The 57160-nt window shown below is 64.3% G+C and carries 52 protein-coding genes (1 of these 52 cut by a window edge); 29 read left to right on the plus strand and 23 right to left on the minus strand.

What is annotated here, in order from left to right; all coding sequences use genetic code 11:
* Positions 1-192: 192 nt before the first annotated feature.
* The 3 genes from ABIB06_RS10910 to ABIB06_RS10920 form a co-directional block, all read right to left on the minus strand.
* Complete coding sequence (locus ABIB06_RS10910; protein ID WP_354048054.1) at positions 193-1419, minus strand: ABC transporter substrate-binding protein; 1227 nt, start codon at positions 1417-1419, stop codon at positions 193-195.
* A gap of 233 nt (positions 1420-1652) precedes the next feature.
* Positions 1653-2894: an ABC transporter substrate-binding protein gene (locus ABIB06_RS10915; RefSeq protein ID WP_354048056.1), complete on the minus strand. Its 1242-nt coding sequence runs from the start codon at positions 2892-2894 to the stop codon at positions 1653-1655.
* Positions 2895-3043: 149 nt separating this feature from the next.
* Complete coding sequence (locus ABIB06_RS10920; protein ID WP_354048358.1) at positions 3044-3400, minus strand: DUF1304 domain-containing protein; 357 nt, start codon at positions 3398-3400, stop codon at positions 3044-3046.
* A gap of 98 nt (positions 3401-3498) precedes the next feature.
* On the opposite strand from ABIB06_RS10920, the gene ABIB06_RS10925 reads away from it, so the two are divergent.
* The gene (locus tag ABIB06_RS10925; RefSeq protein ID WP_354048058.1) at positions 3499-4029 is read left to right on the plus strand and encodes a methylated-DNA--[protein]-cysteine S-methyltransferase; all 531 of its coding nucleotides are present in this window, start codon (positions 3499-3501) and stop codon (positions 4027-4029) included.
* 17 nt (positions 4030-4046) lie between these two features.
* On the opposite strand, the gene ABIB06_RS10930 is transcribed toward ABIB06_RS10925, so the two are convergent.
* Positions 4047-4415 carry a nuclear transport factor 2 family protein gene (locus ABIB06_RS10930; RefSeq protein ID WP_354048060.1) on the minus strand — a complete coding sequence of 123 codons (369 nt, stop codon included), beginning with the start codon at positions 4413-4415 and terminating at the stop codon, positions 4047-4049.
* A 187-nt stretch (positions 4416-4602) separates the two neighbouring features.
* On the opposite strand from ABIB06_RS10930, the gene ABIB06_RS10935 reads away from it, so the two are divergent.
* A complete protein-coding gene (locus ABIB06_RS10935; protein WP_354048062.1) occupies positions 4603-5502 on the plus strand; it encodes a LysR substrate-binding domain-containing protein in 900 nt (299 codons plus the stop codon).
* A gap of 30 nt (positions 5503-5532) precedes the next feature.
* Here ABIB06_RS10935 and ABIB06_RS10940 read toward each other — a convergent pair whose 3' ends face one another.
* Positions 5533-8322 (minus strand): [protein-PII] uridylyltransferase, encoded by a 2790-nt coding sequence (locus ABIB06_RS10940; RefSeq protein WP_354048064.1) that lies wholly within the window; start codon positions 8320-8322, stop codon positions 5533-5535.
* Positions 8323-8510: 188 nt separating this feature from the next.
* Between ABIB06_RS10940 and ABIB06_RS10945 the strand changes: the two genes are divergently transcribed.
* The 5 genes from ABIB06_RS10945 to ABIB06_RS10965 all read left to right on the plus strand — a co-directional run bounded on the left by ABIB06_RS10945 (position 8511) and on the right by ABIB06_RS10965 (position 12749).
* On the plus strand, positions 8511-9482 hold the full coding sequence (locus ABIB06_RS10945; protein WP_354048066.1) for an aliphatic sulfonate ABC transporter substrate-binding protein: 972 nt from the start codon (positions 8511-8513) through the stop codon (positions 9480-9482).
* Between the two features lie 208 nt (positions 9483-9690).
* The gene (locus tag ABIB06_RS10950) at positions 9691-10536 is read left to right on the plus strand and encodes an ABC transporter permease (protein WP_247351664.1); all 846 of its coding nucleotides are present in this window, start codon (positions 9691-9693) and stop codon (positions 10534-10536) included.
* 4 nt (positions 10537-10540) lie between these two features.
* Complete coding sequence (locus ABIB06_RS10955) at positions 10541-11326, plus strand: ABC transporter ATP-binding protein (RefSeq protein ID WP_247351665.1); 786 nt, start codon at positions 10541-10543, stop codon at positions 11324-11326.
* 54 nt (positions 11327-11380) lie between these two features.
* Positions 11381-11890, plus strand: a complete 510-nt coding sequence (locus ABIB06_RS10960) for an OsmC family protein (protein WP_354048069.1) — start codon at positions 11381-11383, stop codon at positions 11888-11890.
* Positions 11891-11951: 61 nt separating this feature from the next.
* The gene (locus ABIB06_RS10965) at positions 11952-12749 is read left to right on the plus strand and encodes a hypothetical protein (RefSeq protein ID WP_354048071.1); all 798 of its coding nucleotides are present in this window, start codon (positions 11952-11954) and stop codon (positions 12747-12749) included.
* 108 nt (positions 12750-12857) lie between these two features.
* Here ABIB06_RS10965 and mutS read toward each other — a convergent pair whose 3' ends face one another.
* Positions 12858-15593, minus strand: coding sequence for a DNA mismatch repair protein MutS (gene mutS, locus ABIB06_RS10970; protein WP_354048072.1), 2736 nt, complete (start codon positions 15591-15593; stop codon positions 12858-12860).
* A gap of 216 nt (positions 15594-15809) precedes the next feature.
* Between mutS and pcaF the strand changes: the two genes are divergently transcribed.
* The 6 genes from pcaF (at position 15810) to ABIB06_RS11000 (ending at position 22394) form a co-directional block, all read left to right on the plus strand.
* Entirely contained in the window at positions 15810-17018 is a 1209-nt protein-coding gene (pcaF, locus tag ABIB06_RS10975) for a 3-oxoadipyl-CoA thiolase (protein ID WP_354048074.1), read from the plus strand.
* Positions 17019-17072: 54 nt separating this feature from the next.
* On the plus strand, positions 17073-17966 hold the full coding sequence (locus ABIB06_RS10980) for a dioxygenase family protein (protein ID WP_354048076.1): 894 nt from the start codon (positions 17073-17075) through the stop codon (positions 17964-17966).
* A 96-nt stretch (positions 17967-18062) separates the two neighbouring features.
* The gene (gene pcaH / locus ABIB06_RS10985; protein ID WP_247442101.1) at positions 18063-18764 is read left to right on the plus strand and encodes a protocatechuate 3,4-dioxygenase subunit beta; all 702 of its coding nucleotides are present in this window, start codon (positions 18063-18065) and stop codon (positions 18762-18764) included.
* The gene (gene pcaG, locus ABIB06_RS10990; RefSeq protein ID WP_247442103.1) at positions 18765-19355 is read left to right on the plus strand and encodes a protocatechuate 3,4-dioxygenase subunit alpha; all 591 of its coding nucleotides are present in this window, start codon (positions 18765-18767) and stop codon (positions 19353-19355) included.
* A 209-nt stretch (positions 19356-19564) separates the two neighbouring features.
* Positions 19565-21256 carry a methyl-accepting chemotaxis protein gene (locus ABIB06_RS10995; protein WP_354068729.1) on the plus strand — a complete coding sequence of 564 codons (1692 nt, stop codon included), beginning with the start codon at positions 19565-19567 and terminating at the stop codon, positions 21254-21256.
* A gap of 46 nt (positions 21257-21302) precedes the next feature.
* The gene (locus tag ABIB06_RS11000) at positions 21303-22394 is read left to right on the plus strand and encodes a phosphotransferase (RefSeq protein WP_354048079.1); all 1092 of its coding nucleotides are present in this window, start codon (positions 21303-21305) and stop codon (positions 22392-22394) included.
* A 41-nt stretch (positions 22395-22435) separates the two neighbouring features.
* On the opposite strand, the gene ABIB06_RS11005 is transcribed toward ABIB06_RS11000, so the two are convergent.
* The 3 genes from ABIB06_RS11005 to ABIB06_RS11015 are packed head-to-tail and all read right to left on the minus strand — an operon-like array spanning position 22436 to position 25647.
* Positions 22436-23992: an MDR family MFS transporter gene (locus tag ABIB06_RS11005; RefSeq protein ID WP_247351683.1), complete on the minus strand. Its 1557-nt coding sequence runs from the start codon at positions 23990-23992 to the stop codon at positions 22436-22438.
* Between the two features lie 16 nt (positions 23993-24008).
* A complete protein-coding gene (locus tag ABIB06_RS11010; protein ID WP_354048082.1) occupies positions 24009-25172 on the minus strand; it encodes an HlyD family secretion protein in 1164 nt (387 codons plus the stop codon).
* Entirely contained in the window at positions 25165-25647 is a 483-nt protein-coding gene (locus tag ABIB06_RS11015; protein ID WP_247351687.1) for a MarR family winged helix-turn-helix transcriptional regulator, read from the minus strand. The genes ABIB06_RS11010 and ABIB06_RS11015 overlap by 8 nt, the downstream gene beginning before the upstream one ends.
* A gap of 157 nt (positions 25648-25804) precedes the next feature.
* Between ABIB06_RS11015 and ABIB06_RS11020 the strand changes: the two genes are divergently transcribed.
* The 6 genes from ABIB06_RS11020 (at position 25805) to ABIB06_RS11045 (ending at position 31988) form a co-directional block, all read left to right on the plus strand.
* Positions 25805-26299, plus strand: a complete 495-nt coding sequence (locus ABIB06_RS11020; RefSeq protein WP_354048085.1) for a Fur family transcriptional regulator — start codon at positions 25805-25807, stop codon at positions 26297-26299.
* 36 nt (positions 26300-26335) lie between these two features.
* A complete protein-coding gene (locus ABIB06_RS11025) occupies positions 26336-27289 on the plus strand; it encodes a DMT family transporter (RefSeq protein WP_354048087.1) in 954 nt (317 codons plus the stop codon).
* A 12-nt stretch (positions 27290-27301) separates the two neighbouring features.
* Positions 27302-28585: a flavodoxin-dependent (E)-4-hydroxy-3-methylbut-2-enyl-diphosphate synthase gene (ispG, locus tag ABIB06_RS11030; RefSeq protein ID WP_354048088.1), complete on the plus strand. Its 1284-nt coding sequence runs from the start codon at positions 27302-27304 to the stop codon at positions 28583-28585.
* A gap of 262 nt (positions 28586-28847) precedes the next feature.
* Positions 28848-29744, plus strand: coding sequence for a TauD/TfdA dioxygenase family protein (locus ABIB06_RS11035; RefSeq protein WP_354048090.1), 897 nt, complete (start codon positions 28848-28850; stop codon positions 29742-29744).
* 84 nt (positions 29745-29828) lie between these two features.
* On the plus strand, positions 29829-31166 hold the full coding sequence (locus tag ABIB06_RS11040; protein WP_354048092.1) for a Rieske 2Fe-2S domain-containing protein: 1338 nt from the start codon (positions 29829-29831) through the stop codon (positions 31164-31166).
* A gap of 3 nt (positions 31167-31169) precedes the next feature.
* Positions 31170-31988, plus strand: a complete 819-nt coding sequence (locus ABIB06_RS11045) for an N-acetylmuramoyl-L-alanine amidase (protein WP_354048094.1) — start codon at positions 31170-31172, stop codon at positions 31986-31988.
* A 22-nt stretch (positions 31989-32010) separates the two neighbouring features.
* Here ABIB06_RS11045 and ABIB06_RS11050 read toward each other — a convergent pair whose 3' ends face one another.
* From ABIB06_RS11050 to ABIB06_RS11060, 3 genes are read right to left on the minus strand one after another with little or no spacing between them, the layout of a single operon-like run.
* A complete protein-coding gene (locus ABIB06_RS11050; protein WP_354048097.1) occupies positions 32011-33621 on the minus strand; it encodes a Na+/H+ antiporter in 1611 nt (536 codons plus the stop codon).
* Between the two features lie 45 nt (positions 33622-33666).
* Positions 33667-34548: a class A beta-lactamase gene (gene bla / locus ABIB06_RS11055; protein WP_354048099.1), complete on the minus strand. Its 882-nt coding sequence runs from the start codon at positions 34546-34548 to the stop codon at positions 33667-33669.
* A 53-nt stretch (positions 34549-34601) separates the two neighbouring features.
* Positions 34602-34976 carry a nuclear transport factor 2 family protein gene (locus ABIB06_RS11060; RefSeq protein ID WP_354048101.1) on the minus strand — a complete coding sequence of 125 codons (375 nt, stop codon included), beginning with the start codon at positions 34974-34976 and terminating at the stop codon, positions 34602-34604.
* A 93-nt stretch (positions 34977-35069) separates the two neighbouring features.
* Here ABIB06_RS11060 and ABIB06_RS11065 point away from each other — a divergent pair, with 93 nt between their 5' ends.
* Together ABIB06_RS11065 and ABIB06_RS11070 are read left to right on the plus strand one after the other, a co-directional pair.
* Positions 35070-35498, plus strand: coding sequence for a GFA family protein (locus ABIB06_RS11065; protein ID WP_354048102.1), 429 nt, complete (start codon positions 35070-35072; stop codon positions 35496-35498).
* 174 nt (positions 35499-35672) lie between these two features.
* Complete coding sequence (locus ABIB06_RS11070) at positions 35673-37505, plus strand: caspase family protein (protein ID WP_354048104.1); 1833 nt, start codon at positions 35673-35675, stop codon at positions 37503-37505.
* Positions 37506-37543: 38 nt separating this feature from the next.
* Here ABIB06_RS11070 and ABIB06_RS11075 read toward each other — a convergent pair whose 3' ends face one another.
* On the minus strand, positions 37544-38233 hold the full coding sequence (locus tag ABIB06_RS11075; RefSeq protein ID WP_354048106.1) for a DUF1345 domain-containing protein: 690 nt from the start codon (positions 38231-38233) through the stop codon (positions 37544-37546).
* A gap of 7 nt (positions 38234-38240) precedes the next feature.
* A complete protein-coding gene (locus ABIB06_RS11080) occupies positions 38241-39164 on the minus strand; it encodes a polyprenyl synthetase family protein (protein WP_354048108.1) in 924 nt (307 codons plus the stop codon).
* 159 nt (positions 39165-39323) lie between these two features.
* Between ABIB06_RS11080 and mtgA the strand changes: the two genes are divergently transcribed.
* The 3 genes from mtgA to ABIB06_RS11095 all read left to right on the plus strand — a co-directional run bounded on the left by mtgA (position 39324) and on the right by ABIB06_RS11095 (position 41133).
* Entirely contained in the window at positions 39324-39998 is a 675-nt protein-coding gene (gene mtgA, locus ABIB06_RS11085; RefSeq protein WP_354048109.1) for a monofunctional biosynthetic peptidoglycan transglycosylase, read from the plus strand.
* A gap of 168 nt (positions 39999-40166) precedes the next feature.
* Positions 40167-40349, plus strand: coding sequence for a 50S ribosomal protein L32 (rpmF, locus tag ABIB06_RS11090; protein ID WP_007598106.1), 183 nt, complete (start codon positions 40167-40169; stop codon positions 40347-40349).
* Between the two features lie 142 nt (positions 40350-40491).
* The gene (locus tag ABIB06_RS11095; RefSeq protein ID WP_354048111.1) at positions 40492-41133 is read left to right on the plus strand and encodes a hypothetical protein; all 642 of its coding nucleotides are present in this window, start codon (positions 40492-40494) and stop codon (positions 41131-41133) included.
* Between the two features lie 6 nt (positions 41134-41139).
* On the opposite strand, the gene ABIB06_RS11100 is transcribed toward ABIB06_RS11095, so the two are convergent.
* Positions 41140-41400: a hypothetical protein gene (locus ABIB06_RS11100; protein ID WP_247351715.1), complete on the minus strand. Its 261-nt coding sequence runs from the start codon at positions 41398-41400 to the stop codon at positions 41140-41142.
* A 221-nt stretch (positions 41401-41621) separates the two neighbouring features.
* Here ABIB06_RS11100 and ABIB06_RS11105 point away from each other — a divergent pair, with 221 nt between their 5' ends.
* The gene (locus tag ABIB06_RS11105; protein WP_354048112.1) at positions 41622-43316 is read left to right on the plus strand and encodes a putative bifunctional diguanylate cyclase/phosphodiesterase; all 1695 of its coding nucleotides are present in this window, start codon (positions 41622-41624) and stop codon (positions 43314-43316) included.
* Between the two features lie 10 nt (positions 43317-43326).
* On the opposite strand, the gene ABIB06_RS11110 is transcribed toward ABIB06_RS11105, so the two are convergent.
* The 7 genes from ABIB06_RS11110 to ABIB06_RS11140 all read right to left on the minus strand — a co-directional run bounded on the left by ABIB06_RS11110 (position 43327) and on the right by ABIB06_RS11140 (position 53096).
* Positions 43327-44835, minus strand: a complete 1509-nt coding sequence (locus ABIB06_RS11110; protein WP_354048114.1) for a tripartite tricarboxylate transporter permease — start codon at positions 44833-44835, stop codon at positions 43327-43329.
* 4 nt (positions 44836-44839) lie between these two features.
* Complete coding sequence (locus ABIB06_RS11115) at positions 44840-45325, minus strand: tripartite tricarboxylate transporter TctB family protein (RefSeq protein ID WP_247351720.1); 486 nt, start codon at positions 45323-45325, stop codon at positions 44840-44842.
* 187 nt (positions 45326-45512) lie between these two features.
* Positions 45513-46490: a tripartite tricarboxylate transporter substrate binding protein gene (locus tag ABIB06_RS11120; protein ID WP_354068726.1), complete on the minus strand. Its 978-nt coding sequence runs from the start codon at positions 46488-46490 to the stop codon at positions 45513-45515.
* Between the two features lie 204 nt (positions 46491-46694).
* Positions 46695-49562, minus strand: coding sequence for a PAS-domain containing protein (locus tag ABIB06_RS11125; RefSeq protein WP_354048118.1), 2868 nt, complete (start codon positions 49560-49562; stop codon positions 46695-46697).
* A 328-nt stretch (positions 49563-49890) separates the two neighbouring features.
* Positions 49891-50766 (minus strand): acyl-CoA acyltransferase, encoded by an 876-nt coding sequence (locus tag ABIB06_RS11130; protein WP_354048120.1) that lies wholly within the window; start codon positions 50764-50766, stop codon positions 49891-49893.
* 37 nt (positions 50767-50803) lie between these two features.
* Positions 50804-51784, minus strand: a complete 981-nt coding sequence (locus ABIB06_RS11135) for an amino acid--[acyl-carrier-protein] ligase (RefSeq protein WP_354048122.1) — start codon at positions 51782-51784, stop codon at positions 50804-50806.
* A 94-nt stretch (positions 51785-51878) separates the two neighbouring features.
* Positions 51879-53096, minus strand: a complete 1218-nt coding sequence (locus ABIB06_RS11140) for an acyl-CoA dehydrogenase family protein (RefSeq protein ID WP_354048124.1) — start codon at positions 53094-53096, stop codon at positions 51879-51881.
* A gap of 358 nt (positions 53097-53454) precedes the next feature.
* Here ABIB06_RS11140 and ABIB06_RS11145 point away from each other — a divergent pair, with 358 nt between their 5' ends.
* The 3 genes from ABIB06_RS11145 to mtnA all read left to right on the plus strand — a co-directional run bounded on the left by ABIB06_RS11145 (position 53455) and on the right by mtnA (position 55879).
* Positions 53455-53727 (plus strand): phosphopantetheine-binding protein, encoded by a 273-nt coding sequence (locus tag ABIB06_RS11145; protein ID WP_354048126.1) that lies wholly within the window; start codon positions 53455-53457, stop codon positions 53725-53727.
* Between the two features lie 145 nt (positions 53728-53872).
* On the plus strand, positions 53873-54748 hold the full coding sequence (locus ABIB06_RS11150) for an S-methyl-5'-thioadenosine phosphorylase (RefSeq protein WP_354048127.1): 876 nt from the start codon (positions 53873-53875) through the stop codon (positions 54746-54748).
* 18 nt (positions 54749-54766) lie between these two features.
* Positions 54767-55879 (plus strand): S-methyl-5-thioribose-1-phosphate isomerase, encoded by a 1113-nt coding sequence (mtnA, locus tag ABIB06_RS11155; RefSeq protein ID WP_354048129.1) that lies wholly within the window; start codon positions 54767-54769, stop codon positions 55877-55879.
* Positions 55880-56007: 128 nt separating this feature from the next.
* Here mtnA and ABIB06_RS11160 read toward each other — a convergent pair whose 3' ends face one another.
* Complete coding sequence (locus ABIB06_RS11160; protein WP_354048131.1) at positions 56008-56643, minus strand: HAD-IA family hydrolase; 636 nt, start codon at positions 56641-56643, stop codon at positions 56008-56010.
* 104 nt (positions 56644-56747) lie between these two features.
* On the opposite strand from ABIB06_RS11160, the gene ABIB06_RS11165 reads away from it, so the two are divergent.
* A protein-coding gene (locus ABIB06_RS11165; protein ID WP_354048133.1) for a S1 family peptidase crosses the window boundary here: on the plus strand, positions 56748-57160 show its 5' portion. It continues 346 nt past the right edge of the window; 413 of the gene's 759 nt are visible here — the first part of the coding sequence; the start codon lies at positions 56748-56750; the stop codon falls past the right edge of the window.

The following is a 57160-nucleotide window of genomic DNA, read 5'->3' on the forward strand; positions in this document are numbered from 1 at the left end:
GGGTTTTTGCCGGGACCCTGGGCCCCGGGGGGGGGGCGGGTTCAAAATCTGGGGGGCCCCACCCCCCCGGGGGGGGGGGGGGGGCCCCGCCCCCCCGGGGGGGGGGGGGGGGGGGCCCCCCCCCCCCCACGCCTTACCTGCGTGCTCCAAGAAGGTGGATGGCCGGGAGGTTGAAGCAATTCCAGCCGAGAACTAACCCGCCGGACCCGCATCCTCCAGGATCGGTCCGAACAGTTCCCAGCGCTCGCCGTTGAACTTCATCATCTGAAGCTGCTTGTTGACGCGGTAGTCGGTGGCCGAGGTGTTGGCCTTGATGCCCGGCAGCGCGATGTCGCTGGCGACGTCCTTCAGTGAAGCGGCCTGCTTCATGACGTTCTCGCGCGTCAGATCGTCACCGCACTGCTTCAGCACATGGACCAACAGCTGAGCGGTGCCGTAGCCGTAGGTGTTGAAGTTCGAGTCCTTGTCGCCGTCCGGATAGTACTTGGCCATGAAGTCGAAATACTTCTTCATGCCGGAATCGTCCTTCCATTTCGGGTCGAGCGGTTCCTTGCCGTAGTTGACGCTGATCAGGCCCTTGGCGGCATCGAGGCCGGCCGGCTTCAGCACCGCGCCGACCGAAGTGGCGTTGATGTCGACGATCTGCACCGGATGCCAGCCCATCTCGGCGATCTTCTTGATCGCCTGCGCCGCCTGCTTCGGCGTGGTGGCGCTGAAGAAGAGGTCGGCGCCGGCGTCCTTGATCTTGAGGACCTGCGAGTCGACCGTGGGATCGGAAACTTCGTAGGACGCTTCGGTCACGATCATCTTGGCGGCCTTGTCGCCAAGGCCGGCCTTGATGCCGTTCAGATAGTCCTTGCCGAGGTCGTCGTTCTGATAGAGCACGCCGATCTTGGCGTTCGGATATTCCTTCAGGATGTACTGTCCGTAAATGCGGCCTTCGACGAAGTAGTTTGGATTGTAGCCCATCGTCCAGGGAAAGTTCTTCGGATCGGTGAACCTCGAGGCGCCGGTCGCCGCGAACAGCTGCGGCACCTTCTTGGAATTGAGATATTTCTGCACGGCTGCGTTCACGGGCGTGCCGATGATCTGGAAGGTCAGGAGCACCTCGTCGCTTTCGACGAGCTTGCGAATCTGCTCCACGGCTTTCGGCGGCGAATAGGCGTCGTCGTACTGGATCAGATTGATCTTGCGGCCGTTGATGCCGCCCTGGTCGTTGATCATCTTGAAATAGGCAGCCTGGGTCTTGCCGATCGACGAATAGGCCGACGCCGGTCCCGAAAACGGCATCGTCTGGCCGACCTTGATCTCGGTGTCACTGGCGCCGGGATCATATTTTTTCTGGGCATGGGCCGCAGCGACCGACAGCGCCAAAGTCAGCGCCGTTGCCGTGGCCAGATGCAGAATTCCGTTCCTCATTCGCAATTTCCTCGGTTTGTTATTGCAAGTGATCGATCCTGCTGGATGTCACCGCTGAGCGCGAGTGTGGAGGAGGCGTTGCTGCAACGCAAGGTGGGCCGCGCCAGCAGTTCGTAGGGGCGCTAAAGTATGCGCACCACTTCATCTGCGCACTCCGCCCTCCCCCCTTGCGGGGCGCCGCAAGAGGGAAGGGAGCGAGACAGCCTGTGCTGTCGCCTAAGCGACGAGTCGATCTAACCCGCCGTGCCATTGTCCTCGATGATCGGTCCGAACAGCTCCCAGCGTTCGCCGTTGAACTTCATCATCTGCATCTGCTTGTTGACGCGGTAGTCGTTCGGCCCGGTGTTGATCTTGATGCCGGGCAGCGCGAAGCTGGGCGTGAAGTCCTTGACGTTGGCGACCTGCCTCATGACGTTCTCGCGTGACAGGTCGTCGCCGCACTGCTTCAGCACTTGCGTCAGCAGTTCGGCCACCGAATAGGCGTAGGTGTTGACGGTGTTGAGCTTGTCGCCTTCAGGGAAATACTTGTCCATGAAGGCGAAGAACGCCTTCACGCCCGGATCGTCCTTCCACTGCGGATCGCTGGGCTCCTTGCCATATTGGGTCGAGATGATGCCCTTGGAGATGTCGAGGCCGGCCGGCTTCAGCGTCGCCGAGATCGGGCTCGCATTGATGTCGAGAATGTGCACCGGCGTCCAGCCGAGCTCCGCGACTTTCTTGATCGCCTGCGCCGCGAACTTCGGTGTCGAGGCATCGTACAAGAGATCGGCGCCGAGCGATTTCAGCTTGACCACTTGGGAGTCCACGGTCGGGTCGGTCACCTCGTAGGACACCTCGCCGATGATCATGCCGGCGGCCTTGTCGCCGAGCCCGCTCTTCAGGCCCGCAAGATAGTCGCGGCCCATGTCGTCGTTCTGGTAGAGCACGCCGATCTTGGCATTCGGATGCTCCTTGAGAATGTACTTTGCGTAGATGCGTCCCTCGGACACGTAGTTGGGATTGTAGGCGATGGTCCAGGGATAGTTCTGGGGATCGTTGAAGCGCGCGGCGCCGGTCGAGGCCAGCAGCTGCGGGATCTTCTTGCCGTTGAGGTATTTTTGCACGGCGGCGTTCGCCGCGGTTCCGATGATCTGGAAGGTGAAGAGCACCTCGTCGCCTTCGACGAGCTTGCGCACCTGCTCGACGGTCTTCGGCGGCGAATAGGCGTCGTCATACTGGATCAGATTAATCTTGCGGCCGTTGATGCCGCCCTGATCGTTGATCATCTTGAAATAGGCGGCCTGGGTCTTGCCGATATTGGCGTAGACGGAATAGGCGCCGGAGAACGGCACGGTCTGGCCGATCTTGATTTCGGTATCGGTCGCGCCCGTGTCGTATTTCTTCTGGGCATGGGCCTGACTTACGAAGGCCTGGCTGACGGAGAACGCGAAGGCGAGCGCGGCCGTGGTCGTTATGAGGGCTCTGCGATTGGTCATATCGGGTCGTTCCTCCTGACGGAATTTTCGGCCGATGGTCTTTTTCCGTTGATTGCAACGGTCGCCATCGCTGCCGAAGATTGTGGAGGAACGTTCGCCGGCGCGCAAGGATCGCGGCGCTGTGCCGAAGCGTCTCAGGCCAGCGGGCTTTAGGCGAGGAACAGCGCCACCAGCGCGATCGTGGCCGGCAGCGCCTGCACCATCAGGATGCGCGTGCTGACGGTCGCCGCGCCATAAGCGCCGGCCAGGATCACGCAGAGCAGGAAGAACGCCTTGATCTGGAACGCGAAAGCCGGATTGCCGTGCACCAGACCCCAGACCAGGCCAGCGGCCAGGAAACCATTATAGAGCCCCTGGTTCGCAGCCAGCACCTTTGTGATCGCTGCCTTCTCCGGCGTGTTGCGGAAGACCTTCAAGCCTTGCGGCTTGTCCCAGAGAAACATCTCCAAAATCAGGAAGTAAGCGTGCAGTGCGGCAACCAGCGCCACCAGAATATTCGCGATCAGGATCAAGTTGAGCTCCCCCAAGCGTCAGCTTTCGGGTGGACGTTAGCACGGCCGGCGTGGCAAGTGCGATGGCGTGTTTCGATGCAATGGTGCCGCAAATGCCCGCGCGACCGACCACACTGTCTGTAAGCTTCGGCCTCGATCGTCTGGCGACGCCGATCGGGATCGCCCTGCTGGTCACCGACGCCGCGGGCGCCTTGCGCGCGCTCGACTGGGAAGACTACGAGCACCGCATGCGCGAACTGTTGCGCCTACATTACGGTGCGGTGGAGCTGAATGACCAGCCTGCGCCGCCGGAGATGCGGACTGCGCTGACGGGCTATTTCGAAGGCGATTTCGGTCAGCTCTCAGGCATAGCATGGCGCGTCGCCGGCACGCCGTTCCAGCAGAAGGTCTGGAACGCGCTCGCGAACATTCCTGCCGGCACCACGATGAGTTACGGCGCGCTCGCCGCCGGGATCGACATGCCCAAAGCCATTCGCGCCGTCGGCCATGCCAACGGCTCCAACCCGATCAGCGTGGTGCTGCCGTGTCATCGCCTGATCGGCGCAAATGGTTCGCTGGTGAAGTATGGCGGCGGCCTCGAGCGCAAGCGCTGGCTGCTGCGGCACGAGGGGGTGGAGGTCTGAGAGTGCAACCAAATCCATCAGATTTTCGACGTCATCACTTTCTGCGCGATCTTCCAGGTGCCGTTCACCTTTAAGCATGACAACAGGTCCGTGAAGGAACGCGGCGGAATCTGAAATTTCACCTTCAAGAGCGCGAGCTCCCTTTCAACATCGATTGACAGGATCTGATCATCTCGCTCGAAGCCCTGTTGCTTCGGAGCTTTCACGTTGCGAACCGCTGCCAGCCAGGTCGCAATCGGTGTCACGCCCAATTTGCCGTCCTCGGCGACCTTCGTCACTGAACTCGATGGGTGAAATATGGTTGCAAATTTCTCGGCATCCATTTCATAGGCAGCATCGAAATAGGTCTGCGCAAGGAAGCGCAGGGCGGGAACGTCCATATCCATTTGTCATCCTCAAGGCTTTTACACCGAACTCATTCGTGCGGCTCGGCCAACTGCGCCGAGCGTCAACCAGGCCTCATGTGCGGAAAAGTACTGCAGTTCGTCTTCTTGCTCGCTCAAGCTACGGCAGGGTAGCTTATGAGACTAGATGCCTTGTACGGCATGGGCTTGTGAGCAATATTCATAAGTGATGACCAACGAAATGAACGAACTCGCTGCATTTGCAGTCGTGGCCGGTGAACGAAGCTTCACACGCGCTGCGATAAAGCTAGGTGTGTCTCAGTCTGCCTTGAGCCACACAATAAGGAGGCTTGAGCAGCGGCTTGAGCTGCAACTGCTCGCTCGAACAACCAAGAGCGTTGCACCAACCGCTGCGGGGGCGGCTCTTCTGGAAGACTTGTCTCCGGCACTTGAGCAAATTCGTCATGCCCTCGACAAAGCCCGAAGCGTTCGGCGCCGACCCGAAGGTCGGCTTCGAATCGTAATGTCACGATCAGCTGCCGTGATGGTATTGTTACCGCGGCTCCGAGCTTTCGCTGAGGCCTACCCTGACATCGTTCTGGACGTTGTCACCGTCACTGGCCCCGTGGACCTTGTTGCAGGCGAGTTCGATGCCGGTATTCAGCTTGGCGAGTACATTCAAAAGGACATGATCGCGGTTCGTGTCACGCCCGAACTGCGATTGGCGGTAGTCGGATCGCCACGCTATTTCGCTTCACGACACATCCCCAAAAAGCCAAAGGATCTCAACGATCATCGGTGCATTACCCTGCGACTTGCGGGCGGTCCATATCGATGGGAGTTTGAGCAAGGACGAAAGTCGGTCACGATCAACGTCAACGGCCCGCTCATCATTGACGATACTCATCTGGTGATCCAGGCGGCGCTCGCTGGAGTTGGTGTCGGGCTCGCCTATGAAGATCAGGTCGCCGAATATGTTGCGAAGCGCCGCCTTGTTCGCGTGCTGGAGGATTGGACGCCGCCAATTCCCGGCTTCTTCATGTATTACCCCAGTCGTCAGCATCAACCAGTCGCGCTGTCTGCACTGGTGAACGCGCTACGATTCTCTGAACAAAAGGCGGCGCGATGATTGGAAAGGCTCAGAGTCCGTTTGGGAAAGTCAAGCCGCGGGCTGAGCCGCCTTGTCGCCGGCCATCACGTGGATCAGCGCGCTCTTGATCGCGGCCTGGCGTGTCGGCGCGCTGATCTGCGCGCCCAGGAGGTCGGTGACGTAGAACACGTCGCGGGCACGCTCGCCGAAGGTCGCGACATGGGCAGACGCAATGTTGAGATTGAGCTTCGAGATCGCGGTGGTCAGCTCATAGAGCAGGCCGGGACGGTCGAGGCCTGACATCTCGATCACCGTGTAGCGGTCGGACCATTGGTTGTTGATGGTCACTTCCGGCTCGACCACGAACGGGCGCGCCTTGCCGCGCACGGTGCGCCGCGCCACCACTTCCGGCAGGCGCAGCTTGCCTTCCAGCACGTCCTCGATCATCTCGCCGATGCGGGTCGCGCGGCGCCCCTCGTCCTCGTCACGGTCGTATTCCCGCGAGATCGAGATGGTATCGAGCGCGCGTCCGTCGGTCGTGGTGTAGATCTGGGCATCGACGATGTTGGCGCCGGCCGAGGCGCAGGCGCCGGCGATGATCGAGAGCAGCCAGGGATGGTCGGCGGCGAAGATCGTCAGCTCTGTGACGCCGCGCACCTCGTCGAAGCCGACATTGATCGCGAGCTTGTGGCCGGCCTGCTCGCTGGAGCGGACGAAGCGGGCGTGGCGGATTTTTCGCGGCAGCTCGACCTTGAGCCAATAGGCTGGATAGTGCCGGCCGATATAGGCATCGAGCTCCTCCGCCGGCCACTCGGCAAAGGCCATGCGGAATTCGGCGTAGGCGGCCGAGAGGCGTTTTCCCCGGTCGACTTCCGAGAAGCCGCCCGTCAGCACCGGCTCGGTCTCGTAGTATAGCGAGCGCAGCAGCTGCGCCTTCCAGCCGTTCCACACGCCCGGACCGACGCCGCGGATATCGGCGGTGGTCAGGATCGTCAGCAGCTTCATCTGCTCGACCGACTGCACCACGGCGGCGAAATTCTCGATGGTCTTGCGGTCGGAGAGGTCGCGCGACTGCGCGACCGTCGACATCGTCAGATGCTCCTCGATCAGCCAGGCCACGAGCTCGGTGTCGGCCGCGCTGAAGCCGAGCCGCGGGCACAGCCGTCGCGCCACCTTGGCGCCGGCGATCGAGTGATCCTCGGGCCGGCCCTTGGCGATGTCGTGCAGCAGCGTCACGATATAGATCACGGCCCGGTGCTCAGGCCGGATCTTGCGCATCAGGTCGCTTGCAAGCGTGAATTCGTCGAGGCCGCCGCGCTCGATGTCCTGGAGGAAGCCGACGCAGCGGATCAGATGTTCGTCGACGGTGTAGTGATGATACATGTTGAACTGCATCATCGAGACGATCTTGCCGAAGGCGCGGATGAAATGACCGAGCACGCCGGTCTCGTTCATCCGCCGCAGCACGATCTCCGCGTTGTCGGACGTCAGGATCTCCATGAACAGCCGGTTGGCTTCGGGATTCTCGCGCATCTGCGCGTTGATCAGGCCGAGCGAGCGCGTCACGTCGCGCATCGCGTCCGGGTGGAAGGCGAGGTTGTTCTTCTGCGCAAGGCGGAAGATGCGGATCAAATTGACCGGATCGTGCTTGAACACGTCGGGCGCGGCAACGTTGATGCGGTTGTTGTCGACGATGAAGTCGTCGCTGTCAGGCACGCGCCGCTTCACCGGAGTGGGGCGCAGCCGCGCCATCATCCGGCTCAGCACCGGCGCGGGCTTGGCCTGCTGGTCCTCGAGCTTGGCGCAGAGGATGGCGGTGAGGTTGCCGACTTCCTTGGCGACCAGGAAGTAGTGCTTCATGAAGCGTTCGACATCCTGCATGCCGGGATGCGAGGTATAGCCGAGCCGGACCGCGATCTCGCGCTGGAGATCGAACGACAGCCGCTCCTCTGGCCGTCCCGAATAGAAATGCAGGTTGCAGCGTACCGACCAGAGGAAGTCGGCGCAGCGGCGGAAGGTGCGGTATTCCTGCGCGTCGAATACGCCGCGCTCGACCAGCTCGTTGGTGTCGCGCACGCGGTAGACGTATTTGGCGATCCAGAACAGCGTGTGCAGGTCGCGGAGTGCGCCCTTGCCGTCCTTGACGTTGGGCTCGACCAGATAGCGCGACTGGCCGCCGCGGCGATGCCGCTCCTCGCGCTCGGCGAGCTTTGCGGTGACGAATTCGGACGCGGTGCCTTGAACGACTTCCTTGTCGAAGCGGGCGACCAGTTCTTCATAGAGCGGCTTGTCGCCGGTCAGGAAGCGCGTCTCCAGGATCGCGGTGCGGATGGTCATGTCGCCACGCGCCTGCCGGATCGACTCGTCGACCGAGCGCGTGGCGTGACCGACCTTCAGCCCCATGTCCCACAGGCAGTAGAGGATGGCTTCGGCGACCTGCTCGCCCCAGGCTGTCTGCTTGTAGGGCAGGATGAACAAGAGATCGATGTCGGACTCGGGGGCCATCAGGCCGCGGCCATAGCCCCCGGTCGCCACCACTGCCATGCGCTCGGCGCCGCTTGGGATCGGCGAGCGGTAGAGGTGGCGGGTCGCGGCCGAATACAGGATGCGGATGATCTCGTCCTGCACGTGGCACAGCCGCTCGGCGCAGCGCCGGCCGTGCCGGTCCTTCAGCAAGATCGTTTGTGCCGCGGCGCGCGCCGAGATCAGCTCGGCCTTGAGCAGTTGCGCCATGGCCGTGCGGAATGCGTCCTCACGTCCCTGGTGTCTCTCGGCGAGCGCATCGACCGCGGCGGTGATCCGCGCGGTGTCGAAGCGATCGTCCACCTCGGCCTTGTGCTCAGTTGCGACGCTGTCCATGTCTCACCGGATATAAGAGGCCGCAGGCGCTGTCACCCGCCATTCTCTGGCAATAGTCGTTCCATGCTGGAAAGGTACGACTTTGGGCAAAACTGTTCTCGGTCGGCGCGCTTTCAAGGGGCGGATTTTCTCGTTGACCTCTAGATATAACTCATTGAAAAACAATGAAGTTTTGGAGGAGGCTGGGCATGACTGGGATTACACGACGCATACTGTTGGCCGGAGCGGTGGCTCTTGCTGTGAGCCCCGCGGCGCGGGCGGCGGATCCGCTCAAGGAAATCCGTATCGACTGGGCGACCTATAATCCCGTGTCGATGGTCCTGAAGCAGAAGGGCCTCCTGGAGAAGGAGTTCGCCAAGGACGGCATCACCGTCACCTGGGTGCAGTCGGCGGGCTCGAACAAGGCGCTCGAATTCCTCAATGCCGGCTCGATCGATTTCGGCTCGACCGCCGGCTCCGCGGCGCTGGTCGCCCGCATCAACGGCAACCCGATCAAATCGATCTACGTCTATTCGCGTCCCGAATGGACGGCGCTGGTGACATCAGAGGATTCCAAGATCGCAACCGTTGCGGACCTCAAGGGCAAACGTGTCGCGGTGACGCGCGGTACAGATCCGCACATCTTCCTGGTGCGCGCGCTGCTTGGCGCAGGCCTCACCGAAAAAGACATCACGCCGGTGCTGCTCCAGCATGCTGACGGCAAGACCGCGCTGATCCGCGGCGACGTCGATGCGTGGGCCGGGCTCGATCCGATGATGGCGCAGGCCGAAGTCGAGGAGGGCGCAAAACTGTTCTACCGCAACGCCGACGCCAATACCTGGGGCATCCTCAATGTGCGCGAGCAGTTCTTGAAGGACTATCCGGATGCCGCCCGCCGCGTGCTCGCGGTGTACGAAGAGGCGCGCAAATATTCGCTGGCCAATTACGACGAGCTGAAGAAGACCTTCATCGCCGTGACCAAGCTGCCGGAGCCTGTCGTCGACAAGCAGCTCAAGGAGCGCACCGAGCTCACCCACAGCCGCATCGGCGCGCCGCAGCGCGAGTCGATCCTCGCCGCGGGCCTCGCCCTGCAACAGGCCGGCGTCGTCGACTCCAAGGTCGACGTGAAGGCGACGCTGGACGCGCTGATCGACGACCAGATCCCGCTGCCGACGAATTGAGATGCTCTTTCCCTCCCCCTTGTGGGGAGGGTGCCTCGCGAAGCGAGGCGGGTGAGGGTATCTTTCCTCACGATCAGTATTGCGAGCGGAGAGAACCGCTCATCCGGCACTTCGCGCCACCTTCTCCGGCAAGGAGAGAAGGGAAAAGCAGCGGAGGGCGCGGCAATAGTAGTGTTGCTTTCCCCGACCAGACGCGCTTCCTACGGCCATGATCTCCGACGCGCCAGCCCTGCAACAAACCTCGGAACCGGCCGAGAGCGCCGCCGCGCCGTCGCGCATCTTGCGTTATGCACGGCCGATGCTGGGTGTGTTGTTGCCGCTGATCCTCGCGCTCGGCTGGGAACTTGTGGTCTGGTTTGGCTGGTCCAACGGCCGGCTGGTGCCGCCGCCCTCGCGCGTCTTTGCCACCATCGCTGATCTCGCCCGCTCCGGCGAGCTGATCCGTCACATCGCCGCGACGCTGTGGCGCGTCGGTCTTGGCTTTGCGTTCGGCGTGGTCGCGGGCACGCTGCTCGGGGCTATCTCCGGGTATTGGTCGCTGGCGCGCCGGCTGCTCGATCCGACCGTTCAGGCGCTGCGCGCGATCCCCTCGCTGGCCTGGGTGCCGCTGTTCATCCTTTGGCTCGGCATCTTCGAGACTTCGAAGATCGTGCTGATCGCGGTCGGCGTGTTCTTCCCGGTCTATCTCGGCGTGATGGGCGCGATCCTCATCGTCGATCGAAAAATCGTCGAGGTCGGCCGCACCTTCCGTCTCTCCGGCCCCGCCATGATCCGCCGCATTCTGCTGCCCGCGGTGCTGCCGGCCTATATCGTGTCCTTGCGCGTCGGTCTCGGCCTGGGCTGGATGTTCGTGGTGGCGGCCGAGTTGATCGGCGCCTCCGAAGGCCTCGGCTATCTCCTGCTCGACGGCCAGCAGCTTGGCAAGCCCGCGCAGATCCTCGCCGCCATCGTGATCTTCGCGATCCTCGGCAAGCTCACGGATTGGCTGATCGAGGTCGCGGCCGCGCCCTTCCTGCGCTGGCAGGATGCCTTCGGCCGCACGAAGGGAGCGTAACGCGATGCTGGCGCTCGAACGGGTCAGCAAGACCTATCCCAACGGCGTGCAGGCGCTGGCGCGCTTCTCGGCGGAAATCAAGCAAGGCGAGATCGTCGCCATCATCGGCGGCTCGGGTTGCGGCAAGTCCACGCTGCTGCGCGCCATCGCCGGCCTCGACCGCACGAGTTCCGGTACCGTGACACTCGACAGCGAGGCGATCGCCTCGCCGCATGCCAAGATCGGCATCATCTTCCAGGAGCCGCGGCTGCTGCCCTGGCTCAGTGTCGCCGACAATATCGGCTTTGGTCTTGCCGATGCGCCCGCGACTGAGCGGCGTGAAAAGGTGGCGCGCGCGCTCGAGCGTGTCGGGCTCGCCGACAAGGCGCAGGCCTGGCCGCGCGAGCTTTCGGGCGGGCAGGCACAGCGTGTCGCGATCGCACGCGCGCTGGTGCCTCAGCCCGAGGTGCTCTTGCTCGACGAGCCGTTCTCGGCGCTCGACGCCTTCACCCGCAGGGATCTCCAGGATCATCTGCTCGATCTTTGGGCCGATACGCGGCCGACGCTCATCCTCGTCACGCATGACGTCGACGAGGCCGTGGTGCTGGCTGACCGCGTGCTGGTGATGCGGCCGCGGCCGGGCCGGCTGTTCGACCAGATCGAGATCAATCTGGGCCGGCCGCGCGACCGCAATTCGCCGCTGTTCGAGAATTTCAAGCGAAGTGTGCTGACGTCACTCGACCGTTCGCTCGACCGGAGTGTGCCCGACCGTGACGCAATGCAGGGTCCCGGTCAGGCCATGTGGTGGTGACAATTCGCCTCCGAGCCGGTACATCGGCAGGCGTATTTTCCGGGAGAGAACAAGATGGACGCCGCAGAACTGCGCCAGATGCAGGCCCCGATCAAGGAACGCTACAAGACCGATCCCAAGACCGCGATGATCACGTTGAAGGCCAAGGGCTCGACGGATAGCGATGGCATCGCCTGCAAGGTCGAGACCGGCCGCGCCATCGCAATGGCCGGCCTGCATCCCGCGACCGGCGGCTCCGGCCTGGAGCTCTGCTCCGGCGACATGCTGCTCGAGGCGCTGGTCGCCTGTGCCGGCGTCACCCTGAAGTCGGTCGCGACCGCGATCGAGGTGCCCTTGAAGACCGGCGACGTTTACGCCGAGGGCGATCTCGATTTCCGCGGCACGCTCGGCGTCGACAAGGAGACCCCGGTCGGCTTCGCCGAGATACGCCTGCGCTTCGAGGTCGACACCGATGCGCCGCAGGACAAGCTCGACCTGCTGCTCAAGCTCACCGAGCGCTATTGCGTGGTCTATCAGACCATCAAGAACGGCCCGAAAGTCTCGGTGTCGATGCAGCGAATGTAATCAACAAGTGTCGTCCTGGCCTTGTGCGCAATTGCGCACAAGGACGGAATGACAGAAAAAAATGTCCCCCGACCTCCATTTCATTCTCTTCCTTCTCCTGCGCATGGCGATCGCGGCGGCGTTCGTCGTGACGGCCTCCGTTATCACCGAGCGCTCGGGCCCGGTGATCGGAGCGCTGGTGGCGACCCTGCCGATCTCGGCCGGTCCCTCCTACGTCTACCTCGCGCTCGACCACGATGCCGCCTTCATCGCGCAGGGCGCGCTGTCGAGCCTGCCGGTCAATGCTGCCACGATCTTCATGTGCCTCATTTATGTCGTGCTGTCGCAACGGCACAGCCTTCTGGTGAGTTGCGGAAGCGCGGTCGCGGTCTGGATCGTGCTGGCCTCGATCATCCGCCAGTTCGACTGGCCGCTCGCCGCCGGGCTCGTCGCCAATCTGATCGCGTTCAGCATCTGCATTCCGCTACTCGCGGGCTATCGCCATGTGAAAATGCCGCTGGTGACGCGCCGCTGGTATGACGTGCCGATGCGCGCTTTGCTGGTTGCGACCCTCGTCGCCATCGTGGTCTCGACGTCGGGCTGGGTCGGCCCTAGGATCAGCGGCATCATCGCGCTGTACCCGGTCGTGTTCTCCAGCATCATGGTGATCCTGCATCCGCGCATCGGGGGGCCGCCGACCGCCGCCGTGCTCGCCAACTCCGCCTGGGGCTTGCTCGGATTCGGCATGGCGATCGCCGTGCTGCACGTCGGCGCCGCCAATTTCGGCTCTGCGATCGGCCTTAGCATGGGGCTCGCCACCTGCGTCGTTTGGAATCTGACGCTGTGGTGGAACGGGCGAAGGAAGCGATTGGCGCACTAGCCTCGTCATTGCGAGGAGCGAAGCGATGAAGCAATCCAGACTGCCGCCACAGAGAGATTCTGGATTGCTTCGCTCCGCTTGCAATGAAGGTTGCGGAAGGACCGTTCGCTACTTCGGCAGTTTCGCCTTCAACGCATACAGCGCATCGAGCGCTTCGCGCGGCGACATCTCGTCCGGGTGCAGGGCCTTCACGGCCCCCATCAGCAGATCGGCTTCGCTCGGCGGCGCAGCTTCCGCCGCGGCGCGCGAGGGCACCGCGAACAGCGGCAAATCGTCGGCGAGCGCACGTGCGGTCTGGCCGCGGTCCTGGGCTTCCAGCTTTGCCAGCACCGATTTCGCGCGCGTGATCACGGCGGGCGGCAGGCCAGCCAGCTTCGCCACCTGGATGCCGTAGGAGCGATCGGCCGAGCCCGGCAGCACCTCGTGCAGGAACACGACATTGCCCTGCCACTCCTTCACGCGCACGGTGGCGTTGAACATGCGCGGCAGTCTTGCCGATAGCGCGGTCAGCTCGTGATAATGCGTGGCGAACAGCGTGCGGCAGCGGTTGCTCTCGTGCAGATGCTCGATCGCGGCCCAGGCGATCGAGAGACCGTCGAAGGTCGCTGTACCGCGGCCGATCTCGTCGAGGATCACGAGCGCGCGCTCGCCGGCCTGGTTCAGGATCGCAGCGGTCTCGACCATCTCCACCATGAAGGTGGAACGGCCGCGGGCGAGATCGTCGGCGGCGCCGACGCGGGAGAACAGGCGGTCGATAATGCCGATCCGCGCGCGCGTCGCCGGCACGAAACTTCCGATTTGAGCAAGAAGAGCAATCAACGCGTTCTGGCGCAGGAAGGTCGACTTGCCGGCCATGTTGGGACCGGTGAGCAACCAGAGCTGGCCGGACTTTTGCGCAGGTCCCGGCGACAGGTCGCAGGCATTTGCGATGAACGGCTCGCCATTACGCTTCAGGGCCTGCTCGACCACGGGGTGACGGCCGGCCTCGATCGCAAAGCCGAGAGACGAGTCCACCTCGGGCCGCACATAGTTCTCGTCGATCGCCAGCTTGGCCAGCGACGTCGCGACGTCGAGCAGCGCAAAGGCGTGAGCGGCGGCACGCAGATCCTCGCTGATGTCGAGCGCCTTGGCGCAGAGCTGTTCGAAAATCTCGAGCTCGAGGCCGAGCGCACGATCGCCGGCATTGGCGATCTTGGCCTCGATCTCCCCCAATTCAGAGGTGGTGAAGCGCACCTGGCCCGCCAGTGTCTGGCGGTGGATGAAGGTCGCGTTCAGCGGCGGCGACATCAGCTTGTCGCCGTGCTGCGCGGTCACCTCGACGAAATAGCCGAGCACATTGTTGTGCCGGATCTTCAGGCCCTTGACGCCCGTGCTGTCGGCGTAGCGCGCCTGCATCGAAGCCACCACCAGGCGCGAGGCGTCGCGCAGGTTTCGTGTTTCGTCCAGCGCAGGCTCGTAGCCCTGGCGAACGAAGCCGCCGTCGCGCTTGATCAGCGGCAGTTGATCGTCGAGCGCCTTGGCGAATTCCGCCGCGAGCTCGCGCGATGGCCTTTGCAGCGCCGCCATCACCGCGGCGATCTCCGGCGGCGGCTGATCGAGCTCGCCGAGCCGCGTCAGCACCTGGTCGGCGGCGATGATGCCGTCGCGCAGGCCGGCGAGATCGCGCGGGCCGCCGCGGCCAACCGACAGACGGGCCAGCGCCCGCGACATGTCGGGCGCACCGCGCAGAATGCTGCGGATGTCCTCGCGCGCGGCAGAGTCGGCAACGAAGCTGCCGACCGCATCGAGCCGCCGCGCGATCGCCGTTGCATCGGTCAGCGGCGCGGCCAGCCGCTGCGCCAACAGTCGCGACCCCGCCGCGGTCACCGTGCAGTCGATCGCATCGAGCAGTGAGCCGCGGCGTTCGCCCGCCAGCGTCCGCGTCAGTTCGAGATTGGCGCGCGTCGCCGGATCGATCGCCATCGTCGCACCCGAGGCCTCGCGCGCGGGAGGCGACAGCGGCGGGTGCTTGCCGACCTGGGTGCGGTCGACATAGGTGACGGCCGCGGCCGCGGCGGTGGCTTCGAGACGCGAGAGCTGCGCCAGTCCGTCCATGGTCGCGACGGCAAAATAGTCGCACAGCCGTTTCTCGGCGGTGGCGCCGTCGAAGACGTCACGGGTCAGCGGCGTCACCGCCGGCAGCTCGCGCAGGGTCTGTCCGAGCTCGCTGTCGTTGTAGAGCGCGTCGGTGACGATCACCTCGTTCGGATTGATACGCGCCAGTGTTGCAGTCAGTTCTCCGGCCGAGCATTCCGTCACCATGAATTCGGCGGTCGAGATGTCGATCCAGGCGAGGCCAAAGCGGTCGCCGCCCGCCGATGAGCGGGCGCGCGCGAGCGCCATCAGATAGTTGTTGGCGCGCGCGTCGAGCAGCGTGTCCTCGGTCAGCGTGCCCGGCGTGACCAGGCGCACCACGCCGCGGCGCACGACGCTCTTGTTGCCGCGCGCCTTGGCGGCGGCGGGATCCTCGGTCTGCTCGCACACCGCGACCCGGTGGCCGGCAATGATCAGCCGGTGCAGATAATCCTCGGAGCGCTCGACCGGCACGCCGCACATCGGGATATCGGCGCCCTGATGCTTGCCGCGCTTGGTCAGCACGATGCCGAGTGTCCTGGAGGCGATCTCGGCGTCCTCGAAGAACAGCTCGTAAAAGTCGCCCATCCGGTAGAACAGCAGCAAGCCCTGATGGGCCGCCTTGATTTCAAGGTATTGTTCCATCATCGGCGTGACGCGCGCGGCAGCTTCCGCCTGCGGCGCGGGCGCTTCGTCGGGGGGCGGTACAGGGATCGGTTGTTGCATTGTCATGGGCGGCGCAACCTACAAAATTTCGCCACGCGCTCCTATCGCTTTGGCCGGCGCGGGGAGGTTTTCCACGTTGTCCGCACCGCGGCATGCGCTGCTGGCGTGCGCACCCCTCGGAACACGCGCGTATCAGTCAATTGACCTGCCGCGGGCGCCCTCCTAAAACTCCGTCGACATTGAAGAATTTAGGCCCGATCGCGGCATTCAGGGAGAACAACGATGCGTGACGTCTTTATCTGCGATGCCGTGCGGACCCCGATCGGCCGTTTCGGCGGCTCCCTCGCCAAAGTGCGCGCCGACGACCTTGCGGCTGCCCCGATCAGGGCGCTGATGGCCAAGCACCCCAATCTCGACTGGGCACAGATTGACGAGGTCTTCTTCGGCTGCGCCAACCAGGCCGGCGAGGACAACCGCAACGTCGCACGCATGGCGCTCCTGCTTGCGGGCCTGCCGGATTCAGTTCCCGGCCAAACCCTGAACCGGCTCTGTGCCTCCGGCCTCGATGCGGTCGGTGCCGCCGGCCGCGCCATCCGTTCCGGCGAGATCGAGCTCGCGATTGCCGGCGGCGTCGAATCCATGACGCGCGCGCCCTTCGTGATGGGCAAGGCGCAGGAAGCCTTCTCGCGCTCTGCCGATATCTTCGACACCACGATCGGCTGGCGCTTCATCAATCCGCTGCTGAAGGCGCAGTATGGCGTCGATGCCATGCCGGAGACCGGCGAGAACGTTGCAGAAGAGTTCCAGGTGTCGCGCGCCGATCAGGATGCTTTCGCGATCCGCTCGCAGCAACGCGCCGGTGCGGCGATTGCGGCCGGCTATTTCGCCGAAGAAATCACTCCGATCACCATTCCCGGCGGCAAGGCCGGCCCCGTTATCGTCGACAAGGACGAGCATCCGCGCCCCGAGACCACGCTCGAAGCCCTCGCCAAGCTGAGGCCGATCGTACGCAATCCCGGCACGGTGACCGCGGGCAATGCCTCCGGCGTCAATGACGGCGCCGCCGCGATGATCCTGGCATCCGAAGCCGCCGTGAAAAAGCATGGCCTGACGCCGCGTGCCCGCATCCTCGGGCTTGCGTCGGCCGGCGTGCCGCCGCGCATCATGGGCATCGGCCCTGTGCCCGCGACCCGCAAGCTGATGGAGCGTCTCGGCAAGAAGATCAGTGATTTCGACCTGATCGAGCTCAACGAAGCCTTCGCCTCGCAGGGCATCGCCTGCATGCGCCAGCTCGGCGTCGCCGACGATGCCGATTTCGTCAATCCGCATGGCGGCGCGATCGCGCTCGGTCATCCCCTCGGCATGAGCGGCGCGCGCCTTGCGCTCACCGCCGTGCACGGCATGGAAAAGCGCGGCGGCAAGCTCGCGCTTGCCACCATGTGCGTCGGCGTCGGCCAGGGCGTGGCTGTCGCGATCGAGAAGTTGAACTAAGCTTTCTTCTCTCTTCCTGCTTGCGGGAGAGAGAAATTTTAGGGATCCGCTTCCATGATCATTGCGGGCGAGCAGGACGTCACGGCCGCGGCCCTGGCGGTGATGGAGCGGACGTCCGATCCGCGGCTGCGCCAGATCATGGTCTCCCTGGTCAAGCATTTGCACGGCTTCGTCCGCGACGTTCGTCTGACCGAGAAGGAATTCCGCGACGCCACGGCTGTTATCGCCGAGCTCGGCAAGCTCTCGACCGACACGCATAATGAGGTCGTGCTGATGGCGGGCTCGCTCGGCGTCTCGCCGCTGGTGTGCCTGCTGAACAATGGCGATCAGGGCAACACGGAAACCGACCAGTCGCTGCTCGGACCGTTCTGGCGGTTGAACTCGCCGCGGATGGAGAATGGCGGATCGATCGTGCGCTCCAAGACGCCGGGCGCGCCGCTGTTCGTCAACGGTCACGTCGTGGACAGGGACGGCCGTCCCGTCGCCGGCGCCGAGGTCGACGTCTGGCACGCGTCGCCTGTCGGTCTCTATGAGAACCAGGACCCGGAGCAGGTCGACATGAATCTGCGCGGCAAGTTTACGACCGACCAGGACGGAGGCTTCTCTTTCCGCTCCGTGATGATGGTCGGCTATCCCATTCCGACCGATGGCGTGGTCGGCCGTCTACTGGAGGCGCAGAGCCGGCATCCCTATCGTCCCGCGCACCTGCATGCCCTGGTTTTCAAGCCCGGCTTCAAGGTGCTGATCTCGCAGGTCTACGACCCTGCCGATCCGCATATCGACAGCGACGTGCAGTTCGGCGTGACGAAGGCGCTGATAGGCAAGTTCCTGCGTCATGACGCGCCACACCCGACGGAGCGCGATGTCGCGACGCCCTGGTATTCGCTCGATCATGTCTACCGGCTCGAAGCCGGCGAGGCGGTGCTGCCGCGTCCGCCGATCAAATAGGGCTCAAAGCCGCTTCCCCCAATTAGTTATATCCTATAATGATTGGCGGAAGCGTTGACCGGTCGGACCGAAAAAGGGCCGGGGAGGAGTTCGCCAATGACATTCATCTATCCCGTCGACAGCAACCAGGCGCATCCGCTGCCGCTGTCGCCCGAATACAAGAGCTCGATCAAGCGCGCGCCGAACAAGCCCTTGATCCCGATGCGCCATACGCTGTCGGAACTGACTGGTCCGGTCTACGGCCATGAGACTGTGCGCGAGGGAGACAGCGACCTCACCACCCAGCACACCGGCGAGCCGCTCGGAGAGCGCATCATCGTGCACGGCCATGTGCGCGACGAGGACGGCCGCGGCGTTCCGAACTCACTGGTCGAGATCTGGCAGGCCAATTCCTGCGGCCGCTACGTTCACGTCCGCGACCAGCATCCGGCCCCCCTCGATCCGAATTTTACGGGCGCTGGCCGCACCGTGAGCGATGCCTCCGGTTATTATCGTTTTGTCACGATTAAGCCTGGCGCGTATCCCTGGGGCAACCACCACAACGCCTGGCGTCCCGCGCACATCCATCTCTCGGTGTTTGGCCATTCCTTCGTCACGCGTCTGGTGACGCAGATGTACTTCCCGGCCGATCCGCTGTTCCCGTTCGATCCGATCTTCAATTCGGTGCCGGACGAGAAGGCGCGGGCGCGGATGGTGTCGTCGTTCGACTTAGAGAATACCCAGCCCGAATGGGCGCTGTGCTACCGCTTTGACATCGTGCTGCGCGGCAAGAACGCCACGCCTATGGAGAACCATTAAGTGCAGGATAATGGGATCACGCCATCGCAGACTGTCGGCCCGTTCTTCAAATATGGCCTGACGCCGAACGGCGACTACGCCTGGAACGATGCGTTCACGAACTCGACGCTGACTCCCGACGTCACCGGCGATCGCGTCCGCATCGAGGGCCGTGTGTTCGACGGCGACGGAGTCGTTGTGCCTGATGCCATGCTGGAGATCTGGCAGGCCGATGCGCAGGGGCGCTTTGCCGATCCGCAGGACAAGCGCGCGCTGCCAAATGCGAGCTTCCGCGGCTTTGCCCGCTGCGGCACCGACAAGGATGGCAACTACGCCTTCGAAACCATCAAGCCAGGCGCGGTGCCCGATCCCGACGGCAAGCCGCAGGCGCCGCATATCCTGCTTGCGGTATTTGGCCGCGGCATGCTGCGGCATCTCTATACACGCATCTATTTCGGCGACGAGGCCGGCAACGCCGCCGACCCCGTGCTGGCGCTGGTGCCGGCCGACCGCCGCGCCACGTTGACCGCCGTACGCGAGGCCGGCAAGCCAGTGTACCGGCTCGACCTGCGATTGCAGGGCGACAACGAAACTGTGTTTTTCGACGTGTGACTGAGGTGGCGTCCCGGATCTGCGCTTGCGCCTATCCGGGACGATGGCGGAGGACCGGGCCCAACTTTCGCTGTCCGAAACCGCTCGCTGACGCCGTTTTCCCGTAGTTCTCCGGAGTCCGCGCGATGCAAATTCCGCGCGAAGCAATCCCGTGTTTACCGTAATCCCCTAGGATCCGTTGGATTTGGCGCGGCCCATCGGATTGTTTCATGAAAATTCGCCTTTCGCTTTCTTCCGCAATCATTGCTTTCGGCATCGTTCTCGCCATCGGCTTTACCGCCGTGGCCTCCACCAGCCTCTACGCCCTGCACGAGCTCAAGGTCGGCGGCCCGCTCTATACCGACATCAAGCTCGGCAATGACCTCATCGCGGACATCCTGCCCCCACCGGAATATGTGATCGAGGCCTATCTCGAGGCCACCCTCGCCATGCGCGAGTCGGACCAACTGGCGGCGCACGGCGACCGCCTGGTCCAGCTCCGCAAGGATTACGACGAGCGCAAGGCTTTCTGGGTTACCTCCAGCCTCTCGGCCGACCTGAAGACCGCGCTGGTGTCGAAATCCGACGCCGAGGTGCAGAAGTTCTGGAAGCTGTTGTCCGACCAGCTCCTGCCGGCCCTCAAGGCCAAGGACACGGCCGCCTCCGAGCGCGCCTACGCGCAGCTCAAGGATGCCTACACCGCGCATCGCGCCGTCATCGACAGCATTGTCGAGAGCGCCAACAAGCAGAATGCCGAAATGGAGAAGCTGGCCGCGGACCGCGACAGCTCCATGCTTTATATCCTCATGGGCGTTTCCGCCGCCGTTCTGGCATTCATTGCCGCGGGCCTGCTCGGCGTCGCGCTCGGCGTGGTGCGCCCGATCGTGCGCATGACAGGCACGATGCAAAAGCTCGCGACCGGCGATCTCGCCGCCGACATCCCCTTCGCACACCGTCAGGACGAGGTCGGGTCGATGGCGGGCGCCCTGCTGGTGTTCAAGCAGGCGGCAGTCGACAATGCCCGGCTGCGCGAAGAACAGCTGCTGCAGGAGCAGGAGGCGGCGCTGGCCAAGCGTGGTGCCCTGCAACAGATGGCCGATACGGTCGAGCGGGAAACCGGCCGCTCGGTCGATACCGCAAGCGCTGCGACCCAAGGCGTAGAACGGGCGGCCTCCAGCCTGTCCGAGATCGCGCGGTCGTTGTCCACGGAGTCGCAGGCGGTTGCCTCGGCGTCCACCCAGGCCCTGAGCAGCTCGCAAACCGTTTCAGCCGCGGCGGAAGAACTGAGTGCTTCGATCCGTGAGATCGCGACCCAGGTCGCGCGGACCAGCACGGTCACAAAATCGGCGGTCGCCGGTCGTGAACAGGCGCGTTCGACCATCCAGGCGTTGGCCGGTTCGGTCAAGAAAATCGCCGAGGTCTCCGATCTCATCGGCGGCATCGCCGGTCAGACCAACCTTCTGGCACTCAACGCCACGATCGAGGCCGCGCGTGCCGGCGAAGCCGGCCGCGGTTTCGCGGTGGTCGCCGCCGAAGTGAAATCCCTGTCCGACCAGACCGCCAAATCCACCGAGGAGATCGCGCGGCTGATTGCCGAGATCCAGGCCTCGACGCAGGCCGCGGTCGATGCCGTCGAAACCATGGGAGGCCACATCCTCGAGATCGACGGAGTTGCCACCTCGGTCGCCGCCGCGATGGAAGAGCAGGGCGCCGCGACGCGTGAGATCACGCGGTCGATCTCCGAATCGGCTTCCGCGGCGAAGGAGGTCTCGGCCAAGATCGGCGATGTCAGCCGCGACGCCGCCTCCGTGAACGAGCGCGCCGCGGAGGTCAGACAGGCGATCGCCGGCATGGCGGCCAATCTCGAACAGCTCCGGTCGGTCGTGGTCAGGACCGTGCGCGCCTCGACCGCTGCGGCTTAGGCCGGCATCGGGTTGGCCGCTGGTGCGTGGGGCGTGATCGTGCAGTATGACGCGGGACAGGGGCATCGTGGCTATGACACCTCCACAATTGCCGGCGGTCGTTGAGCCCGCCCGACTGACGGCAGCGCTCCGCAGGAGTGGCGTGCTGGACGCCGGCGCAGTCCGCGAGGTGAAAGTGCTGCATCAGCGCGACACCGTCGTGTCGCACATTATCCGCCTTGGCCTGCGCTATGTGGGGGAATCCGCCGGCGCCCCGCAATCGCTGATCCTGAAGACCGCGCATTCCGACTTCGCAAAGACGCTTGCAAATGGCGGCCGGCACGAAGTGGCCTTCTATACGCAGCTCGCGCCAACAGCGCCGGCGGGGCTTGTGCCGCGCTGCTTCGACGGGCATTTCGACGAGGAGAGCGAGACCTGGCATCTTCTGCTCGAAGACCTCACCGACAGCCATGAGATTGCGACGCAATGGCCGCTGCCACCGTCGCGCGATCAGGCGATGGCGATCGTCACGACGCTCGCGCGATGGCACGCGGCCTGGTGGGACCATCCCGGTCTCGGCGAGACCGTCGGCACCTGGGCGAGCGAGGAGGACAGCGCAACTCACATGGAGACCTTCGCCGGCCATTACGATCGCTTCGCGGACCTGCTCGGCGATCGCCTCAGCGAAGAGCGCCGCATCCTCTACCGCCGGCTGATCGATCAGTCGGCCCGGCTATCCCTGCGCTATCATTTGCGACGTCATGTCAGCATCACTCATGGCGATGCCCATATCTGGAATTTCCTGCTGCCGCGCGCCGGCGTCGCCGATACCGTGCGGATCTTCGACTTCGACCTGTGGAACATCAACGTGCCGACCAACGACCTCGCCTACATGATGGCGATGCAATGGTATCCGGAACGCCGGCAGACGCTCGAGCGGGCGCTGCTCAACCGTTACTACGAGACGCTGATCGCGCGCGGCGCCAGCGGCTATACGCACGGCGCGCTCGATCAGGATTACCGTTGGTCGGTGCTCTGGCACATCACCACGCCGGTCTGGCAATGGAGCATCAACATCCCGCCGGTGATCTGGTGGAACAATCTGGAGCGGGTGATGCTGGCGGTCGAGGATTTAGGGTGCGAGGAGTTTTTGGGGTAGTTGGCGCTGCACGCTCGCCGTCGTCCAAGTTGTGACGCACCCTACTCCATCACCGCATGTTCCGGCCCGGCCGACTGCTTGCGCAGCGTGGCCTTGGACGAGCCGATCATCAGGGCGAGTGGGATGGTGCAGAGGATGAAGATCATCACCAACATGTAGTCGTGCGCGAAGGCGATGATCTGCGCCTGCACGCTGACCATCCTGTCGGCCATGGCGCGGCCGGCGTCGGTGGAGAGATTGATCATGCCGCTGACGTTGGGCATCTGGAGCGCGTGGTTGAACGGGTTGATATTCTCGGACAGGATCGCATAGGTCTTGCGCGTGCCCTGCGTCAGCTCGGCGACGACGATGGAAATGCCGACCGAGCTCGCGACGTTGCGCAGCAGCGTCAGCATCGAGGTGCCGTCGGTGCGCAAGTGGTTCGGCAGCGTCAGGAACGCCACCGTCGAGAGCGGCACGAAGACGAGGCCGAAGCCAAAGCCCTGGATCACGCTGACGACCACGATTTCCGGCACCTGGGTCTGGTCGGTCCAGCCCGTCATCTGGAACAGCGAGGCCGCCGTCAGCGTCAGGCCGCAGATGATCAGCGTGCGCGCCTCGATCCAGCGCATGATGCGGCCGACCATCATCATGGCGAAGAAAGTGCCGAAGCCGCGGCTTGCGAGCAGGCCGCCCGCGGTCATGATGGGATAACCGATCACGTTCTGCAGGTAGGGCGAAGCCAGCGCCATGGTCGAGTACAGCACGAGGCCCATCACCGTCATGAAGATGCAGCCGGTGAGGAAGTTGCGATCCCTGAACAGCGCGAACTGAATGAAGGGACGCGAGGTCGTGAAGGAGTGGGCGAAGAAGTAATAGAAGGCGACGCCGGAGACGGCGAACTCGGTCACGATCTCGACCGACTCGAACCAGTCGAGCTGCTCGCCGCGATCGAGCGCGAGCTGGAGTGCGCCGATCCCGATCGCCAGCGCGGCAAAGCCGAACCAGTCGAACTTCAGGCTGAGATTCTTATCGGTCTCGTCCATGAAGACGGCGAGCCCGAGCACGGTGATCGCGCCGAACGGCAGGTTGACGAAGAACACCCAGTGCCAGGAATAGCTCTCGGTGAGCCAGGCGCCCAGCGACGGGCCCATGATCGGGCCCATCATCACGCCCATGCCCCAGATCGACATCGCCGTGGCGCGTTCCTGAAGCGTGTAATAGTCGAGCATCACTGACTGCGACAGCGGCACCAGCGCTGCGCCGAATACGCCCTGCAGCAGGCGGAACAGCACCATCTGGTTGATGTCCTGCGCGAGGCCGCACAGCACGGAGGCGAAGGTGAAGCCGGCCGCGCAGGCGATGAAGATGCGCTTGCGGCCAAAGCGGTTGGAGATCCAGCCCACCGGCGCCGTCATGATCGCAGCGGCGACGATGTAGGACGTCAGCACCCAGTTGATCTGGTCCTGCGAGGCCGACAGCGTGCCCTGCATGTAGGGCAGGGCGACATTGGCGATGGTGGTGTCCAGCGCCTGCATGATGGTCGCCGTCATGGCGCAGATCGTCACCATGTTCCGGCGCATGCCGGGGACCATCAGGCTCGCATGGGGGCCGGACATCGGATCGGTCCTTGTCTCAGTCTTTTTCGTGGCCTGCGGTCGCCGCCAGGCCGAGCAGGCCGGCGAGCGAGCGCTGATGGCCGGTGTCGATGGTGGCGTAGACGCTCATGCCCGCCTTCAGCTTCCGCACGTATTTGTCGGTCTCGTCGAAATAGACGCGGATCGGCACGCGTTGCACGACCTTGACGAAATTGCCGGTGGCGTTTTGCGGCGGCAGGATCGCGAACTGCGCGCCGGTGCCGGGCGAGAGCGAGCCGATCTTGCCCTTGAAGACATGGTTCGGGAACGCGTCGACCTCGAGCGTGACCGGTTGCCCTTCGGTGACGTAGGTGAGGTCGCTTTCCTTCGGATTGGCGTCGACCCAGGGATGGGCGACGTCGATGATGGAGAACACCGGCGTGCCGGCGGTGACGTAGCGGCCGAGCTGGATCTGCTCGACCTGCGTCGCAACGCCGCTCATCGGGGCCCGCACGACGGCGTGGTCGAGATTGCGCTGGGCGTCGTCGAGCTTGGCCTTCGCCTGGGCGTAGGGCGGGAATTGCTCGAGCGGCAGGTCGGGATTGCCGAGCAGCTGGGTCTTCGCATTGGACAACTGCTGCTTGACGAACTGCGTCTGGGCGCCAGCGGTGACCAGCGCATTGGCAGCGTTGTCCAGGTCGAGCTGCGAGCCGAAATTGCTCTTTACCAGTGACTGCTTGCGCTCGACGTCGCGCTGCTTCAGGTCGACGCCCCGCTGCGCCAAATCGAGCATCTGTGCGTATATCTTGATGTTCGCGATGAGATTGTCATAAGTCGTGCGAGACTGGTCGAGCGCGGCCTTTGCCTGGTCGACCGCGAGGCGGAACGGCACGGGGTCGATCTCGAACAGCTCGTCGCCCTGCTTGACGACCTGGCCCTCTTTCACGATGACCTTCTCGATCTTGCCGGAAATGTCGGGCGTCACCAGCACCTTCTGGGCACCCACATAGGCGTCGTCGGTGCCGACATAGCGGCCGCCATTGAGATAGAAGGTCAGGCCGGCAATGGCGACGACGGCCGGCAGCACGACCAGAAGCAGGACGCGGCGATAACGGCGCAGGCCGGCGATCAGGCGGCGACGCGGATTGGTGCCGGCTTTCTTGGTGGGCTTGCCGCTGTCGATTTTCTGCTCGGGTTGGAATTTGAGAACCTGATCAGCCATAGCGCTGCTCCTTACGCGCTTGTTCCGCCACCGATGTCTGGATCGCGGTACGCACGTTTTCCTTGATTGTTTCGAGCTGGGTGAGGAGGCGATGGGCGTCCGCCGGAGTGATGCCTTCGAGCGCGTTGGCCGTGAGCTCGGACTTCAGCCCGCTCATCCGTCCGAGCAATTGCCGCCCCGCCTTCTTCAGGTGCAGCCGCTTGACGCGGCGGTCCGAAGGATCGTTGCGGCGTTCGATCCAGTCACTGTCGCAGAGCTTGTCGATCAGGCGCGTCAGCGTGATCGGCTGCACCTCGAGAAGCTCCGCGAGTTCCGACTGCTTCATGCCTTCGCTGCGCTCGACCTTGGCCAGCACCGCCCATTGCGCGCGGGTGATACCGAAGCGCGAGGCTTCCTTGTCGGCATAGACGCGGAGCAGGCGATAGAGCTCGGCAAGCGTAAACAGGAAGTTCTGGTCCACGGGCCCGCGGCTCATGAGCTTGGTCTCCAATAAGCTTGGGATATAATAAGCAAGCTTATGATTATTTCATGGCGGGATAGCGGGATGCTGTCCCGCAGCAAGAGCATGGCTGATCGCCGCACCGCCGGTCCTGCTTTGGGTTCCCCTTTCGAAATGCTAGAACGCCGGTCCCATGACCTTCGCAAAGCCGGTTTTTCCCGCGCCCGATCACGATCACGGCCGTTGCACCGCCGATGCGCTGGCGCATGCCGAGGCCGTCTGCGAGCAGCGCACGCAGAAATTCACGCCGATCCGCCGCCATGTGCTGGGGGCGCTGCTCTCGAGCCACCGGCCGCTGGGAGCCTATGAAGTGATCGACGAGCTGGCGAAATCGATGCCGCGGCCGGCGCCGATCACGGTCTATCGTGCTCTCGATTTCTTGATGACGAACGGCCTCGTGCACCGCATCGAAAGCCGCAACGCCTATCTCGCCTGCGCCGCCCACGACCATGACGCGACCTCGGCGGTGACGTTCCTGATCTGCGAGCGCTGTGGTCTGGTCGGTGAGATTCCGTCGGCGTCGTTCGCCAAGGACCTCACCGCCGCCGCGCGCAGTTCAGGCTTCGCTCCCAAACTGTCCGTGGTGGAAATCACGGGCGTCTGTGCGCATTGTCAGAAAGCTGCATAAAGCAACAACGGCGCAACGCCGGTTTTTCAGGAAGACATGTCCTCACCACAAGCCCTATCGTCCGCCGGTCGTCCCCTCAGTGCCGGCGCCATCGCTCTGATGCTCATGCTGTGCCTGACCTGGGGGTTCAACCAGATCGCGGTGAAGCTGGTGCTGCCGGACATCCCGCCGATGCTTCAGGCCACGTTCCGCTCGATGGGCGCGCTGCCGGTGCTGTTCATCATCGGCAGCTTGCGCGGCGTTAAATTCTTCGAACGCGACGGCACCTGGAAGCCCGGCGTGATTGCCGGACTGATGTTCGGCATCGAGTTCGTTCTGATCTTTCAGGGCCTGCGCTTCACACCGGCGTCGCGGGCGGTCGTGTTCCTCTACACCGCGCCGTTCTTCGTCGCGCTCGGCTCCTACCAGGTGCTTGGCGAGCGACTTGGCGGTACGCAATGGCTGGGGCTGGCCGTCAGCTTTGCCGGTGTCGCACTCGCGATCGGGGTACCGCAGCCCAACGTCGATTCGCATGTTCTGCTCGGCGACCTCATGATCGTCGGCGGCGCCGCGCTGTGGGCGGCGACCACGCTGGTTGCCAAGGGCACCCGGCTGCGCTTCGCGGCGCCTGAAAAGGCACTCGGCTATCAAGTCGCGACCTCGATCCCGATCCTCGGCACGGCCGCCTGGCTGTTCGGGGAGACCATCCCCCACACCCCGTCGACGCTGTCGCTGGGCCTGATGGCCTTCCAGGCGATCTGGGTGGTGGGAACCACGTTCACGCTTTGGTTCGCGCTGGTGAAGACCTATTCGGCCAGCAAATTGTCGGCTTTTACCTTCATCACCCCTTTGTTTGGCGTGGTGGGTAGCTATTTCATCATGCACGACACCTTGAACCTGACATTTGGGGCGGCAGCGGTCCTTGTAATTGCTGGGCTTTTTTTGGTTAACCGTCCCAGCCAATCCGCTGCGGCGCCGCGCGATGCATTGCTGAACGTCACCAAAACCTGATATTTGGACCCCATGAACAAGCTCGAAACCACCATCGATTCCGACATCGCGGGGCCTGCGCCGCGCCATCACACCACCCAGGTCAAGGTCGGCGACGTTGCCGTCGGCGGCGGTGCGCCGATCGTCGTGCAGTCGATGACCAACACCGACACCGCCGATATCGACGGCACCATCGCCCAGGTCGCAGCGCTCGCGCGCGCGGGCTCCGAAATGGTCCGCATCACCGTGGACCGCGAGGAAGCCGCTGCCGCCGTCCCGCATATCCGCGACGGCCTGCTCAAGCGCGGCATCACCACGCCCTTGATCGGCGACTTTCATTATATCGGCCACAAGCTGCTCGCGGCCTATCCGGCCTGCGCCGAGGCGCTCGCCAAATATCGCATCAATCCCGGCAATGTCGGCTTCAAGGACAAGCGCGACACGCAGTTCGCCGACATCATCGAGATCGCCAACAAGAACAGCAAACCGGTCCGCATCGGCGCCAATTGGGGCTCGCTCGACCAGGAGCTTCTGACCAAGCTGATGGACGAGAACACCGCCTCGGCCAATCCGCGCGATGCGCGCGCGGTGATGCGCGAAGCCATGGTGCAGTCGGCGCTGCTCTCGGCGGCGCGCGCCGAAGAACTCGGCATGCCCAAGGACCGCATCATCCTGTCGGCCAAGGTCTCGGCGGTGCAGGATCTGATCGCGGTCTACGAGGTTCTCGCCAGCCGCTCCGATTACGCCATCCATCTCGGCCTGACCGAGGCCGGCATGGGCACCAAGGGCATTGTCGCCTCATCCGCCGCGCTCGGCATCCTGCTTCAGCAGGGCATCGGCGACACCATCCGCATCTCGCTGACACCGGAGCCCGGCGGCGACCGCACCCGTGAGGTGCAGGTCGGCCAGGAGCTGTTGCAGACCATGGGCTTCCGCACCTTCGTGCCGCTGGTTGCGGCATGTCCCGGCTGCGGCCGCACCACCTCGACCACGTTCCAGGAACTGGCCAGCTCGATCCAGGGTTTCATCCGCGACGAGATGCCGACCTGGAAAACCAAATATCCCGGCGTGGAAGAACTCAACGTCGCGGTGATGGGCTGCATCGTCAACGGCCCCGGCGAATCCAAGCACGCCAATATCGGCATCTCGCTGCCGGGCACGGGCGAAGCGCCGGCTGCCCCCGTGTTCGTCGACGGCAAGAAGTTCCGGACCCTGCGCGGCCCGACCATCTCCACCGACTTCAAGGCGCTCGTGATCGACTACATCGAGCAGCGCTACGGCCAGGGCGCCAAGGTGCCCGTGACCGCGGCGGAGTGATCTAACTTCACCTCGGGCTCACACTCCGCCGTCGTCCCGGACAAGCGCGCCTCAGCGCGCGCAGATCCGGGACCCATAGCCACAGGATTTTGTGGTGACGGCAGGATGTCACTCCGAGTCTTCGCCAAACCTAATCCTGTGGTTATGGGTCCCGGATCTGTGCTTACGCTTGTCCGGGACGACGGCTGTGTTTGCAGCGCAGATTGCGTATCTGTCACCCCGCGCTACCATGCCCCCAATCAAAACGATCGGGAGAGATGCCATGAGTTCACTCGCCGGCAAGCAGGGCCCGCGCTATCGCCACACGGCGGATGACGGCGCGCCCTATGAGACCATCGCGGTCGAAAAGCTCACCCCGATCATCGGCGCGGAAATATCCGGCGTCGACATCGGCAAGCTGGTCTCGGACGATGCCCGCTCCAACCGGCAGATGGACGAGATTCACCGCGCGCTCGCCGAAAACCTCGTCATCTTCTTCCGCGACCAGCGCATCACGCCGCAGCAGCATCTCGCCTTCGGCCGCAAGTTCGGCGAACTGCATTTCCATCCTGCCGCGCCGCATGAGGATGAAGACCCAGCGCTGATGAAGATCTACGCGGATGCGAACTCGCCGCGCGCCAACGGCGAAGGTTGGCATTCCGACGTCTCTTGCGACCTCGAACCGCCGATGGGCTCGATCCTCTACATCAAGCAGTGCCCGCCGCGCGGCGGCGACACGCTGTTCGCCAACATGTATGCGGCCTACGAGGCGCTCTCGGACCGCATGAAGTCCTATCTCGACGGCCTGACAGCGCTGCATGACGGCGAGCCGATCTATCGTGGGCTCTACGCCAATTACGGCGTGGCTGACCGTCCGTCCTATCCGAATGCCGAGCACCCTGTGCTGCGCACGCATCCGGTCACGGGCAGGAAGGCGCTCTACGTCAACCGCGGCTTCACCCGCCACATCAACGGCATTCCGCGCGACGAGAGCGACGCAATGCTCGCCTATCTCTACCAGCACGCCGAGAACCCGCTGTTCCAGTGCCGCTTCCGCTGGACCGAGAACGCCATCGCGTTCTGGGACAACCGCTGCGCCCAGCACCGCGCGATGTGGGACTACTGGCCGCACACGCGCTCCGGCACGCGCGTGACGGTGAAGGGCGAGCGGCCGGTTTAATCCGCCTACGCACTGCGTTCCGCGTTGACGTCTTCCCGCGTCCGCGCCAATCTTGCCAAAACAAAGACGTCGGGAGGATCAGCCATGCTCCGCGCCGAGGACAACAAATTCCTGACCGAGTCGGGCCCCGGCACGGGAATGGGCGAGCTGTTGCGGCGGTTCTGGATTCCCGTGGCTCTCTCCGAAGAACTTTCCGAGCCGGACGGCGAGCCGAAGAAGATCATCGTGCTCGGCGAAGAGTTGCTCGCGTTCCGTGACTCGCGCGGCGTTGTCGGAATCATCGACCAGTACTGTCCGCATCGCGGCGCCAATCTCTGGCTTGGGCGCAATGAGGAATGCGGCATTCGCTGCGTCTATCACGGCTGGAAGTTCGACACCGACGGCCGATGCGTCGACATGCCGACCTCCTATCCCGACATCAACGCCAAAGACCTCATCCGGATCAAATCCTATCCGGTGCGCGAATGGGGCGAGATGATCTGGGCCTATATGGGCCCGGCCGAGGTCATGCCCGAATTGCCAGATCTCGAAATGGCGCTGCTGCCGGCCTCGCACCGCTATGTCAGCAAGAAATGGCAGGACTGCAACTGGGTGCAAGCGCTGGAAGGCTCGATCGACACCGCGCATTTCACTTTCGCCCATCTCTCCTTCGACAAGGAGGTGAACGAGATTCTGGACATCAAGAAGCATTTTGTGAATCCGATCGCGCGGATGTCGAGCGACCACATGCGTTGGATCGCAGAGGATCCGCGCCCTGTGATCAAGATCCAGCCGCACGACGCGGGATTGACGATTGCCGGTGGGCGTCTCACCGGCGGCGACAGCATCTACTGGCGCATCGCGCAATTCCTGATGCCGTTCCACGCCTATGCGCCGAGCGCGATGCCGGGCGAGAACATTTTTGGCCAGACCTTCGTGCCCGTCACCGACACCAATTGCTGGATCTACACCTATGCCTGGAATCCGGAGCGGCCGCTGGCGCAAGCCGAGCGTGATGCCTTCGACCGCGGCAATGGCGTGATCGCGGAGGTCGACGACAATTACGTGCCGTTGCGCCACAAGGGCAACGACTATTTGATCGACCGCAAACTCCAGAAGACCAGGAGCTACACCGGCATCAAGGGCGTCTCCGAACAGGACGCCGCCGTGCAGGACAGCCAGGGCCCGATCGCCGACCGCACCCGCGAGCATCTCGGCCCGACCGATCTCGGTATCATGCATTTCCGGAAAGTCGTGATGGAGCTGGCGCGGGCGCTTCAGCAGGGCGAGCCGCCATCGCAGGCTGCGCATCAGGATCGCTACGCCGTGCGCTCGGGCGCCTGCGTCACCAGCAGGGCCAAGGACTTGCCCGCCGTGATGATGGAACGCTTTGGTGACGTCGCGGGATTCGTCGGCCGTCCCAGGATTGCGGCTGCGGAGTAAGGCTTGAGGCATTCGCGCAGCATCATCGCACGCCTCGTCTTGCCGCTCGTCGCGTCGATCTTGCTATCGTTGGCGCCTGCTGACGCCGGTCATGCTGCTATCACGAGAAAAAATGCGAAGCCCAAGCCGCCGCAATCACCGGCCAAATGCGAGGTGCCGAAATTCAGGATCGTCGTGGATGTCGGGCACACGCCGGACTCCTACGGCGCGTTGAGCGCGCGCAATGATCCGGAGTTCGGCTTCAACTTCCGGCTTGCGAGGCTCATCACGGCGAAGCTCAAGTCTGGAGGCTTCGCCGCAGCCCGCCTGCTCGTCACGGATGGCAAGGCACGGCCGAGCCTGTTCAAGCGGGTCAGTGCCGCGAATGACGGTCGGGCCGATCTCTTCCTGTCGATCCACCATGATTCGGTGCCGGACAAGCTGCTCGAGAGTTGGGAGTTCGACGGCGCGCACAGCTATTTCAGCGATCGTTTTTCGGGCCACTCTCTATTCGTGTCGGAGCGGAACCCGCACTTCGCCGCCAGCCTGATGCTGGCCCGGATGATCGGCAGGCAGCTGAAAGAGCAGGATCTGCACTATGCCAGCCAATACACTCTGCCGGTGATGGGCCGCTACCGGCGCCAATTGCTCGACAAGGATGTCGGCGTCTACCGCTATGACGGGCTCGTCGTGCTCGCGCAAACCCGCAGCGCCGCCGTGCTGCTCGAGGCTGGCTCGATCATCAACCGCGACGAGGAAATGGCGATGAATTCGCCGGGGCGGCAGGAGATGATTGCGGGCGCCGTGGCGGTGGCGATCAGGGAGTTCTGCGAGAGGCGGTGATTGCTCGCGCAATGACGAGAATCTATAGCGGCCCTCCCCGATACTCCCGGTTCGCCAAACTCGCCTCCTCCAGATCCAGATCCCGCTCGATCCGCCGGCGCGTCTCGTCGGTGATCTGGCCGTCGCGCAGCAGGTCGTGAATGAATTTGCGCTCGGCCTCGATCAGGTCACGCGTCAGGGCGGTGCCGGCGGCCGAAACGTCGTGGTGGGTGGGATCGAGCGAGTCGGGAAGCTGGTTGATCCGGATATCGTGGCGTGCGCGCAGGAGCCGCATCACCTCGTCCGAGATTTCCTTCTCCCCCGTCAGCACGTCGAGCGACTTCAGGGCGGCATCGAGAGCCTGGCGGCGTGCCGCGATCTCGGCCTCGTGCTCGGCGACATGCTCGTTGCGACCGGCTTCCGCGACGCCGAGCCAGCGCACCACCGGTGGCAGTGTGAGGCCGACTCCGATCAGCGTGACGAAAATGACAGCGAAGGCGACGAACAGGATCAGGTCGCGATACGGAAAGGCCTCGCCGCCCGGCAACGTGAAGGGCAGCGCCAGCGCAGCCGCCAGCGACACGGCGCCGCGCACGCCGGTGAACGCGAGCACGAACGGCCATTGCCATGGCGGTGAGGGATCGCGGGCGCGCAGCGACTTGCTGAACATCCGCGGCAGATAGGTCGCGGGATAGAGCCAGGCGAAGCGCGCGCCCACGACGACCACCAGGACCACGGCGGTTGCGATCATGATGTCGTCGAGCGGAAACGCCTTCGATTTCTCATAGAGCGCGCGCATCTGGAATCCGGTGAGCAGGAACAGCAAGCCCTCGATCAAATAGATCACGAGATCCCAGAAGAATATGCCTTGCAGACGCGTCGATGCCGAGATCAGCAGCGGCCCGTTCCAGCTCACATAGAGGCCGCAGGCGACCGTGGCGATCACGCCGGAGCCGCCGACGTGCTCGGGCAGCCAATAGGAGACGAACGGCGTGATCAGCGACAGCGTCAGCTCGACCTGCGGATCCCTGGACCATTTGCGCAAGCGCAGGGACAGCCAGCCGACGCCGATGCCGAAGGCGATCTCGCTGGCGACGATGAGCAAGAACTCGCCGGCTGCCAGAGGCAGCGAGAAATGCCCGACCATGATCGCGGCGAGCGCGAAACGATAGAGGGTCAGCGCGGTAGCGTCGTTGGCGAGCCCTTCGCCTTCGAGGATGACCAGAAGCCGGCGCGGCATGTGCAGCCGGCGCGCGATCGCGAGCGGTGCCACCACGTCGGGCGGCGCGACAATGGCGCCGAGCAGGAAGCCGATAGCCCAGGGCAGGCCAATCACATAATGCGTGGCGGCCGCCACCAGCGCCGCGGTGAAGATCACCGCGCCGACCGCGAGCAGCACGATCGGGCGTAAATTGTTCCTGAACTCGCGCCAGCTCATGGCGACGCTGGCCGAGTAGATCAGCGGCGGCAGCACCATCAGCAGTACCAGTTCCGGCGGCAGTTCGACCGGCGGCATGCCCGGCACGAAGGCGAGACCGATACCGGAGAGCATCAGCAGAATGGCAGGCGCGATGTTGAAGCGGCGCGCGACAAGCGCAGTGCCCGCCAACACGGCAAGCAGGATGAGAAAGGTCTGAAATTTCGCTTCGATCATGGCCTGTCTTGGCCGGAAGCAACCGCAAGGTCAATGCGGCGCGGCTCAGGCCAGCCGCTCAGCCACCATGCGGCCGATGCGCGCGAACACGGCTTCGAACTGCGCAGCGTTGGGCGTGCCGCCCTGGGTGTAGGCCGCGATCAGGATCGGTGCATCGGGCTTCGTATCGGACTTCGTATCGGGCTTGGGCCAGACCACCGCGATATCGCCGGAGGCGTCCTTGCCGTTGTTGCCGGTCTTGTCGCCGATCTTCCAGTTTGCGGGGAGCCCGCCGCGCAGCCGGTTCGCGCCGGTCTTGCAGCCCACCATCCATTCCATGAGTTGAGCACGCGAGGCCGGCGACAGCGCCGCGCCCGTCACCAGCCGCCGCAGATTGCCCGCCATCGCCGCCGGGGTCGTGGTGTCGCGGGGATCGCCGGGCGGTGAGCGGTTGAGCTCGGGCTCATTGTGGTCCAGTCGCGAGGTGCTATCGCCGAGCGACCGCCAGAAGGCGGTGAGCGCGGCGGGACCGCCGATCCGCGCCAGCAGCAAGTTGGCGCAGGTGTTGTCGCTGAGTTCGACGATTGCCTTGCACATCTCGGTGACCGACATCGCGCCGGCGGCAAGATTTTGCCTGGCGACCGGTGCGTACTCCAGCAGGTCGACCTTGCCGTAGGAGATCTTGGCCGCGAGCTGCTCCTCGCCACGATCGACCCGCGCCAGTACGCAAGCCGCGAGCGAAGCCTTGAATGTCGAGCACATGACGAACCGTTCGTCGGCCCGCCATGCGAGCTTTGCGCCGGTCGCGAGGTTCTCCGCATAGACGCCGATCCGGCCGCCACTCTCGCGCTCATAGGTTTCGAGCTCAGGCTGCGCGTCCGCAGCGAGGGCAGGGGAGGCGGCAATCCAGCACAGCGAGGCGAGCAGCGAACGGCGGTCGAGAAGCATCGGGGACTTTCAGGCGAGCCGGAGGAGGCAGCGGCGAGCCGGAGGGAAGCCCCTCACTCCCGCAGGTCATACCGATACGACTTCGACACGATCTGCCAGCCGTCGGCGAGCTTCATCGCCACCAGATAGTCGGTGAAAAAACGCGGCGGCAACTGGCACCGGACCTTGATGAAGGCGGTCTTGTCGTCCGAACGGTCGACGGTGACGATGAAATCTTCGCGCGGCTTGCCTTCGGCCTTGCCGGAGGGGCGCTCGCGCACGCGGTCGAGCCAGTCCGGCACGGTCAGCACCTGCAGTTCGCCCTTCTCGACCCAGCGCAAATCGGCGGAGGGGTGGAAGATGGCGCCGAGTTTTTCGGCATCGCCCTCGTAAAGTCCATCGAAATAGGATTGCACGACGGCTTCGATGCTCGCGCGGTTCTGGCTCATGGTCATCCCTTTGTATGATCGCTCGGGGCGAACTTAGTCGTACTCATCAAAATGCGCTATGGGAGTGCGTACCATTTGCGCGAGGACATTGTGATGACCGGATCAGAGAATTCGAACGCTCGTATCCTGATCGGCGAATGCTACTGCCGCGCCGTGCGCTATGAGGTGGCGGACGCATTCTCCTATGCGATGAACTGCCACTGCTCGAATTGCCGCCGCACCACCGGTGCAGCCTTCAAGCCGTTCGCCGGAATAACCAAGGACAAGCTGCGCATCGCCCATGGTGAAGATCAGCGCCTCATCTTCGGCGACGAGACCACCCATGACGCCCACTGCGCCCGCTGTGGCTCGCTGCTTTATTCCCGGGTGCGCGAGGGAAAATGGGTCCATGTCGCCATGGGAACCCTGGTCGATGCCCCCTCGATCCGACCGAGCGTCCACATTTTCGTGGGCTCGAAGGCGCCCTGGCACGAGATTACGGACAATCTGCCGCAATATCAGGGCCACGTAGGGGATGCCTGAGGGAACCTGCTGCGCGCCTATTTCTCGGCGAACCGCGACCGGACTGGCGCGACAAACAAAGGGGGTTTTTCGGCCTGCCGCCGGTGCCACCTTCGTGACCTCCATCGCCCGCGGCGGACCCTGCTAAAGCCATCCCAAAGGGGCTCGAACTGCCCTGAACCCGGAAGTCGTGTCATGCGCAAATCGCTCAGACTTTGCCCACTTCTCCTCGCGGTCGCGCTGCTATTCGGCGCCTGGCCCGCTTTGGCCGGGAAGCGCGTCGCGCTGGTGATCGCCAACTCGGCCTATCAGCACGCGCCGTCGCTTACGAACCCTGTCAATGACGGTTCGGTGATGGCCAGGACACTGAAAGAGGCCGGCTTTGACATCGTCGATTCCCGGCACGATCTGACGGCGCTGGACACCCGGCGCGTGCTGCGCGAATTCGCCGACCGGACCCGCGATGCCGACATCGCCGTGGTCTACTATGCCGGCCACGGCATCGAAGTCGAAGGCTCGAACTATCTGATCCCTGTCGATGCCAAGCTGGAGCGTGACACCGACGTCTTTGACGAGGCGCTCTCCCTCGACCGCGTCCTGGTCGCGGTCGAACCGGCCAAGCAGCTTCGACTGGTGATCCTGGACGCCTGCCGTGACAATCCGTTCGGCAAGACCATGAAGCGCACGGTCGCCTCGCGCGGCATCGGCCGCGGCCTCGTCCAGGTCGAGCCGACCAGCCCCAACACGCTGATCGCCTATTCGGCCAAGGCCGGCTTCACGGCGCAGGACGGCGACGGCGCCAACAGCCCCTTTACCATGGCGCTGTCGAAGCATCTGACGACACCGGGCCTCGACATTCGCCGCGCCTTCGGCTTCGTGCGTGACGACGTGCTCAAGTCGACCGGCAACAAGCAAGAGCCGTTCGTCTATGGCTCGCTCGGCGGCGAGGACGTGCCGCTGGTGCCGGTCAAGGTCGCCGCTGCGGCTCCGGCGGCGCCTGCGCTGAATCCGCAGGCCGACATCCGCCGCGATTACGAGCTCGCGCTGCAGGTCGGCAACAGGCCGGCGTGGGATGCCTTCCTCGCCCAGCATCCCGACGGTTTCTATTCGAGCCTCGCCAAGCTTCAGCTCGAAAAAATCGGCGCTGAGCAGGCTCATGCGGCGGCCACCGAGAAGGCGAAACAGGCCGAGGCCGAGCGCGATCGCCTTGCTGCTGTCGGTGCGCAGAAGGATGCGCAGGCCAAGGCAGCCGCCGATGCGAAGGCCGCGGAGCAAGTGCAGCTTTCCGCGCAGAAGGCCAAGGAGCAGGCGCAGCAGCAGGCGGCCGCTGCCGAGCAGCAACGCGTCAATCTCTCCGCCACGGCGCCAAGTGCTGCGCCCGCCAGCACGGCGAGCCCTCCCGGCACCAACGTCGCATCGCTGACGCCGGCGACTGCGCCGGCCGATCTCAGCCGCTCGGTGCAGGCCGAGCTCGGCCGCGTCGGCTGCTTCTCGGGTGCTGCCGACGGCAACTGGACGACGTCCGCGCAGCGGTCGTTGTCGCAGTTCAACCGCTATGCCGGCACCAAGCTCGACGTGAAGGTGGCGAGCATCGATGCACTCGACACGGTCAAGTCAAAACAGTCGCGCGTCTGTCCGATGGTTTGCGAGCACGGCTTCAAGGCCGACGGCGACAAGTGCACCAGGATCGTCTGCGGCGACGGCTATGCGCTGAACGACGACAAAGAATGCGAGAAGAAGCGTGCCGCAAAGCCCACGGCTTCCAAGCCCGCGACCTCGCGACGCGACGACGGCGAAGACCGTCCGGTGCGGCAGCGTCGTCAGGCAGGCGGCGCAGGTGCCGGTGCGGCGGGCGGCTTTGGTGGCGCTGCCGGCATTGCGGCTGCGGCCGGCGCCGGCCGCGCCGCAGGTGGCGGACAGCTATTCTGCAATAACGGCGGCTGTCGTGCGGTCAACCGCGGCTGCCATCTCGAATATCGCGGCGGCGGCGGCCCCGGCAACGATGCAAATGTCGAGGTGTGTAACTGACACTACCGGGTCGTCCGGGCTTTCGCCGGGACGACGGATCAAGTCGCGATTGCACTCGCCGCGATGTTCACCGTCAGCGCCAGCAATGCCGTGTTGTAGATAAAAGAGACGATGCCGTGCGCGGTGGCGGTGCGGCGGATGGTCTTGTCGGTGATGCCGACGTCGGAGACCTGCGCGGTCATGCCGATCACGAACGAGAAATAGACGAAGTCCCAATAGTCAGCGTGGTCTTCCTTGTCGCCGCTGGGAAACTGAAGGCCGCCCGGCGTTGGGTGACGATAATAATCATGCGCGTAATGCAACGCGAAAGTCGTGTGCACGGCGGCCCAGGACAGCGCGATGGTGGTGATCGCGATGGTCAGCTCCGCGGCGCCGCGGTGGGCGCCGAGTTCGGCGACAATCGCGGCGATGCTGGCGAAGGCACCGGTCGCCGTCACCAGCAGGATCACGAAGCGGCCGTCGTCCTGCATCGCAGCGGCGCGGCGGATGTGCTGGTGGTCGTTGCAAAGCATCATCGCGTAGACCAGCACGAGATAGACCGCGATCAGTGCATCCCAGCCAAGCACAAGCCGCGTCGTCAGCCGGTACGAACCCGGTATGAGCAGGCAGACGAGGATACCGACGGCAAGCGATATGAACGTTCGCGGCCGCGCATACACCAGGCGCACCGGCCTCGACATCTTGCGGAAGCGAGCGAGGGCAAGATCTTCCTTGCTGCCGCTCGCCATAGCGCTATCAGCTCTTCCGTTCAGCGACGAACCGCGCAGCCGCTTGCAGCACGGCGGCCCGATCGCCGAAGATCGACACGGCGCTGTCGGCCCGCGCGAGCAGGTCGCGGACGCGCTGCTTGGCGCCTTCGAGGCCGAGCTGCGTGACGAAGGTGGTCTTGCCCATCGCTGCGTCCTGGCCCGAGGGCTTGCCGAGCGCAGCCGCATCGCCTTCGACGTCGAGCAGATCGTCGGCGATCTGGAAGGCTTCGCCGAGTGCGCGACCGTAATCGTCGAGCGCCTGATATTCCTTTTGCGAGGCCTGGCCGAGGATCGCCCCGGCGATGCAGCCGTAACGCAGCAGCGCACCGGTCTTCATCTGCTGAAGACGCGCCACGTCCACCGGCTCGCGGTCGCCAAAGCGGCCTTCGCCGGCGAGATCGAGGATCTGGCCGCCGACCATGCCGCCGATGCCGGCGCAGCGCGCCAGCGCGCGCGTCAGCAGGAGCCGCACATTGGCATCGGGATGAATCTCGTCGCGGGTGATGATGTCGAAGGCGAGCGTCAGGAGGCCGTCGCCGGCGAGGATCGCGGTGGCGTCGTCGGTCTTCTTGTGCAGGGTCGGGCGGCCGCGGCGCAGGTCCGAATTGTCCATTGCCGGAAGATCGTCATGGATCAGCGAGTAGCAGTGGATGCATTCGAGCGCCGCACCAGCGAGCCGCGCGGCTTCGCGGGGCACGCCGAACACGGCGGCGCTCTCGACCACCAGGAACGGCCGCAGGCGCTTGCCGCCGTTGAGGCTCGAATAGCGCATTGCGTCCATCAGTCGCTTGGGCCGGGCGATCTCATCGGGCAGGATGTCGTCCGCCAACAGGCGCCCGAGCAGCGCCTCGGTGTCATCAGCGGTCTTGTCCAGACGTTTGGCGAAATCGGACGGGGACGTGCCGGTCATCAAGAAGGGCTCCAGAACTAAATTCGGCGGGACAATCCTTTATGCGCCCGCCTCAGTCAATCGTTTGGAAGGCCTAAAAAGTGCTGGAAAACGCCCGAATTATCACAGACTTAATGCCGGGCTCGAGGCCGCGTTACGTTCTGCGCCGGAAAGGTTGATTTGCGCGTCGTCAAAACCCTTCTCCTGGTGCTGGTGGTCGCGGCTCTCGCGCCCTATGTGATCGCGCCGTTCTACCGCATTGGCCATCCCGTTTCGACGCTGATGGCCTGGCGCTCGCTCCGGGGCGCGCCGATGCAGCGGGAGTGGATCGATCTGGCGGCGATGTCGCCCTCACTGCCGCGCTCGGTAGTGGCGGCCGAGGACGCCCATTTCTGCAAGCATCACGGCATCGACTGGGGCGCGCTGCGTGAGGCCATCGACGACGCGCAGGAGGACGGCACCCCGTTCCGGGGCGCTTCCACCATCACCCAGCAGGTGGCGAAAAACCTGTTCCTCTGGCAGGGGCGCGATTTTGTCCGCAAGGCGCTGGAATTCCCGCTGGCGCTGTGGATCGACTTGGTCCTGCCCAAGGCGCGGATCCTGGAGATCTACCTCAACATCGCCGAACTGGGACCGCAGGGCCAGTTTGGGGTGGAGGCGGCCAGCGCCTATGCCTTCGGCAAGTCAGCCGCCAGTCTTTCCCTCCGGGAGGCCGCCCTTTTGGCCTCAATCCTGCCGAATCCGGTCAAACGTAGCGCCAGGACGCCGGGACCTGGCGTCCGGCGGCTGGCCGGGACCTATGTTGCGCGGGCGCAGGCCAACTCGCTTTCGACCTGCTGGCGGGAAAATCGCTGATTTCGGGTCCTTTTCGGGCGCATTTTCCGTCCCAGAACCCTAGATTTAAGGCCGGCCTTCCTCTATAAGCCCGGCCTTGACCGGCATTCAGCTCGCCTCGGTTTGCGGGTGCTGAGCCGTCCCCTCGCGGACGATGCCCCGAAACACCAATCCCTAGAGGATATTGAAATGGCCGTTCCGAGAAGAAAAACCTCGCCGTCGCGTCGTGGCATGCGCCGCTCGGCAGACGCCATCAAAAAGCCGACCTATGTGGAAGACAAGGACTCCGGCGAGCTCCGTCGTCCGCATCATCTCGACCTCAAGACCGGCATGTACAAGGGCCGTCAGGTCCTGAAGAAGAAAGAGTCCTGAATTCAGGACCTTTCCCCAGGCAGGATGATTTCGCCTGCCTGATTTCGGCCAACCCATGAGATATGACAGTGACGGCGGCGGAGCGAATGCTTCGCCGCCGCATTGTCCTGTCTGGATATCTTGATCGAGAAGGCATTCGCCGATGGTCGGTTTCCCGCTGCTTCTGATCCCGCTCGCGGTCTACAACATCATCGCCTTCCTGATGCCGAGCGTGTCCTTTACGGACGTGCTGTTTAAGGTTCCGATGATCACGGGCGAGGCCTGGCCGGTCACACTCGCCGACGTGATGCTCGCGCTTGGCGTCGTGCTGTTGCTGCTCGAGGTGGTCAAGGGCGCGCGGCCCGGCTCGAAATTCCTGATGGATCATTTGCTGTCGCTGATCGTGTTCGGCGCGGCTGCGGCCGAATTCGTGATGTGGCCGAAATTCGGCAACTCCACCTATTTCCTTTTGGTGCTGCTCGCGATGGCCGACTTCCTCGGCGGCATCGCCCAGCGCACGCGCCGCCGCGGCGCCTATGTCGCCGAGACTGTGCCGGCATCGCGCAAGGCCAGGCGCCAGGCTGAAGTGGCAGCCGATGAAGCGGTGGTCGAGTCCAAGTTCGAGCCCGTCTCTGCGCCGGCGGTGCCGCCCGCATCCGCACCCTCCGCGCAGTCGGTCGCCGAATCCGTGCTGATCGATCACCCCGCGCCGAAGCCGGCTCAGAGCACGTCCTCGCCGGAAATCCCCTCGCCGCATCTTCAGCCCGGCAACGGTACGCCGTCGTCTCCCGACGCGCCGCGCTGATCTACTTCAAGCCACCTGCCGCGTGCGCGCGGTGACGCTCGGAAGCGGATGCTTGCTGCCATAGGCTACCTGCGCATCCTCGGAAGACGCACGGCGGAGCCGGCTCGTCTGGGGCAGGTTCTCGGCGTTGGCGATGAGCTGGGTGACGAAGCTGGGATCGGGGCGCGGCAGCGGCGCCTTGTGGACCCACTGCAAAATCGGCAGTTGCGGCACCAGGGCCGTGCCCGTGCCGTTGTCTGCCTGGTCCGATCGGTTCGTACTCAACATCGCTATCACCGTTGATCCGGCAAGCCTGTCGCGTTTCGAGACGCTGGCGCCGGTGCGTGTCATGTACTCGCAAGGCCTATGCCGGACGGGCCGGTTTGGTTCCTGCGGCGTGAGGAAACGTGGTTTCCAAACTGTTTATCAACTTTGCCTAGGGTCAATGGCGAATCTGGCTTTATCCTGTGCCGACTCAGGACTCCCCGCTGTCCCGAAACGAGGCGATTTTGACCCCCGCATTGCCGCAAGCCTCCGACATCCTGGCCGCCCTTGGCCAAGCCGTGTTCGCCTGGGACATCGCCAGCGATGCCATGGTCTGGGGTGAGCAGGTCAGCGCCATCTTCCCCGGAATTCCCGCCGAGCGGCTGGCCACCGGCACCGAATTCGCCAAGCTGATCGAGCCCGCACAATCGCTGCGGACCGCTGCGCTGGCGCAGACCTCCGCCGTGCACGGCGCCGACGGCACGCCCTACCGGGTCGAGTACGGTGTGCGCATGAGCGCTGCCGATCCCGTGGTCTGGATCGAAGAGACCGGCCGCTGGTTCTCGGGACCCGATGGTCGGCCGGTGCGCGCGATCGGCTCCGTCCGCATCAACAATGAGCGCCACGCCCGCGACGAGGAACTGACGAAGCTGGCCCGGCTCGATCCGCTGACCGGCGAGCTCAATCGCTCGCATCTGATCGCGGCGCTGGCCGAGGCGATCGAGGAGACGACCCGTTTCCGCTCGACCGCGGCCTTCATGCTGGTCGGCATCGATCATCTCGCGCGCGTCAACGATGCCTTTGGTTTCGACGTTGCCGATGCCGTGATCCTCGACGTCGCCAAGCGCATCCGTGCGCGCTTGCGCGGGGGCGATGTGCTCGGCCGCTTCTCCGGCAACAAGTTCGGCCTAATCCTGAAGAACTGCACCGTTGACGACATGAACGTCGCTGCCGAGCGCTTCCTCGCCGGCATCCGCGACGAGGTGGTGCCGACCAAATCCGGCCCGGTGTCGGTCACTGCTTCGATCGGCGCGGTCAGCGTGCCGCGCTATGCCCGCAACACCGACGAGGCCGTCAATCGCGCCCATGAGACGCTGGATGCCGCAAAACAACGCCGCGTGGGTTCGTTCGCGACCTGGCGTCCCGATGCCGCGCGCGACGCGCAGCGCCGCGTCAACATCCGCGTTACCGACGAGATCGTCACCGCGCTGAACGAGCGCCGTATCAAGCTCGCCTATGAGCCGGTGGTCTCGGCCGCCTCGCGCGAGCGCGCGTTCCACGAATGCCTGGTGCGGATGGACCAGGGCGGCGGCCAGGTGCTGCTCGCGCCCGACATCGTGCCGGTCGCCGAACGGCTCGGCCTGATCCGCCTGGTCGATCACCGCGTGCTCGAGCTCGTGGTCGCCGAGCTCGCCGCCGCGCCCGACATCTGCCTCAGCCTCAACATCTCGCCAGACACGACGATGGATCCGGACTGGTGGGCCAGCATCGAATCGCTGATGCGCGCGCATCCCGGTGTTGCCGAGCGTCTGATCGTGGAGATCACCGAGACGGTCGCGATCCAGGACATCGACGACGTACGCGGCTTCGTCACGCGGCTGAAGAATTTCGGCAGCCGCATCGCCATCGACGATTTCGGCGCCGGCTACACGTCGTTCCGCAATCTGCGCAAGCTCGGCGTGGATATCGTGAAGATCGACGGCGCCTTCGTGCAAAACATCACCCATTCCGCCGACGACCGCGCCTTCGTGCAGACCCTGATCGACCTCGCCCGCCGCCTCGACATCAAGACGGTGGCCGAATGGGTGCAGGACGAAGAGGCCGCAAACATGCTGCGCGACTGGGGCTGCGACTACATCCAGGGCCGTTTGATCGGGCTCGCGTCGGCCGACCGTCCGTGGAGCGCGTCGCCGGATAACGTGCTGCCTGCGGCAGGCTGAGACAAAACCCTCACGCCCCTTCATCCAGCGCCACCAGCTCGCGCTTTTTGCGCAGCGCCGGCAACAGCGGCGCGACCAGCAGCACCAGCGCCAGTACGAGACACGCCGCCGAGATCGGACGCTGCACAAAGGTCCAGAGGTCGCCCTGCGACAGGATCAGCGACTTGCGCAGATTGTTCTCCAGCATCGGTCCGAGCACGAAGGCGAGCACCAGCGGGGCCGGCTCGTAGCCGAGCTTGCGCATGAAATAGCCGATGATACCGAATGCGATCATCACATAGACGTCGAACACGTTGTTGCTCGAGCAGTACACGCCGATGATCGTGAACAGGATGATCAGGGGGAAGAGAATGTTGTAGGGCAGCTTGAGCAGCTGCACCCACATGCCGATCATCGGCAGATTGAGGATCAGCAACATGACGTTGCCGATATACATGCTGGCGACGATGCCCCAGAACAGACCGGGGTTTTGCGTGATCAGCAGCGGTCCCGGCTGAAGGCCGTGGATGACGAAAGCGCCGAGCAGTAGCGCCATCACCACGTTTGGCGGGATGCCCAGCGTCATCAGTGGGATGAACGCGCCGCCGGCTGCCGCGTTGTTGGCGGATTCGGGGCCTGCGACGCCTTCGATCGCGCCATGGCCAAAACGCTCCGGCGTTTTCGACAGCCGCTTCTCCAGCGCATAGGACGCGAACGAGGCCACCACCGCGCCACCGCCCGGCAGGATGCCGAGCAGGAAGCCGAGCAAGGTGCCGCGCGCGACCGGGCCGGCGCTCGCCTGCCAATCGGCCTTGGTGGGCAGGAGTTGCGTAATCCTGGCGTTGATGATGTCGCGCTTGATCGCCTGCTCGATGTTGAGCAGCACCTCGGCGACCCCGAACAGGCCCATCACGACGGGGACGAGTCCGATACCGTCGATCAGCTCCATGCGGCCGAATGTCAGCCGCGGCTGCGCCGTGATGCTGTCGAGCCCGATCAGTCCGAGCACGACACCGGTGCATGCCATCAACAGCGCCTTCGGCATCGAGCCCTGGGTGAGGAAGGTGAGCACCACGAGGCCCAGCACCATCAGGCTGAAATACTCGGCCGGGCCAAACGCGATCGCAATGCCCGCAAGCCGAGGCGCCACCAGCATCAGCGCGACCAGCGAAAACGTGCCGGCGATGAAGGAACCGAAGGCAGAGATGCCCAGCGCAGGGCCAGCTCGGCCCTGCTTCGCCATCTGGTGGCCGTCGATACAGGTGACGACGGAAGCGGCTTCGCCGGGGATGTTGACCAGGATCGAGGTGGTCGAGCCGCCATACATCGAGCCGTAATAGATGCCCGCCATCATGATGATGCCGGACTCCGGCGTTCCCGACAGCGTCACCGGAAGCAACAGCGACATCGCCGAGATCGGTCCGATGCCCGGCAGTACGCCGACCAGCGTGCCGATGAAGACGCCAATGAAGCAATAGAGCAGGTTGATCGGTAGCAGCGCGACGCCAAACCCGTGCGCGACGTTGACGAGCGTGTCCATGCGGCTAACCCATCCCGAACAGGCCCGAGGGCAACTGGATCAGCAGCACCCGCTCGAGCACCCACCACATCCCGAGCGGCACCAGCACCGCGACCGGGATCGCCAGTGTCCAGCGCACGGGATCGATCAACCGTAACAAGAGCAGCATCAACGGGATAGACGATAACAGGAATCCCAGCGGCTCCAGGGCAAAGGAGAATGCGGTGAGGCAGGCGATGACGAGGAGTGGTTTGCCCCAGCTCACATTATCCCAGCGTGAGGCCAGCGTCGGGCCGCCCTCCGTGATGGCCGAAATGATGATGCTGACCGCGAAAACGCACATCAAGATGCCCGTGTAGAACAGCACGTAGCCGGAGCCGGGGTCGTTGATGGTGCCGAGCTTGAGCTTAACGCCCTGCCAGATCACGAAGCCGCCCAGCGCGAGCCCGATCAACCCGCCCCAGAGTTCGGAGTTGTTGAGGCGGAGTTTGACGTTGGTTTTGTCGTTCATAGACGCCCTCTCGGCCGTTCCCCGGACGCTGCGCAGCGCCATAAGTGCGTTCACGCACGTCTTCGACATGCTATGGCGGTGCGCTGCAGATCCGGGGTCCATAGATGCGTGGCAAATGTAGATCCCGGACGCGACGCAGCGCCGGAGAAGCGCTGCACCGCGTCCGGGACATAAAAGTGGCTCAATCCTACTTCTTCGCAAGCCCGAGCGTGTCGATCGCCTTGCGCTCTGACTCCGTGACCTCGACGACGAACTTCCTGTAGTCCTCGGTATTCTTGTAGCTCGGCACCATGTCGTATTTGGCGAGCGTGGCGATCACCGCGGGGTCCTCGACCGCCTTCTTGAAGGCGTCGTGCAGCTTGGCGACGATCTTGGGATCCATGCCCTTGGGTCCTGCGATGCCGAACGGGGAATCAAAGACCATGGGATAGCCGAGCTCCTTCAGCGTCGGCACGTCAGGATAGTTCGGCGACCGCGCGCCGGTCCACACCATGAGAAGCTTCAGCTTGCCGGCGTCAACCAAGGGCCGCCAACCGGTGGAGTCGGCTTGCAGCATGGTGTGTTGGCCGAGTACCGCGGCGTTGGTCTCTGCCCCGCCCTTGAACGGTACCTGCGTGAGCTTGATGCCGGACATCGCGGCGATCTGCTCCATGCCGATATGAAGCGAGGTGCCGGTGCCCGGCGTCGCGTAGGTCACCTTGCCCGGATTTGCCTTCGCGAACGCAACCACGTCTTTCCAGGACTTGAACTGCGACTCCGCGCTGGTGGTTACGCCGAAGGTGTAGCCGGTGAGATGAATGATGTAGGTAAAATCTTTTGCCGGATTCCACGACACCTCCTGCATCAGGGGCAGGCGGAAGACGGTGATCGGAAGCTGTGAGATGGTGTAGCCGTCCGGCTTCGCGGCCGCGGCCATGGTGGCAGGTCCGACCGTGCCGCCGCCGCCCGCCTTGTTGTCGATCACGATCGGCTGCCCCAGGACCTTGGAGGCGCTGTCGGCGATCGCGCGCATCGAGATGTCGGTCGATCCGCCGGCCGGCCATGGCACGATCAGCGTCACCGGTTTGGTGGGATAGTCCTGCGCACCGGCGGCGGTTGCGAGCAACGCGCTCACGACGGTATGCATGGCGGCAAACGCGATTGTCTTCAGCCCGTATCGCGACATCGAAATTCCTCCCTCGCAGCGGCCTCGTTCGGGCCGCCGTTTCTCATTGTTATGGCGGGATTGTCCTCGAAATCGTGAGAGAAGAAAAGCGCGTTGCACGGCGGCTCCACGGGGGCGAGACGGTGATTCCGCCGAAAAACGCACGTGCGACAATTGGTCGTTTGGAAGCGTGCCGAGATACGGAATTTGCCGTCGGCGGAGCCTTTACGCCACGCGGCGGACTGCGTTCAGCGTCTCGATCATGCGCTCGACTTCGGCGGCCGGACAGGGCTTGCCGAAATAATATCCCTGCACGTCGGTGCAGCCGCATTCGCGCACGAAATCGAGTTGCTCCGCCGTCTCCACACCTTCCGCCGTGGTCTCGACGCCGAGCACCGAGCCAAGGCTGGCGATGGTGCGGACGATCGCCACGCTCTCCGGGCTTTCGCCGAGGGTGCCGACGAAGGAGCGGTCGATCTTGATGCGGTCGAACGGGAATTTGCGCAGATAGCTCAGCGAGGAATAGCCGACGCCGAAATCGTCGAGACTGACACGCACCCCTAACGCGCGGAGCTGGTGCAGGATCTCGATCGTCGCCTCGCTGTCGTCGAGCAGCGCCGTCTCGGTGACCTCGAGCTCGAGCCGGTGCGGCGGCAGGCCGGCCTCCGCAAGCGCGCTCGTGACCATCGCCACCAGCCCGCGCGCGCGGAACTGCACCGGCGACAGGTTCACCGCGACGGTGAGATCGGGCCAGGACACGGCAGTCGCGCACGCCGTGCGCAGCACCCATTCGCCGATCGGAACGATCAACCCGTTCTCTTCCGCGATCGGGATGAATTCGGCCGGCGAGACGACGCCGCGCGACGGATGTTTCCAGCGCAGCAGCGCTTCGAAGCCGGTGAGCTCGGTCGAGTCGAGCCGCACCTGCGGCTGGAACACCAGGTGGAATTCCCTCGCCTCCAGCGCGCCGTGCAGGTCGTGCTCCAGCGCGTGCCGGCTCCGGGCCTCTTCCTCCATCTCGGGCTCGAACAGTTGATAGGCGCCGCGCCCCTTGGCCTTGGCCTGGTACAGCGCGAGGTCGGCGCATTTCATCAGCTCGTCGGCATCGAGCCCGTGCTCGGGCGCGATTGCGATGCCGACGGAGACGCCGACATGGATCGACTGGTTCTCCAGCGGCGGCGGGTGACCGATGACCTCAACCAGGCGGCGTGCGAGCTTTTCCGCCGATTGCGGCTGCGGTCCGCGCTGGAGAACGGCGAATTCGTCGCCGCCGAGCCGCGCGACGGTGTCGTGCTCGCCGACATTCTCTTTCAGCCGCGCCGCGACCCAGCGCAACAGCCGGTCGCCGGCCGCGTGGCCGAGGCGGTCGTTGACGGTCTTGAAATTGTCGAGGTCGAAGCACAGCACCGCCATCGCGCCGCCGGCGATCGCGACCTGGTTCAGCCCCTCGCCCATCTTCTCGCGGAACAGCGTGCGGTTGGGCAGGTCAGTGAGCGAATCGTGCAGGGCCATGTGCGCCACGCGGGCCTGCGCCTTGTGGCGCTCGGTGACGTCCTCATAGGTGACGACCCAGCCGCCTTGCTCCATTCGCTTGTGATTGAGCTTGATGATGCGGCCGTCGCTCAGATGGTGGTGCAGCGTGTGCTCGCCCTCGCGCAGCCTCTCGACATAGTCGGCATAGAGCCGCGCGGCGGTGGTATTCGGATGGATGCCGAGGTCGCAGCTGTGCTCCATGATCTCGCGCATCGAGACGCCCGGCTTCACCAATTCGGGCGACAGTCCGTACATCTCGATATAGCGGCGGTTGCAGACGATCACGCGCAGGCTCGGATCAAGCATGCACAGGCCCTGGCTCATGTTGTTCAGAGCCGCGTCGAAGCGCCGGTACTGCTCGCTCAATTCCTCGACCGCGTGCTCGCGCTCGGTGATGTCCTCATAGGTGGCAACGAAGCCGCCCTCGGCCAGCGCGCAATAGCGCACCGAGATCATGGTGTCGTTCGACATGCGCCGACGTCTCGGCGAGGAGTCACGGTCGGCGATCCTCGCGCTGGCGGCTTCCAGGAGCTGCTGCGGACTATATTCGGATGAGAACGCGCCGTTCGTCATCGAGCGCTCGATCAGCTCGCCGAGATGCGTGCCGGGTTTGGTCTCCTCCGGCGACAGCCGATAGATCTTCCGGTAGGTGGTATTGCAGACGCGCAGGCGCATGTCGCTGTCGTAGAAGGCGAGCCCGTGCGCCATGTTCTCCAGCGCGGCATCGAGGATGAAGTTCTGCTGCCTCAGCGTCTCCTCGTATTGCAGCCGCTCGGTGACATCTTCGTGCACCGTCACCCAGCCGCCGTCGGGCAGGAAACGGGAGACCGCCTGCACCATCCGTCCGTCGTGGCGCATCACCAGCAGGGTTTTCGCCTTCCTGCCGCGCGCGTCCTGCAGTCTGGTGTCGTGGAATTCTTCGGACGACATGCCCGGCAGGTTGCCGCGTGAAAGCCAGTGATCGATGGTCGTGCCGTGCGTGACGCCCGGCTTCACGATTTCCGGGTCAAGGTTGTAGAGGTTCAGGAAACGTTCGTTGCAGACGACGACCCGGCTGTCGGAATCATACATGATGAGCCCGTGCGACATGTTCGCGAGTGCGTGCTGGCTGCGCTCGGTCTGCACGTGCAGCTCCGCTTCGAGCCGGGCGAGGCGGCTGACGTCGTCGCAGATCGTCATCCAGCCGCCGCCGGGGAGCGGCTTCAGCTCGAGTGCCATGACGAGGCCGCTTGCCAGATGCTGCTCCGTCCGGAACGGTTGACCGTCCGCGATCTGCTTCATGCGCCTGGCATAGAGCGCATCGAGGTCGTTCGCCGGGAAGTTGCCGAGCTCAGCGCTATGAGCGAGCACGTCGCGATAGCTCGTGCCGATCCGCACGATCTCGGCCGACATGTTGAACAGCGTGAGGTAGCGCTGATTGACCAGCACGATCCGGTTGGCGGCGTCATAGACGCAGACGCCTTGCTCCATGTGGTCGAGCGCAAGCTGGCTCAGTCCGACGAGGGCCTCCGGGGCCTCTTCGCGGCGTGCATCAAGCTCGTTGGCGCGGATCGACGTCATGGGGCGGAAGGGTCTCGGCGGGCAATAGACTTAACGCAGCGTAATTCAGTCGCTGAGGGTAGCGAAGAGGCGGGAAAATTCCCTTAAGCGCCGTAGTTTACGGAGGGTGACCGGCGGCGCGGAGAGGCGTGTATGCCGACATCTGAATGGTGAGGTCTTACCACCAGCCCGGACCTTATCACCGTCATCCTGAGGTGCCGGAGCGAAGCGGAGGCCTCGAAGGGCGACGGCCCGGCTGCATCCCGGCCGTCCATCCTTCGAGGCTCGCCGCGCTGCGCACGGCGAACACCTCAGGATGACGGGGCCAGAGCGCAGTCTCCGTACCGCTCTACGGCCCGTACAGGACGAGCTCCGTATCAGTGAGGTCGGCGAGCTGCGGCCGGTGCGGGCCCTTGAAATATTTGCGGCCACGCCGCTCGGTGTAGATGCCGACGAGGCCGGGAACCGGGCCATTGGAATCGATGGCAACCGAGATCTTGCCGAGCCGCAGCAGCAGCCGCCCGATGCGGCCTGCGCATTCGGTGTATTCGGCGGCGTTGCGACAGTAGATCAGCTTCATCGCGGGAGGCGCAATGAAGCCGCGGCGGATGCGCACCGGTTGCAGGATGAAAGGGAACGTTCCCTTCGGCGTGCGGCACACGAAGCTGAGGCAATTGTAGCGCGCGTGCCGCGTCAAGAGCTCGGTTTCGGGTTCGGAAAGTCCATCGATCGTCTTGGCGTGCTGCGAGATGACCTCGATCTTGCTCCAGCGGGGCGCGCGCGCCAACGCAGGTACCGAGAAGAATATGCCGCGGCAATAGGCGCGAAAGCCCTGCGTCTCGATGATCGGCCAGGTCCACCGCGCCGGGCTGATGTTGAGATAGGTAACGTCCTTGTGCCGCTGCGCGATCTTGGTCAGGAGCGGGGCGTAGTTGCGGTAGGCCGGATCGACGTACCAGCTCGACAAATTGCACTGGATGGCGGTCTCGCCGCCGTCCTTCCGCGCCGTGTAGATCAGCAGCAGCACGCCGACCGGCGTGCCGTCATTGTCGAGCATGTAGCCGAAGCGCGGGTAACCTTCCGGCACGGGCCGGAAGGCCTGCCGGCGCAGGCCCTGGATCCAGTAGTTGCGCGAGCGGCCCACGAAGCCGCGTGTCAGCAAGTCCGCGACTGCCTCGACGTCGGACTCGGTGATCTCGCGGCATCGGACCTTGGTGTGGATCACGCTGGTTTTTCCCGTGGAAATGACTGGCCTCGTTCCGTTAGCGCCAGCCTTCGCCATGGGCATCGGCCGCGGTCCGCGACTGCAGGCCCATGATCTCCCGCACCTTGGCGGGCCAGGCGGAAAGGTCGGTGCCGTGGGTGTGGAACATGGCGACGGCCAGGCGGTCCATGCCGAAGGCGACGCAGCCCGTGTGGGCCGGCTGGCCATTGGCGTCCTGGATGTCCCAGGTCGTGCCGAAATGCTCGCGGTGATAGTTGAAGCTCATGCAGGCGGTCGGCTGCTCTTCCGAGCGCAGCGGGATCAGCAGCTCGAACTTGAGCTGCTGCTGCTTCTGGCTCACCGCCTTCATCTGGCCGACGCGACCGAAGAAGGGGTCGCTGGCATAGTCGACGCGGAAGGTGAGACCGAGATCGGTCGCGATCGCCTGCGCGCGCACCATCCAGCGCTCGCGGAAATCGGCGACGTCATCGGGGCTGCCGATGCAGACATATTCCCGCATCCGGAACGATTGCAGCCGGTCGAGATGCTTTGACGGCTCACGGCGGAAGCAGTCGGCGGCGACGTCGAAACGCAGGCCACCCTTCGGCAGCGGGCCGCGGCTCGCCGCGATCGGATAGACGGGATAGCAGGCCGCCGGCGACAGCACGAGGTCTGCCGGCGAGAGCGAGCTGGTCCAGTCGCCGCCGGCATCGAAGCGGCTTACCGCGGCGTTGATCTCGCGCTCGGTGCCGTGCAGGCCGCAGACGCAGCCGAGCAGGTTCGGAAAGCTCTTGAGATAGCCGGACTTCTCGAGTTGTGAACGGCTCATCACCGGCGGGAAGCGCATCACCTCGGTGCCGGCCTCGCGATGGCTCGTGATCAGCGCGGCGAGCCGCTCGACGATGCCCTCATAGAGCGCCGTGCGGGCGTAGACGCCGTCCGAGCCCATGGAGTGGAACAGCTTGTCGGCGAGATGATCGAGCGGATCGGCCATTTGCGGCGCGGTCTCGGGCGAATTGGGGAGGACGGCAATGTTCATGGTTCGATGTCCTGCTATCTCAAAATTGTTCTTGTTGGTTTAGTCGCCAAGGTACGTCAGTCACGCCAAGGCACGTCAGCCACGAAGAGGCACGTCAGTCATGAAGGCTGGTCGGCACGCCGCTCATCAGGGTCGATGTCGCGGCATTGGCCAAAATGCGGTCGTTGTTGATCATAATTGGCGATGACAGCACGTCGCGCAGGTGACGGCCCATTGTGAACTCACCGTCGTTGCGGTAACCGGAAAGGCCTGCGGTGCGCATCGCATGCATCACGGTCTCGACCGCGAGCTCCGAGGCCTGCACCTTCAGAAGCGTGATCGAAGACTGGAAGTCGAGCGAGCCGAGCGCGCGTTCGTCGTGTTCGGCACGGGCGAAGGTGTCGATATTGGCTGATATCAGTGCACGCAGCTTGGCGAGCGACATCTTGGCGGCGGTGAAATGCGCGGCCGCCGGCGGCATCTGACCACCCGAGGTGCGGGCCGCCTTGCGGACGAAGGCCTGCGCACGGGTAACTGCGGCTGCAGCGATACCAGCCCAGGCCGAGGACCAGCACAGATGCGCGAACGGCGTCATGGTCTGGGCGTGGATCTTGTCATAGGATTCCGGGAAGACGCGGTCGGCGGGGCAGTCGACCTTCAACTCGAAACCGGTCGAACAGGTGCCGCGCATGCCGAGCGTTTCCCAGCCCAGCGTCCGCTTCAGCGAATAATCGTCCCGGGCGAGCGCCAGCAGCACCTGGTCGGACGCAGAAGCATTGGTGGCGCGGCGGGCGATGGTGACGAGGCCGTCGGCCTCGGCGCCGTAGGAGATCACGGTGGCGTCTCGCGCGAGCGAGACGGTATCGCCGGCGTGGTCGACCGCAGCCGCGCTGGCGCGGATGTTGCCGCCGTTCTGCCCTTCGGTGGTGGAGGAGGCCAGCAGCCACTGGTCGCGCGCGACCCGGCGCATCATGGTTTCCATCCAGGGAATGCCGTGACCGTGCCTGACGACGCAGGCGACCTTTGTCGTGTGCATCGCGTAGACCATCGCCGTGGAGGCGCAGGCGCGTCCGAGCGCGTAGCAGATATCGGTGACGTCGTGGATCGAGGCGCCGAAGCCGCCGAACTCGACCGGGATCATGACGCCGAGCAGCTTCTGCTCGCGCGCGACCTCGAAAGCCTTGTGGGGGAAGCGGGCGTCGCGATCGACCCCGTCTGCGTCGGCTGCCGCCGCGGTGGCGGTCCGGGCGGCGCGCTCGACGAGCGAAGGACCCTGCTCGAGATAGCTCGTCTGCGTCTCGTCGACAGTGAGGACTGCTTCACGCACGTTCATACTCGTCCGCCTCCGGTTTGCCGTTCGGGATCGCCGGCATCATTCGCGATGCCGCTTGAGCGATCCTCCGACCATCTTTGCTTATGAGATGAGGCTACGGATTTAATTCAAATTCGTCGATGAAATAGAGGGTAAACAAAGTCCAATTCCGAACAAGCAGTTAAGGTCGGGTTGTTTGCATCGCCCGGATTTCCGCGATCGCGTTAGGGATCTGTAAGAGGACAGAATTCCAGACAATCTGAGTCATCGTTTACTAAGAAACGCGAAGTAATGGTGGCGTCCATTGCGGGATCGGCCCGCCGTGCCCATCGTAGCCGGCAACCGGTCCGACCTTTAACAGACAGATGGGAATTTGCCGATGCAGGGCTTCGATACCGAACTGCGCAATCGCGTCAGCAAGCTGGTGAAGAGCATCCTCGCACAGAATTCGCTTACCGCTGACGTCACGCCGCAGGCCAAGCTCGTCGACGTCGGCCTGACCTCGATGGACATGGTCAATCTGATGCTCGGCGTCGAAGCCGAGTTCGACTTCACGATTCCCCAGTCCGAGATCACGCCGGAGAACTTCCAGTCCATCGAGACGCTGGAGCGAATGGTCGCGACCCAGCTGCAGCCGGCGACCGCGGCCTAGTCAGCCCCTCCGGGGGCGACACGGAATATGCGGCGTCGCTCCTCACAGCATCGACACCCCGCCCACCACCCCCGTTCCAAAAGCGTCGCAAAACTGGCATAGCTTCTCCACGGGATCGCGATGGCGCGAACGGGGTGGAGCAGGCATGACGCAGGCGGTATTGGGCATCATAGGCGGCTCCGGCATCTACGATCTGCCGGGACTCGAGGACGCTCGCGAAGAGGTGATCAAGAGCCCCTGGGGTGAGCCGTCGGCGTCCTTGCGGCGCGGCTCCATGGCCGGCCTGCCGATCGTGTTCCTGCCGCGCCATGACAAAGGCCACCGGCTGTCGCCTTCCGACATCAACTATCGCGCCAATATCGACGTCCTGAAGCGCGCCGGCGTCACCGACCTGATCTCGCTGTCGGCCTGCGGCTCGTTCAGGGAGGAACTGCCGCCCGGCACCTTTGTTCTCGTCGACCAGTTCGTCGATCGCACCCACAAGCGCGAGAGCTCGTTCTTCGGCCGGGGCTGTGTCGCGCATGTGTCGATGGCGCACCCGGTCTCGCCGCGCTTGCGTATTCATCTTGCCGTGGCCGCTGAAGCCGAGGGCATCGCGTTTGCGCGCGGCGGCACCTATGTCTGCATGGAGGGACCGCAATTCTCCACCTATGCGGAAAGCATGACCTACAAGACACTGGGCTATTCCGTGATCGGCATGACCAATATGCCAGAAGCGAAACTCGCGCGAGAGGCCGAGCTTTGCTACGCCACCGTCGCGATGGCGACGGATTTCGACTGCTGGCATCCCGATCATGACGCCGTCACCGTGCAGGACATCATCCGCGTGCTCAGCTCGAACGCCGACAAGGCGAAGGCGCTGGTGGCGCGGCTGGCCAAGGATTTCCCGCGCGAGCATGAGCCGTGTCCGATCGGTTCGGACCGTGCGCTCGACACCGCGCTCATCACCGCGCCCGAGGCGCGCGATCCCGAACTTTTGAAGAAGCTCGATGCGGTGGCCGGCCGCATCCTGCGGGCGTGATATGAAAGGCAGAATGCCATGAAGGTCGACGGCAAGCATTTCCGCAGCATCTGGCGTGAGCGCGACGGCTGGTCGGTCGGCGCGATAGACCAGCGCCGGCTGCCACATGAGTTCATCGTTGCAAAGCTGGTCTCGTGCGAGGACGCGGCCCTCGCCATCCGCGACATGCTGGTGCGCGGTGCGCCGCTGATCGGCGCGACCGCAGCTTACGGCATGGCGCTCGCGATGCGCGAGGATGCCTCGGACGCCGGTCTGCAGCGCGCTTACGATACGCTCGTGATGGCGCGGCCGACCGCGATCAATCTGAAATGGGCGCTGGACGAGATGCGCGCGACGCTCGCGCCGGTCGATCCGCTCGAACGCGCGGAGGCCGCCTATGCGCGCGCCGACGAGATCGTCGAGCAGGACGTCGAGATCAACCGGGGCATCGCCCTCAATGGCCTGAAACTCATCGAGGCGATCGTCGCAAGGAAGAAGCCGGGCGAGACCGTCAATTTGCTGACGCATTGCAATGCCGGATGGCTTGCGACCGTCGACTGGGGCACGGCGACAGCGCCGATCTATCTGGCGCATGAGCGCGGGATCAAGGTCCATGTCTGGGTCGACGAGACGCGTCCGCGCAACCAGGGTGCCTCGCTCACGGCCTGGGAGCTCGGCCATCACGGCGTGCCGCATACGGTTATTCCCGACAACACCGGTGGTCATCTGATGCAGCACGGCATGGTCGATCTCGCCATCGTCGGCACAGATCGCGTTGCCGCCAATGGCGATGTCTGCAACAAGATCGGCACTTATCTGAAGGCGCTCGCCGCGCACGACAATAACGTGCCGTTCTATGTCGCGCTGCCGTCGCCGACGATCGATTTCGCCGTCGATGACGGCATCCGCGACATCCCGATCGAGCAGCGCAGCGGCACGGAGGTCACCGACATGACCGGCCGCACGGCGGATGGACGGCTGGAGACGGTGCGGATCGTGCCGGAGGGCTCGCCGGTCGCGAACTACGCGTTCGACGTGACCCCAGCGCGGCTCGTCACCGGCCTCATCACCGAGCGGGGCGTGCTGAAGCCGGATCGTGCGTCGCTCGCCGCGGCGTTTCCGGAGCGGATCGCTACGGCGGCGGCTGATTAGGATGTGTCCCTCACCCTGAGGAGCCGCGCTTGCGTGGCGTCTCGAAGGGCGAGGGGCACGAGCGGGGCCTTCATCCTTCGAGACGCGCGCAAGGGCGCGCTCCTCAGGATGAGGGGTTGTAAGCGTCGCTAGCTCAGCTTTAATCCCGTCGCGGCTTCCAGTTCGGCGATCGCCTGCGCGCCGCTGGTGACCTTGATCGTTTTCATGCCCATCTCGCGTGCCGGCTTCAGATTGACGCCGAGATCGTCGAGATAGACGCAGTTGTTCGGATCAACCTTCAGCGTCTCGACCATCAGCTGATAAATGCGCGGGTCGGGCTTGCGCAGGCCGATCTTGGCGGACTCGATGACATGATCGAACAGCACCATCACCTCGGCGACATAGAGTGAGCGCCCGGTCATGCTGCCGATCGCATTGGCCGGCAAATTGTTGGTAATGCAGCCGGTCTTGAATTGCGCCTTGATGCGCTTCAGCGCCTCGACTATCTCGGGGCGCAGATCGCCCTGCAGCAGCGGCAGCACGTCACGCCCGCGCACTTCCGCGCCGAGCGCCAGTGACTCCGTCGCGAACAGCTTGTCGAATGTGTCGATATCGACTTCGGCGCGCTCGAACTTGGCCCAGGCGTTTTCCAGATGATTGGCGGCGTTGGTCCGCCGGATGATGTCGATGGGCAGGCCGCGTTCCGCCTCGTACCGCGCGAACGCTTCGAATGGCGAACTCGTCAGCACACCGCCAAAATCAAAGATCACAGCCTCGATCGTCACTGCCCTGCCCTCGTCAATTCCTTTCCAAGAGCGCTAGCATGCGCTATCGGCAAGGACCAGTCCGAAGCGATCCTCCGCATTCACCGGCGCCAAAGCGTGTTCCCATGAAGAAGCTTGCAACCCTCATCACAGCCGCTCTGCTGCTCGCCACGCCCGCTTATGCCATCGTGGGTGGCGGCACGCCGCAGACCGATGGTGCCGCGCGCGCAGTCGTCACCATCGTCGGCTCGCGCGGTAATTTCTGCACGGGCAGCCTGATCGCGCCAAAGCTGGTGCTGACGGTCGCCCACTGCGTGCAGCCCGGCGCGGACTACAAGATTGTCGATCGCGGTGTCGACGGTCAGCCGCAATTACTGAATGTGCGCACCGTTGCGATCCATCCGAACTTCAACATGCAGGCGATGCAGGCGCACCGCGCCACCGCGGACGTGGCATTGCTGCAACTGGAAATTCCACTCAAGGGAAAATCGACGGTGCCGGTCGGCGCGCCGACTATTCCGATCCAGGCCGGCAGCCG

This window comes from Bradyrhizobium sp. LB8.2 (genome assembly GCF_040548035.1).
In the GTDB taxonomy this organism is placed as follows: domain Bacteria; phylum Pseudomonadota; class Alphaproteobacteria; order Rhizobiales; family Xanthobacteraceae; genus Bradyrhizobium.

Coding starts and splice junctions, on each gene's coding strand:
- ABIB06_RS10910 (WP_354048054.1), bottom strand. CDS start 1,419: ATGAGGAACGGAATTCTGCATCTGGCCACGGCAACGGCGCTGACTTTG.
- ABIB06_RS10915 (WP_354048056.1), bottom strand. CDS start 2,894: ATGACCAATCGCAGAGCCCTCATAACGACCACGGCCGCGCTCGCCTTC.
- ABIB06_RS10925 (WP_354048058.1), top strand. CDS start 3,499: ATGCCCGCGCGACCGACCACACTGTCTGTAAGCTTCGGCCTCGATCGT.
- ABIB06_RS10930 (WP_354048060.1), bottom strand. CDS start 4,415: ATGGATATGGACGTTCCCGCCCTGCGCTTCCTTGCGCAGACCTATTTC.
- ABIB06_RS10935 (WP_354048062.1), top strand. CDS start 4,603: ATGACCAACGAAATGAACGAACTCGCTGCATTTGCAGTCGTGGCCGGT.
- ABIB06_RS10940 (WP_354048064.1), bottom strand. CDS start 8,322: ATGGACAGCGTCGCAACTGAGCACAAGGCCGAGGTGGACGATCGCTTC.
- ABIB06_RS10945 (WP_354048066.1), top strand. CDS start 8,511: ATGACTGGGATTACACGACGCATACTGTTGGCCGGAGCGGTGGCTCTT.
- ABIB06_RS10950 (WP_247351664.1), top strand. CDS start 9,691: ATGATCTCCGACGCGCCAGCCCTGCAACAAACCTCGGAACCGGCCGAG.
- ABIB06_RS10955 (WP_247351665.1), top strand. CDS start 10,541: ATGCTGGCGCTCGAACGGGTCAGCAAGACCTATCCCAACGGCGTGCAG.
- ABIB06_RS10960 (WP_354048069.1), top strand. CDS start 11,381: ATGGACGCCGCAGAACTGCGCCAGATGCAGGCCCCGATCAAGGAACGC.
- ABIB06_RS10965 (WP_354048071.1), top strand. CDS start 11,952: ATGTCCCCCGACCTCCATTTCATTCTCTTCCTTCTCCTGCGCATGGCG.
- mutS (WP_354048072.1), bottom strand. CDS start 15,593: ATGACAATGCAACAACCGATCCCTGTACCGCCCCCCGACGAAGCGCCC.
- pcaF (WP_354048074.1), top strand. CDS start 15,810: ATGCGTGACGTCTTTATCTGCGATGCCGTGCGGACCCCGATCGGCCGT.
- ABIB06_RS10980 (WP_354048076.1), top strand. CDS start 17,073: ATGATCATTGCGGGCGAGCAGGACGTCACGGCCGCGGCCCTGGCGGTG.
- pcaH (WP_247442101.1), top strand. CDS start 18,063: ATGACATTCATCTATCCCGTCGACAGCAACCAGGCGCATCCGCTGCCG.
- ABIB06_RS10995 (WP_354068729.1), top strand. CDS start 19,565: ATGAAAATTCGCCTTTCGCTTTCTTCCGCAATCATTGCTTTCGGCATC.
- ABIB06_RS11000 (WP_354048079.1), top strand. CDS start 21,303: ATGACGCGGGACAGGGGCATCGTGGCTATGACACCTCCACAATTGCCG.
- ABIB06_RS11005 (WP_247351683.1), bottom strand. CDS start 23,992: ATGTCCGGCCCCCATGCGAGCCTGATGGTCCCCGGCATGCGCCGGAAC.
- ABIB06_RS11010 (WP_354048082.1), bottom strand. CDS start 25,172: ATGGCTGATCAGGTTCTCAAATTCCAACCCGAGCAGAAAATCGACAGC.
- ABIB06_RS11015 (WP_247351687.1), bottom strand. CDS start 25,647: ATGAGCCGCGGGCCCGTGGACCAGAACTTCCTGTTTACGCTTGCCGAG.
- ABIB06_RS11020 (WP_354048085.1), top strand. CDS start 25,805: ATGACCTTCGCAAAGCCGGTTTTTCCCGCGCCCGATCACGATCACGGC.
- ABIB06_RS11025 (WP_354048087.1), top strand. CDS start 26,336: ATGTCCTCACCACAAGCCCTATCGTCCGCCGGTCGTCCCCTCAGTGCC.
- ispG (WP_354048088.1), top strand. CDS start 27,302: ATGAACAAGCTCGAAACCACCATCGATTCCGACATCGCGGGGCCTGCG.
- ABIB06_RS11035 (WP_354048090.1), top strand. CDS start 28,848: ATGAGTTCACTCGCCGGCAAGCAGGGCCCGCGCTATCGCCACACGGCG.
- ABIB06_RS11040 (WP_354048092.1), top strand. CDS start 29,829: ATGCTCCGCGCCGAGGACAACAAATTCCTGACCGAGTCGGGCCCCGGC.
- ABIB06_RS11050 (WP_354048097.1), bottom strand. CDS start 33,621: ATGATCGAAGCGAAATTTCAGACCTTTCTCATCCTGCTTGCCGTGTTG.
- bla (WP_354048099.1), bottom strand. CDS start 34,548: ATGCTTCTCGACCGCCGTTCGCTGCTCGCCTCGCTGTGCTGGATTGCC.
- ABIB06_RS11060 (WP_354048101.1), bottom strand. CDS start 34,976: ATGAGCCAGAACCGCGCGAGCATCGAAGCCGTCGTGCAATCCTATTTC.
- ABIB06_RS11065 (WP_354048102.1), top strand. CDS start 35,070: ATGACCGGATCAGAGAATTCGAACGCTCGTATCCTGATCGGCGAATGC.
- ABIB06_RS11070 (WP_354048104.1), top strand. CDS start 35,673: ATGCGCAAATCGCTCAGACTTTGCCCACTTCTCCTCGCGGTCGCGCTG.
- ABIB06_RS11075 (WP_354048106.1), bottom strand. CDS start 38,233: ATGGCGAGCGGCAGCAAGGAAGATCTTGCCCTCGCTCGCTTCCGCAAG.
- ABIB06_RS11080 (WP_354048108.1), bottom strand. CDS start 39,164: ATGACCGGCACGTCCCCGTCCGATTTCGCCAAACGTCTGGACAAGACC.
- rpmF (WP_007598106.1), top strand. CDS start 40,167: ATGGCCGTTCCGAGAAGAAAAACCTCGCCGTCGCGTCGTGGCATGCGC.
- ABIB06_RS11095 (WP_354048111.1), top strand. CDS start 40,492: ATGGTCGGTTTCCCGCTGCTTCTGATCCCGCTCGCGGTCTACAACATC.
- ABIB06_RS11100 (WP_247351715.1), bottom strand. CDS start 41,400: ATGTTGAGTACGAACCGATCGGACCAGGCAGACAACGGCACGGGCACG.
- ABIB06_RS11110 (WP_354048114.1), bottom strand. CDS start 44,835: ATGGACACGCTCGTCAACGTCGCGCACGGGTTTGGCGTCGCGCTGCTA.
- ABIB06_RS11115 (WP_247351720.1), bottom strand. CDS start 45,325: ATGAACGACAAAACCAACGTCAAACTCCGCCTCAACAACTCCGAACTC.
- ABIB06_RS11120 (WP_354068726.1), bottom strand. CDS start 46,490: ATGTCGCGATACGGGCTGAAGACAATCGCGTTTGCCGCCATGCATACC.
- ABIB06_RS11125 (WP_354048118.1), bottom strand. CDS start 49,562: ATGACGTCGATCCGCGCCAACGAGCTTGATGCACGCCGCGAAGAGGCC.
- ABIB06_RS11135 (WP_354048122.1), bottom strand. CDS start 51,784: ATGAACATTGCCGTCCTCCCCAATTCGCCCGAGACCGCGCCGCAAATG.
- ABIB06_RS11140 (WP_354048124.1), bottom strand. CDS start 53,096: ATGAACGTGCGTGAAGCAGTCCTCACTGTCGACGAGACGCAGACGAGC.
- ABIB06_RS11145 (WP_354048126.1), top strand. CDS start 53,455: ATGCAGGGCTTCGATACCGAACTGCGCAATCGCGTCAGCAAGCTGGTG.
- ABIB06_RS11150 (WP_354048127.1), top strand. CDS start 53,873: ATGACGCAGGCGGTATTGGGCATCATAGGCGGCTCCGGCATCTACGAT.
- mtnA (WP_354048129.1), top strand. CDS start 54,767: ATGAAGGTCGACGGCAAGCATTTCCGCAGCATCTGGCGTGAGCGCGAC.